This window comes from Aliiroseovarius halocynthiae, assembly GCF_007004645.1.
GTDB classification, from domain to species: domain Bacteria; phylum Pseudomonadota; class Alphaproteobacteria; order Rhodobacterales; family Rhodobacteraceae; genus Aliiroseovarius; species Aliiroseovarius halocynthiae.
Window position 1 is genome coordinate 111,490 of record NZ_ML660021.1, and the last position, 56,918, is coordinate 168,407.

Annotated in this window: 53 protein-coding genes and 1 riboswitch (2 of these 54 only partly in view); of the genes, 32 read left to right on the plus strand and 21 right to left on the minus strand. The window is 57.5% G+C overall.

Annotated elements, in window-relative coordinates:
- On the plus strand, nt 1-1,222 hold the 3' portion of the coding sequence (locus FIL88_RS11070; protein WP_142853933.1) for an ABC transporter permease. 56 nt of this gene lie to the left of the window's left edge; 1,222 of the gene's 1,278 nt are visible here — the last part of the coding sequence; the start codon falls outside the window, past its left edge; its stop codon occupies nt 1,220-1,222.
- A gap of 63 nt (nt 1,223-1,285) precedes the next feature.
- On the opposite strand, the gene FIL88_RS11075 is transcribed toward FIL88_RS11070, so the two are convergent.
- Complete coding sequence (locus FIL88_RS11075; protein WP_142853934.1) at nt 1,286-1,858, minus strand: cytochrome b; 573 nt, start codon at nt 1,856-1,858, stop codon at nt 1,286-1,288.
- A gap of 3 nt (nt 1,859-1,861) precedes the next feature.
- Entirely contained in the window at nt 1,862-2,461 is a 600-nt protein-coding gene (locus FIL88_RS11080; protein ID WP_142853935.1) for a YceI family protein, read from the minus strand.
- 120 nt (nt 2,462-2,581) lie between these two features.
- Here FIL88_RS11080 and FIL88_RS11085 point away from each other — a divergent pair, with 120 nt between their 5' ends.
- The 3 genes from FIL88_RS11085 (at nt 2,582) to FIL88_RS11095 (ending at nt 5,615) form a co-directional block, all read left to right on the plus strand.
- Complete coding sequence (locus tag FIL88_RS11085; protein WP_142853936.1) at nt 2,582-3,073, plus strand: MarR family winged helix-turn-helix transcriptional regulator; 492 nt, start codon at nt 2,582-2,584, stop codon at nt 3,071-3,073.
- 83 nt (nt 3,074-3,156) lie between these two features.
- Nucleotides 3,157-4,782: a PHA/PHB synthase family protein gene (locus FIL88_RS11090; RefSeq protein WP_142853937.1), complete on the plus strand. Its 1,626-nt coding sequence runs from the start codon at nt 3,157-3,159 to the stop codon at nt 4,780-4,782.
- Nucleotides 4,782-5,615 carry an alpha/beta fold hydrolase gene (locus FIL88_RS11095; RefSeq protein WP_142853938.1) on the plus strand — a complete coding sequence of 278 codons (834 nt, stop codon included), beginning with the start codon at nt 4,782-4,784 and terminating at the stop codon, nt 5,613-5,615. Before FIL88_RS11090 ends, FIL88_RS11095 begins: the two co-directional genes overlap by 1 nt.
- Here the strand turns inward: FIL88_RS11095 and FIL88_RS11100 are convergent.
- The 6 genes from FIL88_RS11100 to FIL88_RS11125 form a co-directional block, all read right to left on the minus strand.
- Nucleotides 5,612-6,544 (minus strand): carbohydrate kinase family protein, encoded by a 933-nt coding sequence (locus tag FIL88_RS11100; protein ID WP_142853939.1) that lies wholly within the window; start codon nt 6,542-6,544, stop codon nt 5,612-5,614. The genes FIL88_RS11095 and FIL88_RS11100 overlap by 4 nt on opposite strands.
- Before the next feature lie 16 nt (nt 6,545-6,560).
- Complete coding sequence (locus FIL88_RS11105; RefSeq protein ID WP_142853940.1) at nt 6,561-7,841, minus strand: glycerate kinase type-2 family protein; 1,281 nt, start codon at nt 7,839-7,841, stop codon at nt 6,561-6,563.
- A gap of 168 nt (nt 7,842-8,009) precedes the next feature.
- Entirely contained in the window at nt 8,010-9,107 is a 1,098-nt protein-coding gene (locus FIL88_RS11110) for an ABC transporter ATP-binding protein (RefSeq protein WP_142853941.1), read from the minus strand.
- Nucleotides 9,108-9,111: 4 nt separating this feature from the next.
- On the minus strand, nt 9,112-10,008 hold the full coding sequence (locus FIL88_RS11115; RefSeq protein WP_142853942.1) for a carbohydrate ABC transporter permease: 897 nt from the start codon (nt 10,006-10,008) through the stop codon (nt 9,112-9,114).
- On the minus strand, nt 10,001-10,873 hold the full coding sequence (locus FIL88_RS11120; protein WP_142853943.1) for a carbohydrate ABC transporter permease: 873 nt from the start codon (nt 10,871-10,873) through the stop codon (nt 10,001-10,003). The genes FIL88_RS11115 and FIL88_RS11120 overlap by 8 nt, the downstream gene beginning before the upstream one ends.
- A gap of 62 nt (nt 10,874-10,935) precedes the next feature.
- Nucleotides 10,936-12,180, minus strand: a complete 1,245-nt coding sequence (locus FIL88_RS11125; protein WP_142853944.1) for an ABC transporter substrate-binding protein — start codon at nt 12,178-12,180, stop codon at nt 10,936-10,938.
- Nucleotides 12,181-12,402: 222 nt separating this feature from the next.
- On the opposite strand from FIL88_RS11125, the gene FIL88_RS11130 reads away from it, so the two are divergent.
- On the plus strand, nt 12,403-13,140 hold the full coding sequence (locus tag FIL88_RS11130) for a response regulator transcription factor (protein WP_142853945.1): 738 nt from the start codon (nt 12,403-12,405) through the stop codon (nt 13,138-13,140).
- Complete coding sequence (locus FIL88_RS11135) at nt 13,137-14,585, plus strand: sensor histidine kinase (RefSeq protein WP_142853946.1); 1,449 nt, start codon at nt 13,137-13,139, stop codon at nt 14,583-14,585. The genes FIL88_RS11130 and FIL88_RS11135 overlap by 4 nt, the downstream gene beginning before the upstream one ends.
- A gap of 18 nt (nt 14,586-14,603) precedes the next feature.
- Here FIL88_RS11135 and FIL88_RS11140 read toward each other — a convergent pair whose 3' ends face one another.
- From FIL88_RS11140 to FIL88_RS11155, 4 genes are all read right to left on the minus strand, one after another.
- Nucleotides 14,604-14,999, minus strand: a complete 396-nt coding sequence (locus FIL88_RS11140; RefSeq protein WP_142853947.1) for a DUF1636 family protein — start codon at nt 14,997-14,999, stop codon at nt 14,604-14,606.
- 99 nt (nt 15,000-15,098) lie between these two features.
- Nucleotides 15,099-15,306, minus strand: a riboswitch (cobalamin riboswitch).
- A gap of 249 nt (nt 15,307-15,555) precedes the next feature.
- Nucleotides 15,556-16,320, minus strand: coding sequence for a MerR family transcriptional regulator (locus FIL88_RS11145; RefSeq protein ID WP_142853948.1), 765 nt, complete (start codon nt 16,318-16,320; stop codon nt 15,556-15,558).
- A gap of 149 nt (nt 16,321-16,469) precedes the next feature.
- Complete coding sequence (locus tag FIL88_RS11150; protein ID WP_246066691.1) at nt 16,470-17,786, minus strand: hypothetical protein; 1,317 nt, start codon at nt 17,784-17,786, stop codon at nt 16,470-16,472.
- Complete coding sequence (locus FIL88_RS11155) at nt 17,783-19,411, minus strand: AMP-binding protein (protein ID WP_142853950.1); 1,629 nt, start codon at nt 19,409-19,411, stop codon at nt 17,783-17,785. Before FIL88_RS11155 ends, FIL88_RS11150 begins: the two co-directional genes overlap by 4 nt.
- Nucleotides 19,412-19,568: 157 nt before the next feature.
- Between FIL88_RS11155 and FIL88_RS11160 the strand changes: the two genes are divergently transcribed.
- The 3 genes from FIL88_RS11160 (at nt 19,569) to FIL88_RS11170 (ending at nt 23,396) form a co-directional block, all read left to right on the plus strand.
- On the plus strand, nt 19,569-20,384 hold the full coding sequence (locus tag FIL88_RS11160) for a DUF6502 family protein (protein WP_221931144.1): 816 nt from the start codon (nt 19,569-19,571) through the stop codon (nt 20,382-20,384).
- Complete coding sequence (locus FIL88_RS11165; RefSeq protein WP_142853951.1) at nt 20,381-21,271, plus strand: DUF5666 domain-containing protein; 891 nt, start codon at nt 20,381-20,383, stop codon at nt 21,269-21,271. The genes FIL88_RS11160 and FIL88_RS11165 overlap by 4 nt, the downstream gene beginning before the upstream one ends.
- Before the next feature lie 121 nt (nt 21,272-21,392).
- Nucleotides 21,393-23,396, plus strand: coding sequence for a hydantoinase/oxoprolinase family protein (locus FIL88_RS11170; protein ID WP_142853952.1), 2,004 nt, complete (start codon nt 21,393-21,395; stop codon nt 23,394-23,396).
- Between the two features lie 43 nt (nt 23,397-23,439).
- Here FIL88_RS11170 and FIL88_RS16710 read toward each other — a convergent pair whose 3' ends face one another.
- Nucleotides 23,440-23,622 (minus strand): hypothetical protein, encoded by a 183-nt coding sequence (locus tag FIL88_RS16710; RefSeq protein WP_185960916.1) that lies wholly within the window; start codon nt 23,620-23,622, stop codon nt 23,440-23,442.
- 315 nt (nt 23,623-23,937) lie between these two features.
- On the opposite strand from FIL88_RS16710, the gene phnC reads away from it, so the two are divergent.
- The 5 genes from phnC (at nt 23,938) to FIL88_RS11200 (ending at nt 28,584) form a co-directional block, all read left to right on the plus strand.
- Nucleotides 23,938-24,753, plus strand: a complete 816-nt coding sequence (phnC, locus tag FIL88_RS11180; RefSeq protein WP_142853954.1) for a phosphonate ABC transporter ATP-binding protein — start codon at nt 23,938-23,940, stop codon at nt 24,751-24,753.
- 57 nt (nt 24,754-24,810) lie between these two features.
- Nucleotides 24,811-25,722, plus strand: a complete 912-nt coding sequence (gene phnD / locus FIL88_RS11185; RefSeq protein WP_142853955.1) for a phosphonate ABC transporter substrate-binding protein — start codon at nt 24,811-24,813, stop codon at nt 25,720-25,722.
- A 62-nt stretch (nt 25,723-25,784) separates the two neighbouring features.
- Nucleotides 25,785-26,660 carry a phosphonate ABC transporter, permease protein PhnE gene (gene phnE / locus FIL88_RS11190; RefSeq protein ID WP_142853956.1) on the plus strand — a complete coding sequence of 292 codons (876 nt, stop codon included), beginning with the start codon at nt 25,785-25,787 and terminating at the stop codon, nt 26,658-26,660.
- The gene (phnE, locus tag FIL88_RS11195; RefSeq protein WP_142853957.1) at nt 26,657-27,970 is read left to right on the plus strand and encodes a phosphonate ABC transporter, permease protein PhnE; all 1,314 of its coding nucleotides are present in this window, start codon (nt 26,657-26,659) and stop codon (nt 27,968-27,970) included. Before phnE (FIL88_RS11190) ends, phnE (FIL88_RS11195) begins: the two co-directional genes overlap by 4 nt.
- Nucleotides 27,970-28,584 carry an LbetaH domain-containing protein gene (locus tag FIL88_RS11200; RefSeq protein ID WP_142853958.1) on the plus strand — a complete coding sequence of 205 codons (615 nt, stop codon included), beginning with the start codon at nt 27,970-27,972 and terminating at the stop codon, nt 28,582-28,584. The genes phnE (FIL88_RS11195) and FIL88_RS11200 overlap by 1 nt, the downstream gene beginning before the upstream one ends.
- Nucleotides 28,585-28,586: 2 nt before the next feature.
- Here the strand turns inward: FIL88_RS11200 and phnF are convergent, their stop codons facing one another.
- Entirely contained in the window at nt 28,587-29,309 is a 723-nt protein-coding gene (gene phnF, locus FIL88_RS11205) for a phosphonate metabolism transcriptional regulator PhnF (protein WP_142853959.1), read from the minus strand.
- 81 nt (nt 29,310-29,390) lie between these two features.
- Between phnF and phnG the strand changes: the two genes are divergently transcribed.
- Genes phnG through phnN form a run of 8 tightly spaced genes read left to right on the plus strand, consistent with a single transcriptional unit; the run spans nt 29,391 to nt 34,937 of the window.
- Nucleotides 29,391-29,846, plus strand: a complete 456-nt coding sequence (gene phnG / locus FIL88_RS11210) for a phosphonate C-P lyase system protein PhnG (protein WP_142853960.1) — start codon at nt 29,391-29,393, stop codon at nt 29,844-29,846.
- Nucleotides 29,846-30,409 carry a phosphonate C-P lyase system protein PhnH gene (gene phnH / locus FIL88_RS11215; protein WP_142853961.1) on the plus strand — a complete coding sequence of 188 codons (564 nt, stop codon included), beginning with the start codon at nt 29,846-29,848 and terminating at the stop codon, nt 30,407-30,409. The genes phnG and phnH overlap by 1 nt, the downstream gene beginning before the upstream one ends.
- A complete protein-coding gene (locus FIL88_RS11220) occupies nt 30,409-31,497 on the plus strand; it encodes a carbon-phosphorus lyase complex subunit (protein WP_142853962.1) in 1,089 nt (362 codons plus the stop codon). Before phnH ends, FIL88_RS11220 begins: the two co-directional genes overlap by 1 nt.
- Nucleotides 31,494-32,087 carry an HAD family hydrolase gene (locus FIL88_RS11225; RefSeq protein ID WP_142853963.1) on the plus strand — a complete coding sequence of 198 codons (594 nt, stop codon included), beginning with the start codon at nt 31,494-31,496 and terminating at the stop codon, nt 32,085-32,087. Before FIL88_RS11220 ends, FIL88_RS11225 begins: the two co-directional genes overlap by 4 nt.
- On the plus strand, nt 32,084-32,941 hold the full coding sequence (locus FIL88_RS11230; RefSeq protein WP_142853964.1) for an alpha-D-ribose 1-methylphosphonate 5-phosphate C-P-lyase PhnJ: 858 nt from the start codon (nt 32,084-32,086) through the stop codon (nt 32,939-32,941). The genes FIL88_RS11225 and FIL88_RS11230 overlap by 4 nt, the downstream gene beginning before the upstream one ends.
- Complete coding sequence (gene phnK / locus FIL88_RS11235) at nt 32,938-33,708, plus strand: phosphonate C-P lyase system protein PhnK (RefSeq protein ID WP_142853965.1); 771 nt, start codon at nt 32,938-32,940, stop codon at nt 33,706-33,708. The genes FIL88_RS11230 and phnK overlap by 4 nt, the downstream gene beginning before the upstream one ends.
- 3 nt (nt 33,709-33,711) lie before the next feature.
- A complete protein-coding gene (phnL, locus tag FIL88_RS11240; protein WP_142853966.1) occupies nt 33,712-34,395 on the plus strand; it encodes a phosphonate C-P lyase system protein PhnL in 684 nt (227 codons plus the stop codon).
- Complete coding sequence (phnN, locus tag FIL88_RS11245; protein ID WP_142853967.1) at nt 34,392-34,937, plus strand: phosphonate metabolism protein/1,5-bisphosphokinase (PRPP-forming) PhnN; 546 nt, start codon at nt 34,392-34,394, stop codon at nt 34,935-34,937. Before phnL ends, phnN begins: the two co-directional genes overlap by 4 nt.
- On the opposite strand, the gene FIL88_RS11250 is transcribed toward phnN, so the two are convergent.
- On the minus strand, nt 34,919-35,590 hold the full coding sequence (locus FIL88_RS11250; RefSeq protein ID WP_142853968.1) for a DUF1045 domain-containing protein: 672 nt from the start codon (nt 35,588-35,590) through the stop codon (nt 34,919-34,921). The genes phnN and FIL88_RS11250 overlap by 19 nt on opposite strands.
- Before the next feature lie 49 nt (nt 35,591-35,639).
- Here FIL88_RS11250 and FIL88_RS11255 point away from each other — a divergent pair, with 49 nt between their 5' ends.
- Nucleotides 35,640-36,782, plus strand: a complete 1,143-nt coding sequence (locus FIL88_RS11255) for an alpha-D-ribose 1-methylphosphonate 5-triphosphate diphosphatase (RefSeq protein WP_142853969.1) — start codon at nt 35,640-35,642, stop codon at nt 36,780-36,782.
- A 171-nt stretch (nt 36,783-36,953) separates the two neighbouring features.
- Here FIL88_RS11255 and FIL88_RS11260 read toward each other — a convergent pair whose 3' ends face one another.
- From FIL88_RS11260 to FIL88_RS11285, 6 genes are all read right to left on the minus strand, one after another.
- Nucleotides 36,954-38,297: a sensor histidine kinase gene (locus FIL88_RS11260; RefSeq protein ID WP_142853970.1), complete on the minus strand. Its 1,344-nt coding sequence runs from the start codon at nt 38,295-38,297 to the stop codon at nt 36,954-36,956.
- Nucleotides 38,278-38,955: a response regulator transcription factor gene (locus tag FIL88_RS11265; RefSeq protein ID WP_142853971.1), complete on the minus strand. Its 678-nt coding sequence runs from the start codon at nt 38,953-38,955 to the stop codon at nt 38,278-38,280. The genes FIL88_RS11260 and FIL88_RS11265 overlap by 20 nt, the downstream gene beginning before the upstream one ends.
- A gap of 281 nt (nt 38,956-39,236) precedes the next feature.
- A complete protein-coding gene (locus tag FIL88_RS11270) occupies nt 39,237-40,352 on the minus strand; it encodes a hypothetical protein (RefSeq protein WP_221931145.1) in 1,116 nt (371 codons plus the stop codon).
- Between the two features lie 381 nt (nt 40,353-40,733).
- The gene (locus FIL88_RS11275; RefSeq protein WP_185960918.1) at nt 40,734-41,966 is read right to left on the minus strand and encodes an LssY C-terminal domain-containing protein; all 1,233 of its coding nucleotides are present in this window, start codon (nt 41,964-41,966) and stop codon (nt 40,734-40,736) included.
- A 106-nt stretch (nt 41,967-42,072) separates the two neighbouring features.
- Nucleotides 42,073-42,807 carry a glycosyltransferase gene (locus FIL88_RS11280; RefSeq protein ID WP_142853974.1) on the minus strand — a complete coding sequence of 245 codons (735 nt, stop codon included), beginning with the start codon at nt 42,805-42,807 and terminating at the stop codon, nt 42,073-42,075.
- Nucleotides 42,808-42,998: 191 nt separating this feature from the next.
- On the minus strand, nt 42,999-43,742 hold the full coding sequence (locus FIL88_RS11285; RefSeq protein WP_142853975.1) for a helix-turn-helix transcriptional regulator: 744 nt from the start codon (nt 43,740-43,742) through the stop codon (nt 42,999-43,001).
- A gap of 88 nt (nt 43,743-43,830) precedes the next feature.
- Between FIL88_RS11285 and FIL88_RS11290 the strand changes: the two genes are divergently transcribed.
- The 9 genes from FIL88_RS11290 to FIL88_RS11330 all read left to right on the plus strand — a co-directional run.
- Entirely contained in the window at nt 43,831-46,182 is a 2,352-nt protein-coding gene (locus tag FIL88_RS11290) for a vWA domain-containing protein (RefSeq protein ID WP_142853976.1), read from the plus strand.
- Between the two features lie 10 nt (nt 46,183-46,192).
- Nucleotides 46,193-47,119 carry a hypothetical protein gene (locus FIL88_RS11295; protein ID WP_142853977.1) on the plus strand — a complete coding sequence of 309 codons (927 nt, stop codon included), beginning with the start codon at nt 46,193-46,195 and terminating at the stop codon, nt 47,117-47,119.
- A 383-nt stretch (nt 47,120-47,502) separates the two neighbouring features.
- A complete protein-coding gene (locus FIL88_RS11300) occupies nt 47,503-48,438 on the plus strand; it encodes a LacI family DNA-binding transcriptional regulator (RefSeq protein WP_246066692.1) in 936 nt (311 codons plus the stop codon).
- Between the two features lie 523 nt (nt 48,439-48,961).
- A complete protein-coding gene (locus tag FIL88_RS11305) occupies nt 48,962-49,747 on the plus strand; it encodes an FHA domain-containing protein (protein WP_142853978.1) in 786 nt (261 codons plus the stop codon).
- A gap of 12 nt (nt 49,748-49,759) precedes the next feature.
- A complete protein-coding gene (locus tag FIL88_RS11310; RefSeq protein ID WP_246066693.1) occupies nt 49,760-50,545 on the plus strand; it encodes a PP2C family protein-serine/threonine phosphatase in 786 nt (261 codons plus the stop codon).
- Between the two features lie 213 nt (nt 50,546-50,758).
- Nucleotides 50,759-51,610 (plus strand): type IV pili methyl-accepting chemotaxis transducer N-terminal domain-containing protein, encoded by an 852-nt coding sequence (locus tag FIL88_RS11315; RefSeq protein WP_185960919.1) that lies wholly within the window; start codon nt 50,759-50,761, stop codon nt 51,608-51,610.
- Between the two features lie 451 nt (nt 51,611-52,061).
- The gene (locus FIL88_RS11320) at nt 52,062-53,621 is read left to right on the plus strand and encodes a phosphate ABC transporter substrate-binding/OmpA family protein (protein ID WP_185960920.1); all 1,560 of its coding nucleotides are present in this window, start codon (nt 52,062-52,064) and stop codon (nt 53,619-53,621) included.
- Nucleotides 53,622-53,717: 96 nt separating this feature from the next.
- Complete coding sequence (locus FIL88_RS11325; protein WP_142853982.1) at nt 53,718-55,355, plus strand: phosphate ABC transporter substrate-binding/OmpA family protein; 1,638 nt, start codon at nt 53,718-53,720, stop codon at nt 55,353-55,355.
- 89 nt (nt 55,356-55,444) lie between these two features.
- On the plus strand, nt 55,445-56,918 hold the 5' portion of the coding sequence (locus tag FIL88_RS11330) for a serine/threonine protein kinase (protein ID WP_142853983.1). Its footprint extends 428 nt past the window's final position; the window shows 1,474 of its 1,902 coding nt (coding positions 1-1,474); the start codon lies at nt 55,445-55,447; its stop codon lies beyond the right edge, outside the window.

Below are 56,918 nucleotides of genomic sequence, written 5' to 3' on the forward strand. Positions count from 1 at the left end.
CGCCTATCTGCTTGGTCCGCTGATCATCATGTCGGTGACGGCGTTCAACTCGCCTAGCTTCCCGCGCATGACACCGTGGGAGTGCCTGACCTTCAACTGGTTTGGCGAGCTGTTTAGGGACGAGCGCATTCTGAATGGGATCTGGAATTCGATCCTTGTCGGGTTTGGCACGGTAATCCTTTCGGTGTCGATGGGTCTGGCGGGGGCTCTGATGCTCACACAGATCTGGCCCAAGCTGCGGGCGACCTATTACACGATCATCATTGCGCCCATCCTTATTCCGGGCGTAGTGATCGGCATCTCAACGCTGGTGTTCTGGGATCGGATCAACCGGATGCTTGGACTGGGCGCGGACAGCTTCCTGTCAAACGGGTTGTTCCTGACCATCATCGGTCAGTCCACCTTCATCGCCAGCTATTGTATGCTAGTGCTGGTGGCCCGCCTTCAGCGCTATGACATTGCGCTGACCGAGGCTGCGTTGGACTTGGGTGCCACCCATGCTCAGGCATTCCGCAAGGTGCTGATGCCCTTCATGATGCCCGCGCTTTTGTCGGCGTCGGTGCTGGCGTTCTTGGCCTCGTTCGAGAACTACAACACCACCACGTTTACGTTCGGCGAATATCCAACCCTGACGATCGAGCTGGCGCAGAAAGTGCGTTACGGGATTACGCCGGCGATTTCAGCTTTGGCGTTCATGATCGTGGCGCTGACGGTGTTCTTTGCCTTGATCAACGAAGCGAACATCAAGCGTAAGAAGATGATCGCGGATGCCCGCAAGGATGCCACTGTTGGTGAATTGGCTGGTAAGATCGAGGTGCCCGGCATCATCAGCCGCAATCCAGCCGCGATTGCCTTGATCGTGTTGGTGATAGGTGTGGTGTCGGTGACGGCGTCGGCCATGGCTTACAGCCCCGATCAGTGCATCGCCAACGTGCAGGAACAAAAGCGCCTCGAGACAGAGAAGCGTATTCAGGAACTGCGTGACCGCCGTGCCAAAGAAGCTGCAGAAAAAGCTGCTGCTGAAGGTGCGGAAGGTGGGGCAACTCAGACAGCGCCTAAGCCGTCCAATAACTCGGGCTTCGGTGGGGTGTTCGCTCCGAACACGCTGAATAACGAGGGGGCGGACGAAGGTGCATCGGATGAGGGGGCCGATGGGACGTCGAACAACTCGGGTTTCGGGAATGTGTTTGCCCCGAATTCCCTTGGGACTGACGACAACTGATCGTTCCGCTGCTTGAAAACGGAAAGGCCCGGCATTGCGCCGGGCCTTTTCATTTGTGGTGGGTTATTTGCCCCAAGTCATGCGTTTCAGCACATCGTCTTTGTGATGGACATGATGCCACAGCGCAGCACCTGCATGGCCCAACAACAGGGCCCCAAGGGCAATGGCGGAATAGAAATGCACCTGTGCAAAGAAGGTCGACAGGGCTTCGCTTCCCGGCACGAAAGGGTCGTACATCTCGAACCAATTGAAGACTTTGTTCTTCACGCCAAATCGATCCTGCAAAGGCGAGGCCGAGGCCATCAACCACCCCGAAAGCGGCATGATGAACATCAACGCGTAAAGCCCAAGATGGCCCAGCTTTGCCGCCATTTTTTCCAATGGATGCATATGCGCCGGAAGGTCCGGGGCGCTTCGATTGAGCAGTCGCCAGATCACGCGGATCACAGCCAGCACGAACACCACAAACCCCCAGCTTTTATGGGTCTGAATCAATGGAAACTGCGCCAAAGCATCGGTCACGAACTGCGTCATCCAGACGCCCATCCCCAATTGATACAGGATGATCCCCGCAATCGCCCAGTGCAGGAGGCGCGCAAGCGCGCCCCAGCTTTGTGTCGTGTTCGTCAGGCGCATGGATTATTCCCAGCCGCCCGCGCGCATCTCGGCCGAGATTTCCAGACGGACTTCGTCGGATGTCACGGGCGCGAACATGCCCACGCCATAGTCCGAGCGCAGCATGTCACCTGTGCCCTGAACGCCGATCCATTCGCCTTGGTAATAGTCAAAGAATTCGCCCAGCGGGTGCGGACCATTGTGGTTCAGGGTGAAGTTCATGGTGATCGGCTTGGTGTTGTCCTTGATCGTCAGGTCACCCACCAAAGTGATCATGGTGTCGGATGTCTGCTCGACCCCGGTCGAGGTAAACGTGATCTCGGGGAAGTTTTCGACGTCAAAGAAGTCGGCACTTTTCAGGTGATCATCCAGCGGGCCAACGCCGGTGTCGATGCTGGCCGGGTCCACGGTCACAGTCACTTTGGTGGCGGCGACATTCGCCGGGTCAAAGTCAACTTCACCACCGATCACTTTCCACTGGCCGGACTGCTCGGACAGGCCTGCATGGTTATAGTAGAAGCGGATTTCGGTGTGGCCGGGATCGAACTTATAGATCTCGGCAGTGGCGGTTCCAGCAGCGGCAAGGCCCAGTCCAAGGGCAGCGGCGGTCAGAAGAGGTTTCATTGTGACAGCTCCTTTGTCATGTTGCGGGGCAACGTGGGATGGATTAATAGATGCATGTGCATGTATCTAAATGCGCGGCGCTAGGGAAGGCGTTGATGGGCTTGGTAACGGGAATGTGAGATGGACAAGAAGCCAAATGATCAGACAACAGCGATATGGGTGCTTCTGAACATTGCGCATAAACGGGTGACGCAAACATTCGAGGCCGAGCTGAAACGCGCCCGGCTGCCGTCGGCAGCGTGGTACGATATTTTGTGGGCGCTTGAACGGGCCAAGGACGGGATGCGCCAGAACCAACTTGAGAGCCAATCTTTGTTTGATCAGCCCAACCTGTCGCGCACGATTAAGCGCATGGTGGATGATGGGCTGGTCACACAATGCCCCGCGCCAAGCGACCGGCGCGGTCGGGTCTTGCGGATTACGGATGATGGAAAGGCGCTGCGGGCCCAAATGTGGGAAGTCTATGGCCGCCTGATGCTGTCGCAAATCGAAGACAAAGTGCCCGACGCGCATATTTCAGGACTTATCGAAGGTCTGGCGTCGTTGATTCCTGAGAAAGACGAGAAACTTCAGGGCAAGTTGAATTCGGCACGCGACGGCGCTGAAAACTGACCAAATTCCGGGCATTGAAAAACTCGTGAAGCATTTCGGTGGGATAATGCGACGCAACACACGGGAATCAGGAAAGGCGCGGCATGTCCAAGGACTTTTTCAAGATGCTTGAAGAGATGGGGAAATCTGGCACGAACCCGATGGGGGCGTGGGCGGAAACATGGATGACCTATCAGCAGGATATGGCGAAGCTGTGGATGACCACTGCGCTTAAGGCGGGCGACGCGATCGCGCCGTCAAAGGATCATCGTTTCCGGGACGACGCGTGGAACGAAGGCATTTTCCCGCTTCTACGCCATTCCTATGAATTAACTGCCAAAGCTATGGTGGACATGGCTGACAATGCTGGTCTGTCGGATCACGAACAAGACAAGCTAAGCTTCTATGCCCGTGTGGCGGCAGACAATATGTCCCCGTCGAACTTTCTGGCCACTAACCCGGAAGCGCAGAAACTGGCGCAGGAAACCGGTGGGCAAAGCTTGATCGACGGCTGTCAGAATATGCTGGCTGATTTGGAAAAGGGCTATATCAGCACCACGGATGAAAACGCATTTGAGGTGGGTAAGAACCTTGCCACAACGCCGGGGTCGGTTGTCTTCCGCAATGATCTGATCGAACTGATCCAATACACGCCGATGGCCGCAAAAACCCGCAAAGCGCCGATCCTGATCGTGCCGCCCTGCGTGAACAAGTTCTACATCTTCGATCTGAATGAAAAGAAGTCCATGGTCCGCTATCTGCTGGAGCAAGGGCAAAGCGTGTACATGATCGCATGGCGCAACCCTATGCCAGAAAGCGGTGACAAAGGATGGGATGACTATGTTGCAGGCGGAGTGTTCGAAGCGCTGACCGCGGTGTCCGATATCTCGAAATCCGATGCCGTGGATATGATGAGCTGGTGCAACGGCGGAACTATGTTGATCGCCGCGTTGGCCGTCATGCCGGAGGACCTGAAAGCCAAGGTCGGCACCGCAACCTTCCTGTCATCCATGATCGATTTTTCAGATCCGGGGCAGGTCAAAGTCTTCATCGATGAACCGCAGGTCGAAGCCTATAACCAGCGGCTGAAGTCTGAAAAAGTCGCGCTGGGGCGTGACATCGCAAACGCAATGGCGATGCTGCACGTGAATGAAAGCATCTGGGGTTTTGTGGTTTCGAACTATCTGATGGGCAAAGCACCCGCGCCGTTTGATGTGCTTTACTGGAACGCCGACACGCAGAACCTGCCCGCCAAGTGGTACAGCTATTATGTGGAAGAGATGTATTTGGCGAACAAGCTGATGCAGCCGGGTGCGCTGACCATCTGTGGCACGCCGGTCGATACGCGAAACATCGACGTGCCGTGCTATTTCCTTGCTGCGGATGGCGACCACATCGTGCCGTGGAAAACCTCGTTCACGGCGACAGATCTGGTGTCGGGACCAACGGAATTTGTGCTGACCACAGGTGGTCACGTATCGGGTACGATCATCAATCACCCGGCCAAGACGCGACGCAAATACTGGGTTGCAGGTTCGGATAACTCCAGCGCGGAAAGCTGGCAGAGCAGCGCAACCCTGACTGACGGAAGCTGGTGGCCGCATTGGCTGGAGTGGCTGGACCAGAACAACCAGGCCGAACGCGCGGCGCCTGCAAAGACGCTGGGCAACCGCAAATACAAGCGACTGGCAGACGCACCTGGCACCTATGTGCACGAGGGCGAGCGCTAATGGGCGTGCAAGAAGTGATCGAGACCATCGACACATCCAAGTTCCACATGATCGAGGTGGATGGCGCGAAGATCCGCTATTTTCATCGGGTCGTGGACTCGGACCTGCCGCCGCTTTTGGTCTGCAACGGTCTTGCCCAATCCATCGAGGTGCTTTTGCCCCTGCTGGATCAGGTCGAGGGTCGCTGCCTGATCGCGATCGACATGCCCGGTACGGGGCGGTCGCATATGATCGACGGCATCTCGACCATTCCAGATTATTCCGATTTCACGCTGCGGGTGCTGGATCAGATCGGGGTCGAGGATTTTGACATTCTTGGCATCTCTTGGGGCGGCGCCTTGGCCCAGCAAATCGCCCATACCGTTCCGGATCGGGTGGCGAAACTGGTTCTGGCCATCTGTTCAGCAGGTGGCCTTGGCAGTTGGTGGGGCACGCCTATCGCCCTGTCCGAAATCATGTTCCCGCTGCGCTTTACCAGTAAGGCCTATGGAGATTTTGTCGGCCCGTTGATGTATGGCGGCGAGGCGATGTTTGCACCGGCCGAGTTCCGCGAATACTCGAAACACGCCATTCGCCCCAGCCCTGAAGGGTATTTCGCGCAAGTGCGGGCGATGCTTGGATGGACCAGCCTGCCGTGGTTACGGTCTTTGACCCAGCCCGCGCTGGTGATTGCAGGGCAATTCGATGGGCTGATCCCGATTGCCAATCAGATCCTGCTGGCCAACATGCTGCCCAACGCCAAGCTGCATGTATACCCTGCTGGGCATCTTCTGATGTACACCCAGCGACAGGACGTCGGGGCCGAGGTTACGGCCTTCTTGGGCAAAGACTAAGCTTCCGCAAGCTCGTGCGCCCATGGGGGATTTGCCCCGGCGCGCGAGACGGTGATGGCTGCCACCCGCGCCGCTTTGGTCAGCGCGCGGGTCATCTGCATGTCCGTGATCCCGGCAAGCGCCGCCCGCGTCAGCAAACCGTCTTCATGCAGTTGTGCCAGAAGCCCGGCATTGAACGTATCACCCGCGCCGACCGTATCGACAACGGCAGCTTGTGCTGCTGGGGCACTGACCGTGCGCCCGGTTGGCAAGAGCGCCTCGGCGCCATCGGCCCCTTTTGTGATGACCACGACCCCCGGACCATCTGTCTGAAGCTGTGCGGCCTTCTGCGGAATTGGGACTTCGCCCGGCACCAGCCAATCCAAATCCTCGTCCGACAGTTTTACGATGTCTGCCCGCGCCATCATCCGCGCCAGACGCGCACGATAGGTGGCTTCGTCTCCAATAAATCCCTGACGGATGTTGGGGTCCATCATGACCACGCAATCCTCGGGCGCTTGGGTCAACAGGTTGGCATAGGTGTCGGCACAGGGTTCAACCGCAAGGCTGATCCCGCCGAAAAACATCGCGGAACAAGTATCAGGCAGGGCGGGCAGCTCCTCCGCTGTTAAAAGCCGCCCGGCAGTGTTCTCGTCATAAAAGGCATAGCGGGCCTGCCCGTCCACCAGCCGCACGAAGGCCAGTGTGGTGGGGCGGTCCACCCGCGCCAGATACCGCGTGTGAACCTTGCTGGCATCGGCTTCATCCACCAACAACTGGCCGAACATATCGGTCGAGACGCCCGATGTCAGTGCCGCCGGTACGCCCAAGCGACCCAGCGCGATTGAGGTGTTGAACACCGCACCGCCGGGATGAGGTGCGAAGGCAGATTTGCCACCCACGTCCACGGGCAACATGTCGATCAGGGCTTCTCCGCAACAGATGATCATGTGCTGTCTTTCGTCGTCAGGGTTTCGAGATAATAAGGCACTGGATATCAGCGACATTGGTGCCAGTCGCACCGGTCATCAGCAGATCATCCGAGGCCGCAAGCGCTGCATAGCTGTCATTGTTGCTTAAAAGCGCCGCAGGATCTGCGCCCGCGCTGCGCATCCGTGCAAGGCTGGTTGCATCAACAATTCCGCCCGCCGCGTCGGTAGGGCCATCGCGCCCGTCTGTGCCGCCGCTAAGAAACGCCCAGTCACCAACCAACCCACGTTTGTCCGCGCCTATCGCCACGTGCATTGCAAGCTCTTGGTTGCGCCCTCCGCGCCCGTTTCCGGTCAGATGCACAGTGGTCTCGCCGCCCGCCAGCAACACCGTGGTGGTGCCTGACGGGGCAGAATTGGCTGCGTCCAAAAGCGTGGTGGCGGCGTTTTTGACATCACCGGTCAGCATGTCGAAGACAACCTGAACCGTACCAGCCTTCCGTGCTGCCACCTGTGCCGCGCGTAGGCTGTGACCGTTCGAGCCGATAAGAATATTCTGAACCGCTGAAAGAGGTGTCTCTTTGGGTTCGGCCTGCGACAGATGAATCTGTACCGCGGCTGGAAGATCGTCCCAGATCCCGGATTTTTTGCAAATCGCAAAGGCCTCTTCCCGGGTTCCAATCGGGCCTACGGTGGGCCCGCTGGCAATCGCACGCAGATCGTCGCCGATCACGTCTGACAAGATATAGGCGGACACGGGCGCTGGATGTGCGGCGTGTAACAGCCCGCCGCCTTTTAGTTGGCTAAGCTTCTGGCGCACAAGATTCATTTGGGTGATCTCGACGCCGGCGCCCAGAAGTGCTGCGCTGACCCGGCCCTTGTCTGCGATCGAAATCCCCGGCACCGGAAGGGCCATCAGTGCTGAACCTCCGCCTGAAATCAGTGCGATCACCTGATCCGCATCCCCGGCCTGCGACAACAGATCTGCCACTGCCTGTCCCGCAGCCAGACTGGTTTCATCCGGCACCGGATGCGCGCCATAGATTACTCTTGCCCCGTCAACCGTGTCTCTGTTTTCGGGATGCGTGACGCACAATGCGCTATATGCGCCATCAACGTGCTTCAACGCCTCTTGCATCATTGCTGGGGCAGCTTTGCCGATGCTGATCACGATGCTTTTTCCACCCGGACCCGGCGTTGGAAATGGCGCATGACGAACTGTGTGCTTGATGGCGCACGCGGGGTCAGCGGCTTCGATCGCTTTCATGAAGATCTGATGCGTGGCTTGGCGCAGCGCATCAACACAGAGGTCAGTCATCGTGGTCTCGGTCAAAGTGGCGCGGGTGCCAGCGATAGTATTCAGATGGATCCTGATAGGGCAAGTGCGGAATAGTCGACACCCCGTGCACGGAAGTTGCATACAAAAGACCCGCGAGAGAAAACTCGCGGGTCTCACATCTTCCTATCTAACCGTCGAACGTTGGGCTCAGTTCAACCGCTCACCGTTGTCAGGTGCGAAATAGGACACTTTGCCCAGATCAAAGGCCAGTGACAGGTTCTTGCCCGGCAGCGCGCTGGTTTCAGCGTGCAGACGCGCGGTGACCTGTTTGCCGCCCAGATGCGATACGACGAACGTGTCGGCGCCGGCGGGTTCGACCATTTCGATCATGCAGTCAGCGGTCTGCACGTCTTCGCCTGCGCGGAAGCCTGCCTCGGCAATGTCTTCCGGGCGCAGGCCAAGGATTACATCCTCGGGCAGGTCGTGCGCATGGGTGTCGGTCAGGACCAAAGGCTCGGCCCCTTCGCGGGTGATTTCGATCTGCGTGCCTGCACCGTTCTTGGTTGCACGCGCCGGGATCAGGTTCATCGCCGGGCTGCCCATGAAGTCTGCAACAAACAGGTTGGCCGGACGGTTATAGATCTCGGCAGGCGATCCGATCTGCTGCACCACGCCGCCCTTCAGGACCACAATTTTGGTGGCCAGCGTCATGGCTTCGATTTGATCGTGCGTCACGTAGACCATCGAGGCATTCAGGTTCTGGTGCAGCTTCTTGATCTCGGTCCGCATCTCGACCCGCAGTTTGGCGTCGAGGTTCGACAGCGGCTCGTCGAAGAGGAACAGTTTGGGATCACGCACCAGCGCCCGGCCCATGGCGACACGCTGACGTTGGCCACCCGACAACTGACCGGGGCGACGATGCAACAGCTGTTCGATCTGCAGCTGTTGGGCCACTTCCTGAAGTTTCTGATCCTGCGTGGCCTGATCCACCCCACGCACTTTCATGCCGAAGGTGATGTTCTTGGCCACCGACATGGTGGGGTACAGTGCGTAGGACTGGAACACCATGGCGATGTCACGATCCTTTGGGCTGACCTCGGTCATGTTGCGGCCACCGATGTCGATTGACCCGCTGGTGATCGGCTCTAGCCCTGCGATGCAGTTCAGAAGCGTGGACTTGCCGCAGCCCGAGGGGCCGACCAGAACCAAGAAATCTCCGGGTTCGATGGCGACGTTGATGTCCTTGAGGATCTCGACGGACCCATAGTTCTTGTAGAGGTTCTTGATGTCCAGAATGGGGGCCATGGGATTAACCTTTCACGGAACCCGCGGTCAGTCCGCGGATGAAATATTTGCCAGCGACGACATAGACAAGAAGCGTGGGAAGGGCGGCGATGATCGCTGCGGCCATATCCACGTTGTATTCCTTCACGCCGGTGGTCGAGTTTACGATATTGTTCAGGGCCACGGTGATGGGCTGAGTGCCAGCCTGACTGAAGGACACACCGAACAGGAAGTCGTTCCAGATCTGGGTGAACTGCCAGATGACAGTCACAACGATGATCGGCAGCGACAGGGGCAGGAAGATCGACCAGAAGATCCGGAAGAACCCAGCGCCATCCACCTTTGCGGCTTTCACCAGCTCTTGTGGGATCGACACATAGTAGTTGCGGAAGAACAGCGTGGTGAACCCGATGCCATAAATCACGTGGACAAAGATCAGACCCGGAATGGTGCCGGCGATGCCCATGATGCCCAGCATACGTGCCATCGGAAGCAGCACCACCTGGAAGGGGATGAAGCAGCCAAACAGCATCAGCGAGAAGATCAGGTTCGCACCTTTGAACTTCCACTGCGCAATTACATAGCCGTTGATCGCACCAAGAATGGTCGAGATTGCAACCGCCGGGATCGCAAGGATGACCGAGTTCCAGAAGTAAGGACGCAGGCCCTCGCACTGGATGCCGGTACAGGCGCCGGACCACGCGGTGCGCCAGGCCTCGAACGTGACTTCACGGGGGAAGGCCACAAGGCTGCCGGTGCGGATTTCTTCCAGACTTTTCAGTGATGTGGTGACCATTACGAAAAGCGGCATCAGATAGAACAGGGCGAAGATGCCAAGCAAGGTGAACAGAAGCCAGCGCAGGGCAAGCTTCCCCCAATTGCGCGACGGGCCGTGAGTGGTGTTAAGCGCAATATCAGTCATGTTTCGTCCTCAGTTCAGAATAGAGGTAGGGAACGATGATCGCGAAGACGACAGCCATCATAACCATGGCCGAGCTGGCCGCCTGTCCGATGTCACCGCGCGAGAACGCCATGGCATACATGTAGGTGGCAGGCAGGTCGGTGGCATAGCCGGGACCGCCTCCGGTCAATGCGATGACAAGGTCAAAGCTTTTGATCGCAAGGTGCGCCAGCACAATGAAGGCTGACAGGAAAATCGGGGCCATCGACGGAATGATGATGGCAGAATAGATGCGCCAGCTGGGGATACCATCGACCTGTGCGGCCTTGATGATCTCTCCGTCCACACTGCGCAGACCGGCAAGGAACAGCGCCATGACAAAGCCCGAGGCCTGCCAGACACCGGCGATGACAACGGCATAGATTGCCATGTCGGGATCAACGACCCAGTTGAACGAGAAGTTCTCGAACCCCCAGTCGCGAACCATCTTTTCGATGCCCAGTCCGGGGTTCATGATCCATTTCCATGCGGTACCGGTGACGATCATCGACAGCGCCATGGGGTAAAGATAGATCGTGCGCAACACGCCTTCGGTGCGGATTTTTTGATCCAGCAGGATGGCAATCAGCAGGCCAAGAACCATCGAGATGATGATGAACAGCGTGCCGAAGATGAAAAGGTTCATCATTGCGGTGTCAAACCGGGGCGACGCGAACAGGCGCTCATATTGGATGAGGCCATCAATCTCGTACTTTGGCAAAAGCCGCGAGCGGGTCAGCGATACCCAAGCAGTCCAGGCGATGAAGCCGTAAACGAAAACGAGGATGGCGATGAAAGAGGGTGCAAGCACCATCTTGGGGATATGACGTTCAAGCCATTCGGTCATTGTAACGACCCCTGAATAAAAGAGGCCCCGCACCTGAAGGTCAGGCGCGGGGCCAGGGAGGTTTACATGGAGTTGGCGACAGCGTCGGCCAGCTGGTTCACGGCATCAGCCGAGGACATGTCCGAGTTGAAGTGCGCAGTCACCACATCGGTGATGGCACCCGACTGTGCGCCACGCAGCGCCATGCCGTGGGCATAGCTGGGCAGCAGCGAACCGTTGTCCGAGCTTTCGCTCATGTCCTTGGCGGACAGGTGGGCGCAGCTGTCGAACTCGTCCAGGGCAACGTCTACACGTGCTGGGATCGACCCTTTGTTCAGGTTGAACACTTTCTGGAAGTTCTGACCAACGATCAGCTTGGACAGAAGGTCCTGACCGGCTTTCTTATCGTCGCCGTCCACGTTGAACATGGCAAAGCTGTCAACGTTGTACAGGAAGCCATCGCCGGGGACCGACGCACACAGGAAGTCTTCGCCGGGGGCTTTGCCAGCAGCGAGGAATTCACCCTTGGCCCAGTCGCCCATGATCTGGAAACCGGCTTCGCCGTTCATGACCATTGCGGTGGCAAGGTTCCAGTCACGACCCGAGAAGTTGTCATCAACATAGCCGCGCATTTTGCGCATCTGGTCAAAGACAGCGACCATTTTGTCGGACTTCAGAGTGTCCATGTCCAGATCAACAAAGGCTTTCTTGAAGCCATCGGCGCCAAGGGTGCCCAAAGCAACAGCTTCGAACACGGTGGCGTCCTGCCAAGCCTGACCACCATGGGCCAGCGGGGTGATGCCTGCGGCTGCCAGCTTGTCAGCGGCGGCGTTGAACTCGTCCCATGTGGTGGGCATTTCGATGCCGTTGGCTTTCAGAACGTCAGCGTTGGCCCAGATCCAGTCCACGCGGTGAACGTTCACAGGGGCAGCACACCACGTACCTTCGCACATCATGTGACCAGCGATCGATGCAGGCAGAACGTCTGCCCAGCCTTCAGCTTCGGCCACGGCCGAGATGTCAGCCAGAACGCCTTCTTCATACCATTCCTGAATGGCAGGGCCTTTCAGCTGAACGGCGGTCGGCGCGTTGCCCGACAGAACACGTGCGCGCAGTGCAGTCATGGCCGCGTCGCCGCCGCCGCCCGCAACCGGCATATCGGTCCAGGTCCCGCCATTTTCGGCGAATTCGTTTTGCAGAACAGCGACGGACTTGGCTTCACCGCCAGATGTCCACCAGTGCAGAACTTCTGCCTGAGGCTCGGCCATTACCGGCAGGGCACAGCTCATCGCAACGGCCGAGACGGCCGCGTATACGGATTTCTTCATAATTTCCTCCCATAGATCACCGCTTGGATAGCGGCGCTTCAGAAACATTGCCGACCCAACCCCCGTCTGTGCAATGCTGCAAATCGATTGGAATGGGGCGTCGCGTCGGAAAGTTGGCAGTTTTGTTACGTGATGTTACGCAAGACTTGATTTTGTTGCACGCTGTTACAATCAGATGAATTGTGACGTGGCGGGGCATCCGCCACATGGGAGGCACATGACATGGCGATTCCTCGACTTCTGGTCGTTGATGATGACGTTGAGACTCGGGGCATGATGACCCAGTTCCTGCATCAAAGCGGGTTTATTGCGCTGCCGTGTGACAGCGAACACAGCATTCGCGCCCAACTGGACGCTGGGCGCGTGGATTTGATCTTGCTGGATGTCATGCTGGGGGACGAAAACGGCGTCGAGATCTGTGAACGTCTGCGGCGCGAACAGGATGTGCCGGTCATTCTTGTGTCAGCCCTGTCGGCAGATCATCACCGGATGGCGGGCTATCAGGTCGGCGCGGATGACTATATCGCCAAGCCTTTTAACCCAGAGCTTTTGCTGGCCCGCGTGCGCGCAGTGCTGCATCGTGCCCAGCGAAGCGCATCGCTTGTTTATCGCCGCAGCGTCTCGACCTTTCGGTTCGCAGGCTGGTCCTATGACGCCAAGCTGGATGAGGTGACGTCGCCCCAAGGCTATCAAGTCGCGCTGTCGCGCAAGGAAACCGCGCTGTTGAAAGTGCTGCTGGCCAATCCGCATATCCCGCTAACGCGCGAAGAAATCGCGACCTCGCTGGACGTGACTGGCGAAGGACAAGGGGCCGAGGCCTCGGGGCGGGCCATCGACGTGCTGGTGGGGCGTCTGCGCGGTAAGATCGAAAACGATCCCAAACATCCCGAGATGCTGCGCACCGAACGCGGAACCGGTTATGTGTTTACCGCCGATGTGCAGACCGAAGAGGCATCATGAGCCGAGGTCTGTCGATCCGGTCACTTGGGTTTCTTCTGATCCTTGGGTGCTTCACTGCCGCATTTGCGGCAGGGTGGATGTGGTTTTCTTCGGCCAAAGCCTGGCAGGATCGCCTGACCCGCAGCTATGTCACGGGCATTGCGCTGTATGAAGCGCTGCGGGTTGGGGGTGAGCCGCCTGCCGGCATCCACATCGCGCCGTTGGATCAGGACCAGTCCGATTTGGCCACGCAAGGTGCGTTTTCGCAGCTGACCCGTATTCCCATGCCTGCGCTGGTTACGAATATCTCGATCATCGGACCGGGGCGCGATCCGCTGTCAGGCTCGTCCTTGAGTGTGGGGATTGTGTCCAACAAGCTGCAATATTCCGTATCCGAGCTTGTGTCTGATGAGGGGCAGGCGACCGCGCAGAAGTTCGGTAACGTCACACGTCTTTTGGCCACGTATTGCGGTGATCCGGTGCTGTTTGCACGGATGGGCGGGCAGCCATGGTTGCGGATTGACGGGCAAGATATCTGGGGCTGTGCCACCGCCCCCACAGATCTGCGGCTGGCCGCTGTGCTGCTGGCATTGGTGGCGGCTGCGATCCTGTCGACGCTGGTTCTGGATACCTCGTCCTATTTCGATCGTTTCGCCAGCGCGCTGCGTGATCGCGGGCGTTTGGGCGGGCCGGAAAGCTATGCGGTGCAAGGCCCGGCGGAATTGCGCGAGACGGTTCTGGCGGTAAACGCCTATCTGGAACAGGAACGCGCGCAGATTTCCCAACGGGCGATGGTGCTGTCAGGGGTCAGTCATGACCTTGGCACACCTGCCACACGCCTGCGCCTGCGCACCGCGCTGATCAAGGAAAAGGACCTGCGCCAGAAGCTTGAGGCGGATATCGACAGCATGACCGAGATGATCGAAAGCGTGCTGACCTATACCCGTGCCGAATTGAATGAGGAAACGCCGCGCAAACTGTCGCTGACCTCGCTGGTGGATGCATTGGTGGCGGATTATCAGGATATGGAGCGCCCGGTTTCTCTGATCGCGCAGGAACGTCCCAGTGTGGAAGCGGGGCGGTCGGTCTTCGCCACAACCTCGGGTCTTGGATCTTTGCCCGACCAGCAGCGCATCCTGATTACAGCGCGTCCGATCTCGCTGAAACGCGCGATTTCGAACCTGATCGACAATGCGCTGAAATATGGGCGGCGGGCGTCGGTGCAACTGACGGCCACACCGGGTCACGCCACCATCGTGGTCGAGGATGAAGGGTCCGGCATGTCATCTGCGGATGTCGAGGCCGTCGTCGCCCCTTTCAAACGCGGTGACAACACGCGCGCGATTGATGGTTTCGGGCTTGGCCTGACCATTGTGGCGACAGTGGCCGAGCAGCACGGCGGGCGGCTATATTTTGAAACCGGCCAACACGGCCTGCGTGCCTGTCTGGAAATCTGCCGCCGATAAGCCGACCGCGCCCTGCGCCTAAGACAATGCCACCGCGCCTGCTTCGACGGCCAACATCATCGATGGCTCATGCGCAAGTTGGTGCTGCGATGCGTCACACTGATGTCCCGGCCAGTGATCCCCCGCCTGCGCACAGCTTTGTGCGAACTCCACTAGCTGGTAAATGTCATCGTCTGCCGTGACGCCTGCAAACAGATACGACGCATCGCGCGTGCTGTGATAGGTGAGGGTGCAGGGTCGCACACAGTCTTCCATGCAGGCCGTGCCTGAGATCTCGAACGCGTCGGTGATCGTGTCGCCGGCCGCCTCGATTGCGCTGCGTAGGCGTTTGATCAGGTCATAGCCAACACGGCAAGTGTCGCCCGTATGTGGACAGGTCGTGCAAAGTGTAATGTGATGATGTGGTGTGCCCATGTCGCCCTCCGCGATGAAGCGGGGCGCAAGCAGACATGTTTTCAGACGGTATAAGCCGTATCGCCATCATGACCTCCTGTCCGGACGCCCCGTCCGGGTTGAGTTTCAGTTACGATGGCAGGTCTCCTGACTTGCGGGTCGTTGCGAAGCTGGCCTTCCCGGAGTGTCCCAGTGGCATATCAGCGTTGCTCGCCGCTTACAGTTGCGGGGGCAGTCACGGACTTGGCACCAACAAGCGGCACCGCACCGTATTCCCTTTTATTCCGGGCCCAATTGGTACCCGAAAACCATCACAGGCCATTTCAACGAAATTCCGCAATGGGTCAAGGGGAGTCAGCACCGGCGGTCATGACGTCGAGTGATGTGAGAGGGGCTGCAGGCCGCCCGGCGCTTCTTCAGGGTGCTCGCATCCCTTTCGGCGGCGCGTCCGATTTTCTGGGCCAGTTTGCGGACGTAGCCTTGTAATACTGCCACAACCGGACCTGCTCAGCGATGAGGTGTCGGGCCTTTGCCGCTATTTGTGTCTTCAACGCGAACGGCGGCAATTTGTTGGATCCTATTTGTGTCTTTCTGCCCACAGGGTCATTGCTTGTGCCAGCCATTGGCTAAACCCCTCTGAAAGCGTTTCATAACGGGCGATAAAGTCAGGATGAGCCAGATAAAGTTCGGCCAACTTGGCATAGGCAGCAGCGGTGCAGGGGTATCCCCACATCTCGGCTACCCAATTCTGATGGGCGGCCAGATTTGCCAATTTAGGGTCGCATCCCGCTTCGTAAGAGGTAACAAGCTCCGCCTCGATCCCTTTCAGTTGTTCATTCTGGGAGTTCAGAATGTCGCCCTTGCCGGCGCTTAGGTTTTCGCGTGATCTGGCGATCTCTGCGGCCATATCCTGACCGTATGTCGCAACCAGCCAGGCTTCGTAATCTGCCTGCTTTTCCTTGGGAAAAGGTTTGTAAAGGTCTTCGATTGTCATGGGGTCGTCTCCGTTCAGTTTTGCAATGGTCCGATCGAGCGTGGCAATGATCGCCGCTTGCTCGGACAAAGCCTTCGCAACCTTTTCGCGGTGCGAGGTCAGCCTTTCGACACGATTGCCAGTGCCCAAAAGTTCAGCGATCTCGTTCAGAGGCATGTTTGCCGCGCGGTAGAATAGGATTTCCTGCAACCTGAGAAGTTCAGGCTGCCGATAAATCCGATACCCTTTGGCGGTCACAAAGGCCGGTTTGAGCAGTTCAAGCGAGTCATAGTGGTGCAGCATGCGAACAGTTACTCCCGCAGCCTGTGCCAACTCGCCAACGGTATATTCTTCGATTCGGTTTTCCATGACCCCTCGATGGGGCCTGACCCAACGTGAGAGTCAACAGCGCAAACAAAGGGCTAGCCCTCGATCACCATCACGTTCAAATTACCCGACCGGTCGAAGCGGATCGTTGTGACCCGCTTCAGAACCTTGGTTTCGATGGCTTTTGCGCGTCAGCTGTCCCAGATCGCGCCATAGGCGGGGATGCCAAGGCTTTCCATGTCATGCACAACCCTGCGCGTCAGTTTCTGGTTCGAGATCACGATCACCGCCTCGGCCCCGCTGTCACGCACCGCCTGCAGGGCAAGGGCAGACAGGTTCGGTTTTCCGTCCGTATCCGTATCCCAGATCACCGGATTTTCGGTGCTGGCCTCAATCTCGTCCACGATTGCATCGCCATAGGTTGCCCGGGGGCTGCGTGTGGACCAGATCAGACGGTTTGGCACCATACCTTTCAGAAGGTGTGGCAGGATGGGGCCGATGCCAGACCCAGTACCCACATAGACGACGCTGGTGAACAGCTTTTCTATCCGAGCAACGCCCGATGTGGTGATCCCCTTCACCCACACATGGCTTGGCGGGTTGTCGATGAAATCTCCGGTCCAGTCGCCTGCACGGCTGATTGCCAGACGGTATCCGGGCTTGCCGGGCGTAGGGATGTTGGCGAAGGAATGATACTGACCAAAGGGCGTATGTGACAGCGCGTTTGAACTGCCCGCGAAGGGCGTATCGCCATAATCAAATCCAGCAATCACCACGTGGTTCGAGGGTTTGTCGATCTCGACCTTCACGCGCTTCAGGGTCAGCCAAGGCGACAGGATCGACAGGGTAATCAGCAGCAGCATCCAGAAGGCGGGGGTCTGTGTCAGCGTCCCCCCCATGTCATGGGTGATCGAGACTGTCTGTGCCCAAAACAGCCCCAGCACAGTCCAACCGACAAAACGGTGTATGCCCTCAAACGTGTTGTGGAATTTCGCGCGGATCGGACCAATGGCAGAGATGATCATCAGAAACATCAGACCAACCATAGTGGCGCTTAGCCCCAGCGTCAGATCAGACGGAAGCGCTGCGCCGCTAACGCGGTTCGCCACCATCGCGAACAACAGGAAGCCAAACCAGATCGTGCCGGTCACGGTGCCGCCGGAATGTAGTCCACCAAAGTGAAAGACCTTGCCCGCGCCCCAGCGAATCCAAAGGGGCCAGCTGGTGGGAATGCGGGTCGCCAGCCAGAACAACGCATTCACCACGCGCTGCTGGCGGATCAGGATGCCAAGTGACAGGTTGATCAGCGCCATGTCGGCAATCGGGCCAAGCGTATAAGCCGTGCCGTCATGCCAGTATCCATCGCGCAGACCGATGCCAAAGACGGTCAGGTTGACCACTGCCACCAGAAAGGCCAATCGGCGATATTCCATCAGGGCCGGGTGACGTGTGATGCGCCGCCAGCGTGGGGCGGCTGTTTCGATATTTACTGATTCAGTAGCCATCATTTCAGCTCCACACCACGGGTTTCAACCTCGGCCTTGGCCATGTCCAAGAGCAGACGCTTGTCGATCTTGCCGCGTGCGGTGCGGGGCAGTTCGTCCAACGCCATCACAAGGGCGGGTTTGTTGTAATAGGGCAGCCGATCCACGACCGATTGGGTCGCCAGTTCGGGATCGGCCGTCGCGGGCGCGATGAAGCTGACCAGATTGCGGTCGTCATATTTCAACGTCACCGCCTGTTCGCAGCCCTCGGACATTTCCAGCGCTGAGGATACGCCGTCCAGCTCGACCCGGAAGCCGCAGATCTTGACCAGATCGTCGACGCGGCCGTGATGCAGAAGCTCTCCGTCATCGGTCCACGATCCCAGATCGCGGGTGTTGAACATTATGTGGCCGGGGCGGAACGGATCGGGGCGATAGCGTTCATCCGTCAGGTTCGGGTTCGCCAGATAGCCTGCGGTCACGCAGTCACCGCCCGCCCACATCGTGCCTTTCTCGCCAATTGGCAGCGGGGACAGATCTTCGTCCAGCACATAAACGGTGTTGTTGGGGGTAGGGCGGCCGATGGACAGCTCGGCTTTGTGGGCGCTGTGCGGCTCGGCAGTGTTGATGATCGTCGTTTCGGTCGGCCCGCACGAGTTATAGAAGGTGCAGAATTGCGACCATGCATCGGCCAAGGGGCGCGGGCAGGGTTCACCCGCGACGGCGGCAGCCTTGATGTGCTGGCAGCCTTCGACGTCCAACGTGTTCAGGATCGAGGGCGTGCCAATCAGGATGTCCACCTTGGCCGCGGTTTCGGCAATCGATTTGCCACGGATAACCAAAGTGGCGCCGTTAGACAGGGCACCCAAAGTCTCCCACGCGGCCATATCAAAGGCGATGGACAGGATCTGCCCCACACGCAGACCCGGGCGCATGCCCAGATTGCCGGGGCGGGTTTGAAGGATGTTGCACAGGTTTCTGTGCGTCACCTGTACACCGTTCGGCACCCCGGTCGTGCCCGAAGTGAACAGCACCATGGCGCGGTCATCGGGTTGCAGCAGATAGTCCTTTCCTTGGGGCGCGATAGCCGGGCGGGATGTGTCGCTCATCACCTCGTCAATCGCAATCAGCACCTGATGATCCCGGTCAACAGGCACGTCATCCGCCAGACGCGACAGGGTCAGCAGAACCTTAGCTTCGGTTTGTTTGGCGATGTATTTCAGACCCTCGATCGGCGCGACGCCCACATGCTGCGGAGCATAGGCTGCGCCCACTTTCATGACCGCCAGTATACCGACGACCATCTCGATCGAGCGTTGCAGATACAGGCCGACCACTTGGCCACGCTTCACGCCCTGTTGGGCCAATAGGTTCGCCAACCGATCTGACGCCTGATCCAGCGCGCCATAGGTGATCGACGCGCCCTGATGTTCGGCAGCGGTCACGTCGGGTTGTAGGGCCGCATAATAGCTGAAGCCCTCTAATATGGTTGCGAAGCGGGGGGTGACGGATGGGCCCCATCCAAAGCGAAAGAAACGGTCGCGGTCAAAGGCCGAAAGCGCCTGCAAATCGAGTTGATTCGCAGCGCTTGGCGCAATGGAGTTCTGGCGAGGGGTATGGAGCTGGGTCTCGGATGCAAGGTCTTGCATGGCTAAATCTCCTTATTGGTGTGTCTGCTATTGTAGTAATGGGAAAAAAACCCATTTACACATCACAAAGGCTGACGTCGCCTCACGTCCATGTGTGAAACTGATACAAATCCTGCTGAATTCGTCGTAAGTTCCTTGAGGGGAAAGGGAATCTGTATTGAGCGAAAAAACGCCTGACATGTTTTCGGACGCGTTGTCTGATCTGCTCGCACCACTTGCGCGGGCGATGGTTGCCCATGGTGTAACCGTTGGGGCGGTGACAGAATCAATGAAAGTGGCGCTTTTGAATGCGGCGATTGAGGCGCAGGGGGAAGACGTGTCGGACAGTCGGGTAAGTGTCATGACCGGATTGCATCGCAAGGATGTGCGCCGTCTGCGCTCGGACGCGCCGATGACGGATGGACGCAAAACCGCAAACCGGCTGGCACTGCTGATTGGGCACTGGGCCACAGCGCCGGATTTTCTGGGGGAAAACGACCGCCCCCGCGCATTGCCGCGCGATATATCTTCTGAAGGGCCGGGGTTTGACGATCTGGTGCGGCACGTGCGGTTGGATGCGGCCCCGGGAACGATGCGGCGGGCGCTGCTGGATCACGGTGCGGTTACAGAAGACGACGATGGCCGGCTGCACCTTGTCACCAATGCTTTGGTGCCCGGCGCCGGTTCGAAAGAGCTGGTCGCCGCATACCGTGCGACATTGACGACCCATATGACGGCTGCAACTCAGAACCTTCTGGCCGCACCCACCGAAACCCGCCATTTCGACCGTGTCGTGAAATATTCTCACCTCAGCGATGGCTCGGTCGCCGAGCTTGAGGCATTGGCGCGTGCGGAATCGCAAGCATTGCTAGAACGCCTGAATGCCCGCGCGCGTGAGCTGCAAGATCGTGACGCGGATCAGGGGGTACATGGCCGTTTCGCTGCCGGGGCGTATGTGCTGCCTGAACAAGACACCAAGAAGGACACGGAATGAGCTGGCTTCGAACATTTCTGTCTGCTGTCCTGATGCTGGCCGTGTCGACCGCGGCGATGGCGACGGAAGAGGACGAGCGTGAGGGTGGCATCCTTGGCACCGGCATTCTGGGCACGATTACCGCGCTGGGCTCAATCTATGTGAATGGTCAGCATATTCGCTTCGCGCCAGAGTTCGAGGTGACGGATGGCGTCACCGTCAGCACAGCGGCCCAATTGTTGCCCGGTCATACGGTCGCCGTGGTTGCTGCGCCTGACGGTGCGGGCTGGCAAGCATCTTATATTCGTCAGATCACCCCGCTTGTTGGCCCGGTACAGAGCATTTCGGATGGTCAATTCGACGTGTTGGGCACAACGATCCAGGCCGAGCCCAAGCTGATCGCAGGGTTGGGGCAGGGTGATATGGTTGCCATCAGCGGGTTGTGGCAGGAAGGGCAGGTCATAGCCTCGCGCATTGATCGGGTTGCCAATGACAGTCCCGCCCGGATCGAGGGCAGCGTCTTTGACGTCACGCCCGGTCAGCCACTGACCATTGGCGGGACAGAGATCACAGGGCTGTGGCCCACCCATATTCAGGATGGTCATGTTGTGCGGGTGGTTGGTTCGGCGAACGAAACGGGCATTCAGGTACAAAGCCTCGAGACCGGCGTGTTCGCTGCGACACCTCAGGTCATTCTGTCCGAGGGGTATTTCTCGGTCCCCACGGTGTCTGGGCTGTATACGCTGTTGGGGTCGGACCTTTTGTCCTATACGGATCAGCCGGGCATGATTGACCCCGTGGTGCGTCAACTGGTGTGCAGCCGTGATGGACAAATGTATCCGGTTCAGATCGATGACAGTACGCTGCCATCTGACATGTCCGCATGTTTTGCCCCGCCCACACAATAGACGACACAATAGATGCTGCGCGACTGACTGATGCTTGAAATCGGCGAAAAATGACGCTCTTTGACAATCTGCGTGGCCCCGGCGCTGCTATGGCGGGGCGTGGTCAGATAAGGAAGTAGTTATGGCGTTGTCTTTGGGTGTAGATACGGGTGGAACCTATACCGACGCGGTGTTGATCCGTGACGAGACCGACGTCATTGCCAGCGCCAAATCCCTGACCACACGCACGGATCTTGCCATTGGCATGGGCAAGGCCATTCAGGCGGTGCTGGAAAGTGCCGATGTTGCGCCTGCCGAGATTTCGATGGCGTCCCTCTCCACCACGCTTGCCACGAACGCCTTGGTCGAAGGTCAGGGCGGGCGTGTCGCGCTTATATATATTGGCTTTCGCGAAAGTGACCTTGAAAAACACGGGCTGCGGGACGCTTTGAAGGGCGACCCTGCCTTGGTGATTGCTGGCGGGCATAGCCATTCAGGCACTGAAGCGGCCAAGCTGGATCTTGACGCGCTTCATGCGTTTCTTACCGAGCATCACGGCATTTCAGGTTTTGCGGTCGCCGCGCAATTCGCCACCCGCAACCCGGCGCATGAACTGGCTGTGGCGCAGGCCATTGCCGATGTGACGGGCGCGCCGGTCACTTGCTCGCACCAACTGTCGTCCAAGCTGAACGGGCCAAAACGGGCTGTGACGGCGGTTTTGAATGCACGTCTGATCGGAATGATTGACCGGTTGATTGGTCGCGCGCAGGATACGCTTCGGAATATCGGGATCGAGGCGCCGATGATGGTTGTGCGGGGGGATGGCGCATTGATGAGCGCCGAGCAAGCGCGCGACCGCCCGATTGAAACCATTCTCAGTGGCCCAGCTGCCTCGATCGTTGGTGCGCGCTGGTTGACCAATGCCGAGAACGCGCTGGTCTCGGATATTGGCGGGACCACGACCGATATCGCTTTGATCCGTGATGGAAAGCCGATGATTGACCCCGCCGGGGCGCAGGTTGGCGGCTTTCGTACCATGGTCGAGGCCGTCGCCATGCGCACCCACGGTCTGGGTGGCGATAGTCAGGTGCATCCCGTTGCAGAAGGTTTGCAAGGTGGCGTCTTTCTGGGGCCGCGCCGGGTGCTTCCGGTGTCACTGATCGCGGCCGAGGCCCCAGATGCGGTGCATGCTGCGCTGGACGAGCAATTGCGGGCCAGTGCTCCGGGCGAGCATGACGCGCGGTTTGCGCGCCGGGTTCTGGGCGTCCCAACCGAAGGGGTTGATGCACGGGCCGAAACCATTCTTGAACGTCTTGGCGACGACATTATGCCCTTGAACATGTTGCTCAGAACCCGGTTAGAGGGCAGCGCGCTGACACGGTTGGTTGATCGTGGCATCGTGCAGGTGTCGGGCGTGACGCCTTCGGATGCCAGCCATGTTCTGGGCCGTCTGGATGCGTGGGATGCCGAGGCTGCCCGCAAAGGGCTGACGCTGTTTTCGCGTAAGCGTGTCGGCAGCGGCGACCGACTGGCGACCTCGCCTGAAGACATGGCGCAGAAAATCATTGACCAGATGACCGAACAAACGGCGCTGACCCTGTTGGAAACCGCTTTCGCCGAAGAGCAGGAGGATTTCGGCCTGCCGCCCGAGGTGCTGGCGCGCCATGTTCTAACCCGTTGCGGACTGGCGGGTCACCGTGGGTTGTTGGCATTGGATGCAGCGCTGAATGTTCAGATTGTCGGACTGGGCGCTTCGGCACCATCTTACTATCCGGCGGTCGGTGAACGGCTGCACTGCAAGATGCAGCTGCCCGAACATGCTGGCGTTGCGAACGCTGTCGGGGCTGTCGTCGGACGCGTCACCTTCCGCCGTTCGGGTACCGTCACCACCCCTGCCGAGGGAAAATACCGCGTTCACATGACGACCGGCCCGCAGGATTTCATGGACGCAGAGCAGGCCATGGTCGCAATGGAGGACTATCTGCGCGCGGATGCTCAAACTGCTGCAAAGGATGCTGGTGCAGAAGATATCCGTGTGATCGTCAATCGCGATATCCGCTCGGCTCAGATCGAGGGCCAGAACGTGTTTGTCGAGTGCACCGTAATGGTCGAAGCCAGCGGCAGACCCCGCGTCGCTTTGGGGTAAGTGCTCTACATGCTGAGTTTGCGTCCGGAGATGGCGCACCTAGCTATGTGGGGTCAGCAAAGCTGTCTTCCCAGTGTTCGCCCATCGCGACGATACACGATGTACCGTTGGCGTAGTTCTGAATAATCAACCAGTCTCCGCTGTGCAACGTTACCCAGACTTCCAGCGTGGTATCCGGGTCGCGCAATCCAATACCTCGGCGTTCGGCTCCAAGTGCATTTTTCAACGTGTCGGTAATTCTGGCGCGGTCATCGCACCTGATATCCGCTATTGAGGCTTGGGCCGTTAAAGGCGCCGTCAGACCGATCAGAGCTAAAAACACATGGCGAAAGAACATACGAGTAGGATAACCCGAGATGGCCAATAAAGTAACGGTTCTGTGGCGATGGGTGGATAGCCCTTCAATAACTAAGCTGCGTAGTCGTGCGGGTCGTCGGGGGTTGTCACATTACTGTTGCGCAACTGTTGCGTTATTGAATCATAAGCGTCACGAGTTTGTCGTCTAATCGCCCTATCCACCTCGGAAAAATACGAGGGCGATATGCTGCAGATTGACACGTTAACCAAGCGCTTCGGAGATAAGACCGCTGTAGATGCGGCCAATATCTTGGTCGAGAAGCCGACGATGATCGGGATCATCGGGCGTTCGGGTGCCGGGAAATCCACGCTGCTGCGCATGCTCAACCGCCTCAGCGATGCGACCGAGGGCAGCATTACCTTCGAAGGCGAGGATGTCACCTTGATGAAGGGTGCCGCCAAACGGGACTGGCAGTCGCGCTGCGCCATGATCTTCCAGCAGTTCAACCTTGTGCCGCGCATGGATGTGGTCTCGAACGTGTTGCATGGGACACTGAACAAGCGCTCGACCCTTGCGACGATATTCAACTTATATCCGCAGGCCGACATTCACAAAGCGATCGAGATCCTTGATCGACTGGGCATTGCCGAACAGGCTCCTAAACGCGCCGAGGCACTGTCAGGCGGACAGCAACAGCGTGTCGCCATTGCACGTGCCTTGATGCAGGACCCCAAGATTATTTTGGCGGACGAACCGATTGCGTCGCTTGACCCGATGAACGCACAGGTGGTGATGCAGTCGCTGCGTACCATCCACGAAGAAGATGGCCGCATGGTCATCGCCAATCTGCACACGCTGGATACTGCACGTCGTTATTGCGATCGCGTGATTGGAATGCGGGACGGGCGGATCGTTTTTGACGGTACGCCCGCGCAGCTGACCACCGGTGTGGCGCGCGATATCTATGGCGCTGGCGACGATTTTTCCGAAGCCGCCACATCCACTGAAATCGAAACTCTGGACAGACCCGAGGTCCGCGAGGCGGAAGCCTGGATCTGAGCCAGTTCACCCCGCGTGATTTGCGCGGGCCACCTTCATCAATCAATGGAGAACCTGATGAAAAAGACCCTCGCACTGGCACTTGCTGCCACGACTGCCATGAGCTCGGGCGCATTTGCCGAAGAGATCACCGAATTCCGCATCGGCCTGCTGGGTGGCGAAAACGCCCAAGACCGTGTGAACAGCTATCAGTGTCTGGCGGACTATGCCACCGAAGCGCTGGGCGTCCCGGTCAAGATCTTCACTCCTGCTGACTATAACGGCGTGATCCAGGGCCTGCTGGGCGGTTCGCTGGATATGTCGTGGTTGGGTGCTTCGTCCTATGCCGCCACCTATCTGCAGGACCCCGAAGCGGTCGAGCCAGTGCTGGTTAAGGTCAATCTGGATGGTTCGATCGGCTATCATTCGATCGGTTTCGCCCGTAAGGACAGCGGCATCACCTCGCTGGACGACATGGAAGGCAAAGTGTTTGGCTTCGGCGATCCGAACTCGACCTCTGGCTATCTGATCCCCTCGATCGAGATCCCGACATACAAAGACGGCATCACGATGGAATCGGGCGAGTATTTCGGCGAAGTAAAGTTCACCGGCGGTCACGAGCAGACCATTGTTGCTGTGAACAATGGCGACATCGACGGTGGCGTCACTTGGGCTGACGGTCAGGGTAACTGGGAAGACGGCTATAACTCGGGCGCGCTGCGCAAAGCCGTAGACGCAGGCCTGATCGACATGAACGATCTGGTTCAGATCTGGAAATCGGCCGTGATCCCTGAAGGTCCGGTTGTTCTGCGTAAAGCCCTGCCGGCTGACGTGAAAGCCAAAATGGTCGACCTGATCGACAACCTGTATGAGAACGATCCCGAGTGCTCGTACGGCGTGTTTGCTGGAGACAACCTAGGCGCTAAGCCGGTTACTCACGAGACCTACATCTCGATCGTTGAAGCGCGCAAAGCGAAGATCGGTAGCTAAGTCATTTTTATGGCGACATCGGTGGCCCTTCGGGGCTGCCGATATTTCTTTGCGGGGACGGAATGACAGATACAACAATCGGCACGGCGCCGCACAGCTTGGACAGCATCCAGTCCAGCTATATGGCTCAGGTACAAAAACGCAGGCTCTATGGTGGGCTGGCGCTTATGATCTTTGTCATCCTGATGGTGGCGGGCTTCAATGTTGCAGATCAACGCAATGCGGGCGGGTTCTGGGACGGGTTGCATCGTATCTTTGATTATCCCGCAGATGTGCTGTCAGAGGCATGGGAAAAACGCGCGGATCTTCCGGCGCTGATTGTCAAATACTTCCCCGCATTGATTGAGACAATCAACATCGCCGCCGTGTCGACCCTTTTCGGTGCCTTTGGAGGCTTGTTCTTGTCGTTGCTGGGTACACGAGGGCTGGCCAAGTGGCCGCGCCTGATCCCGGTGTTTCGCCGTATCTCGGACATCATGCGCGCCGTGCCGGAAATCGTCATTGCGCTGGTGTTGATCTTTGTGATGGGCGGTGGCCCGGTGCCTGCGATGATTGCGATCGCGATCCATACCGCTGGCGCGCTGGGCAAGATGTTTTCCGAAGTGGCCGAGAATGCCGATTTGAAACCTGTCGAGGGTTTGGCCTCGACCGGGGCGACATGGTCCCAGCGTATGCTCTTGGGAATCCTGCCGCAGGTTGCCCCGAATTACATCAGCTATGCCCTGCTGCGGTTCGAGATCAACATCCGCGCATCTGCCATCCTTGGTTTTGTTGGCGCAGGTGGTCTTGGCTACGAGTTGCGCAATGCAATGGCATGGGGCCCAGGTCGCTTTGACGAAGCGGGCGCGATCTTCGTTCTGCTGTTTGGCACCATCGTGTTCTTCGATCAGTTGTCCAGCCGCTTCCGTAACCGTCTGACCGAAGGACAGGGCCAATGAGTGCTATCGATCTTGATTTCGCAAAGCACAGCGCCGACTCGCTGTTTCAGCGCAAACGCCTGTTTGCCTTCAGCATTCCCGTCGCCATCGTGCTGTACTTCGTCTATATCTTTTTCGCCTTCGATATTGCGGGGCTTGCCGGGCGGATCAATCTGAACAATGCGGTCACGCTGGCCTCGGACAGTTGGTCCCACAAGGTGCACGTGACCCGCGACAATCGAAGCGGAGACGTCGTTTATTCCGTTGAGGGTGAGCGCAAGGGAACCTATCCAGATGGCCAGCGTCCCGATTGGGTCAGTGGGTCCGAAGTTACCACCATCGATCTGGGCCGCGACCATATTGTGCGCTATCTGCCTGAGAACCGGACCGAAGTTGAAATTCCCGGCTTCCCGCTGATCGAGGTGCAGGCCGAAGGGCGCACTCTGATCAGCAACTTGCCGCAGGAATTGCCCGACTGGATCTCGGCGTCGAACCGGCGGATTGCCATCACCACGCCCGAGGGTCGTATCACGCTGACGGGCGCGCGGTCGGAGGTTTTCAACTATTTCACCGGGTGGGAGCTGTTCTGGTTCACCCTCGACAGCCCATACTACGGGCAAGGGATTACGACGATCCTGTTTGGCGACCGTCTGGACCCCACGCGTTCGAATATCGCAGGGGCGCTGTCGGATTGGTGGAACAACCCGATGTGGCGGCACAAAGATGTCGCTTGGGCGATTGGCGAGACGATCCTGATGGCCTTTCTTGGCACGATGGGCGGGGCCATGATCGCGTTGCCTCTGGCCTTTCTGGCAGCCAAGCGGTTCTCACCGGTAATGGTGCTGCGCGCCGCAACCCGTCGTCTGTTTGACTTCGTGCGCGGTGTTGATGCGCTGATCTGGACGGTTGTGCTGGCGCGCGCCTTTGGCCCCGGCCCGCTGACGGGCGCATTGGCGATCCTGATCACGGATACGGGCACCTTCGGCAAAATCTTCTCGGAAGCGTTGGAAAATGTGGACCAGAAACAGATCGAGGGCATTAGCTCGACCGGGGCAAAGCCACTGCAACGCTATCGCTTCGGTGTGATCCCACAGGTGGTGCCGGTGCTGCTGGCGCAGATCCTGTATTTCCTGGAATCCAACACCCGTTCGGCGACCATCATCGGCGCGATCACCGGGGGCGGCATCGGTCTGATGCTGACCCAAGCCATCCAGACCCAGAAAGACTGGGAAGAAGTCGCCTATTATATCGTCCTGATCGTCATTATGGTGATGTTCATGGACTGGTTCTCGGGCTGGTTGCGCGGCAAACTGATCGGGCGCAAAGACTGATGGCGCGCTTGTCTGACACCCCGTTCATTCACCCGGAATGCGAGATCGTGGACAGCACTTTTGGTGCCTATGTCGAGATCGGGAAAGGCAGTCGTGTGACGGGCTCGGTGCTGGGTGACTACAGCTATTGCGACCGATATGCGGACATTGCCAATGCGCGGGTTGGGAAATTCTCGAACATCGCGGCGTTCTCGCGGATTGGGGCGACGGATCATCCGCTGGACACGGCCTCGTGCCATCATTTTCTGTATCGGTCGGATGACTATTGGGATGATGCGGGACGGGATCAGGAGTTCTTTGCACATCGTAAATCCCGCGTGGCCCATATCGGGCATGACACATGGATCGGTGCGGGGGCGATGATTAAGCCTGAGGTAACAGTAGGCCACGGGGCGGTTGTCGCCGCGGGTGCTGTGGTGACCAAGGATGTGGATCCTTACACCATCGTGGCCGGGACGCCCGCAAAGCCTTTGCGCCTGCGCCAGTCCCGCGACGTCGCGGATCGTTTGATTGCGCTGGCGTGGTGGGATTGGTCGCATGATGCGATCCGCGCTGCGCTTCAGGATTTCCGCACGCTGCCCGCCGAGGTATTCTTGGAGCGCTACGAAGACTAGCGTTACTCCTCTAACGTCAGCGTCACCCGATCCCCGGCGAACCATGTCCGCCCGTATTCCACCGGCTGGCCCGCGTCATCCACATTGACGCCCGAGGATTTCAGCAGCGGATCGCCTTCGTTCACGTTCAGATGCAAGGCCTGTGTGGCCGACGCGCGCACCGCTGTCAGCCGTGTCGTGGCACGGGTGTAGTCGGCAATGCCCTGTGACTGCAGGGCTTTGGTCACACTGCTGTTGTCTTGGAACGCGGCACTGATGCCGGGCAGGCGGGTGAGCGGGAACAGGCTTTCAAAGACGGCAATCGGCTGACCATCCGACAGCGACAGGCCGTGATAGGTGCAGATCATATCGCCGGGCGCGATATGCAGGGCTGCTGCCTCGCCCTCGGTTGCGGCACGTTCTTCGATATCCAGCACACGTTTGTCCGGTCTGCGCCCCGCAGCAATCAGGTTCTCGTGAAACCGGACGCGTTTGCCAATTGGATAGTCTGTGGGCGTTGCGGCGACGAACGCGCCGGATCCGCGCCGGGTTCGGATCAGCCCCTCATCCACCAAGGCCGAGATGCCGTGTCGCACCGTGTGACGGTTGACGCCGAACCGTTCCGCCAGCGCGCTTTCGGTTGGCAGCTTGTCTCCGGGCTTGTATCGCCCTTCGGCCAGATCACCGCGCAACGCGCTGGCGATGGCCTGCCAGATCGGGGTCTTCGAAGGGGCAGTGTCACGCAATCTTCACAAATCTCCGCTGTCTTCATAGGCCGTTTGTGGTAATATGTGTATAGTTGTATAGGAATGGGAAAAGTTGTCGAGATGAAAGACGCTTTTGATGGAAATAATCCTCGTAAGGATTGGATGAGCCTTCTGGCTAAGGCCCCCGAAGGGCGGATTTCGGCGCTGTTGGATACGGCGCAGGCGCGTCCTGGCTTCACTTGGCTGCGTGCGCCCGAGATCGGTAGTACGATGGTACGTGGCCGTGCGGGTGCCACCGGCGCGCCCTTTAATCTGGGCGAGGTGACGGTTACGCGCTGCGCGCTGACCCTGCCCAGCGGCGAGGTCGGGCATGCCTATATCCAAGGCCGCCGCAAGTCGGATGCCGAGGCCGCAGCGCTGGTGGATGCCTTGATGCAAACAGATGCCGCGGACGCCCTGCGCGCTTCGGTTCTGGACCCGCTGATGCAAGAGCTGACCGCCGCAAAAGCGGCCCGTGCGGCCAAGGCGGCAGCAACGAAAGTTGAATTCTTCACATTGGCACGAGGAGAGGACTGATGCAGGCAGACACTCTATCTGGCGGTTTCGCCGACCCGGCAATCCAGTCAGCCCACGCCTTTCGCAGCGTGATGGAGGCGATGGCCCGCCCCGGCACGCTGCAGGATATCGCCGGGGCCACGCCGCCCGCGCCACTGTCGAACGCGGCGGGGGCGGTGTTGTTGACACTTTGCGACACGGAAACGCCAATCTATTTGGCCGGGGATGTGGATTGCGACGCGGTGCGGGCGTGGATCGCTTTTCATACTGGCGCGCCGATCACCGGTCCCGCGACCTGCATGTTTGCGCTGGGAACCTGGCAGGCGTTGATGCCCCTGTCCGTCTATCCGATCGGGACGGCGCAATATCCCGACCGCTCTGCTACGCTGGTTGTCGAGACGCCCGACCTGACCCAGACGGGCGCGACCCTGACTGGCCCGGGCATCAAGACCAGCGCGTCCTTGTCCTTGCCTGATGATGCGGCTTTCCAAGCCAATCATGTGCATTTCCCGCTGGGACTTGATTTCATCTTCACCAGTGGTGACCGCCTTGCCGCGCTGCCACGAACGACCGAGGTGCAATAATGTATGTTGCTGTAAAAGGAGGCGAGCGCGCGATTGAAAGCGCCCATGCCTGGCTGGCCGAGGAACGCCGGGGCGACACCTCGGTTGCGGAACTGAGCATCGCACAAATTCGCGAACAGCTTAGCCTTGCCGTCAATCGCGTCATGGCCGAAGGCTCGCTGTATGATCCTGACCTTGCGGCGCTGGCGATCAAGCAGGCGCGCGGCGATCTGATCGAGGCAATCTTCCTGATCCGCGCGTACCGCACGACGTTGCCCCGGTTTGGGGCGTCTAACCCCGTCGATACGGGCGCGATGGCCTGTGATCGTCGTATCTCGGCCACGTTCAAGGATCTGCCGGGCGGGCAGGTTCTGGGTCCGACCTTCGACTATACTCACCGCCTGCTGGACTTCACGTTGGCGGCCAATGGCGAGGTGCCCGAGGCCCCGACCCGCAGCGCAGCCCCTGCTGACGTTCCCCATGTGACCGAGTTTCTGAACCAAGAGGGCCTGATCGAAGAGGCGCCGCTGGACGACACCACCCCGCCCGATCTGACGCGCGAGCCGTTAGAGATGCCCGCCGAACGCGCCCTGCGCTTGCAGGCCCTGACCCGTGCGGATGAGGGCTTTACGCTGGGAATGGCTTATTCCACGCAACGCGGCTATGGCCGGAACCATGCCTTCGTGGGCGAGCTGCGGATCGGCGCGGTGCCCGTCGAGATGGAGATCCCCGAGCTGGGCTTTGCTGTCGAGATTGGCGAGGTGACGCTGACCGAATGCGAGACGGTGAACCAGTTCAAAGGTTCAAAAACCGAGCCACCGCAATTCACACGAGGTTACGGGCTGGTCTTTGGGCAGACCGAGCGCAAGGCAATCTCGATGGCGCTTGTGGACCGCGCATTGCGTTGGGAAGAGCTGGGCGAGGACAATGAAGGCGCGCCTGCACAGGACGCGGAATTCGTCCTGTATCACGCGGATAATATTCAGGCGACGGGCTTTCTGGAGCACATCAAACTGCCCCACTATGTCGATTTCCAGTCCGAGCTTGAGCTGGTGCGCAAGCTGCGCCGCGAGGCCGGGGCAGACCAGATGCAGGAGGCCGCGGAATGAAGCATGTTGTCTTCGATATCGGTGCGGTTTTGATTGACTGGAATCCGGCTTTGGCGTGGAGCGACGAGCTGGGCGAGGCTGAAGCCCGCGCATTCCTTGACCGGGCCCATTTCGACAAGCTGAACTATGCCTGCGATGCAGGCGCGACCTTTGCTGAAGCCGCTGGGCTTCTGCCGGATGCCGATGATGCGGCGCGGCTGGCGCAATATGTGGAACGTTACGGGCGCACGGTTCCGGCGAAAATCGCGGGCACGTGGGATATCCTTTATGCGTTGAAAGACGCAGGTGTAAGGGTCTTCGCCATCACCAATTGGTCCGCCGAGACATGGCCCGAGGGCTGCAAAGTGCATCCCGAACTGGCCGAGGTCTTCGAAACCACGATCGTCTCGGGTCAGGTCGGCATGGTGAAGCCCAGCGTCGCGATCTATCAGCACTTCTGCGCCAAGGCCGGGGTGAAGCCCGCGGACTGCATTTTCACAGATGACGGATTGCATAACTGTCTGGGCGCGAAGGCCGCCGGCATGGATGCGATCCATTTCACAGGCCCTGATGCGCTTGCGGCAGGCCTGAAAACACGGGGGATTCTATGACGGAAAGCGCTTACAACTTCGCCTATCTGGACGAACAAACGAAACGTATGATCCGGCGCGCCATTCTGAAAGGTCTGGCTATTCCCGGCTATCAGGTGCCTTTCGCCAGCCGCGAGATGCCGATGCCCTATGGTTGGGGCACAGGGGGCGTGCAGGTCTCGGCCGCGGTGTTGACGCCCGAGGACCGTTTCAAGGTGATCGACCAAGGCGCCGACGACACGACCAATGCCGTGTCGATCCGCACCTTCTTTGAACGCACGGCGCAGGTGGCCACGACCACCAAGACCGCGCAGGCTAGCGTTATCCAGACCCGTCACCGGATCCCGGAAGAGAAGCTGAGCGAAGGTCAGATTCTTGTCTATCAGGTGCCGATCCCGGAACCCTTGCGCTTTCTTGAACCGCGTGAAAGCGAGACCCGTAAGATGCATGCGCTTGAGGAATATGGGCTGATGCATGTGAAGCTTTACGAAGACATCAGCCGCCACGGCCATATCGCCACCTCTTATGCCTACCCGGTGAAGGTCGAGGGGCGTTATGTGATGGACCCGTCTCCGATCCCGAAATTCGACAACCCCAAGCTTGGCGACATGGCCGCGATCCAGTTGTTTGGCGCGGGGCGCGAACAACGCATCTATGCGCTGCCGCCCTATACGGATGTCGTCAGTCTGGATTTCGAGGATCACCCGTTTGAAGCCTCGAAAGCGGATCACCCTTGCGCGCTTTGCGGGGCCGAGCACAGCTATCTTGACGAGGTGATTACCGACGATGCGGGCGGGCGTATGTTCGTCTGCTCGGACACTGATTTTTGCGAGGCCCGGCAGGCCGCCGGTCACACAGGAAAGGACGCGGCATGACACCTTTGTTGTCCGTTCAGGGAATTACCAAACTTTACGGCAGTCACATTGGCTGCGCTGATGTCTCGTTCGAACTGTATCCCGGCGAGGTGATGGGCATTGTCGGCGAAAGTGGCTCGGGCAAGTCGACGCTTCTGAATTGCATGGCGGGGCATTTGAAGCCTGACGCGGGCGCGGTGGTATTTGACACCCGTGCCGATGGCCCGCGTGATACGGTAACCATGTCCGAGCCCGAACGCCGGATGCTGAGCCGCACCGATTGGGCATTCGTCCACCAGCACGCCCGTGATGGGCTGCGCATGGGCGTTAGTGCTGGCGGCAATGTTGGTGAGCGCCTGATGGCTGTGGGTGATCGCCACTATGGCAATATCCGCGATAAGGCCACCGACTGGCTGGAACGGGTCGAGATCGACGCATCCCGAGTGGATGATCGCCCGACGACCTTCTCGGGTGGCATGCAGCAGCGTTTGCAGATCGCACGCAATTTGGTCACCGGGCCGCGTCTGGTTTTCATGGATGAACCGACCGGAGGGCTGGATGTCTCGGTCCAGGCGCGTCTTCTGGACCTGCTGCGCGGTCTTGTTCGCGACATGGGATTGTCTGCGATCATCGTGACCCATGACCTTGCCGTGGTGCGCCTTTTGGCGGACCGGTTGATGGTCATGAAGTCGGGCCGCGTGGTCGAGGCGGGTCTCACCGACCAGGTGCTGGATGATCCGCAGCACGCCTATAGCCAACTTCTTGTTAGCTCTGTTTTGCAGGTATGAGCCATGATTGAACTTAAAGACGTCTCAAAAACCTTTACGCTGCACAATCAAGGCAGCGCGGTGATCGAAGTGATCAACGATGTCAGTTTTGCCGTTGCCTCAGGTGAATGCATTGCACTGACCGGGAATTCGGGTGCCGGGAAATCCACTCTGATGCGGATGATCTATGGCAACTATCTGACCCAGTCCGGCGAAATTCGGATTGGTGATGTGGATCTGGTGCAGGCCCAGCCGCGCGAGGTGATCGCCCTGCGACGCGACGTTCTGGGCTATGTCAGCCAGTTTTTGCGTGTGGTGCCGCGTGTGCCGACTCTTGACGTGGTGGCCGAGCCATTGCGCGCCGTTGGGGTCTCAGCCGAAGACGCGCAGGTCCGCGCCAAGGAACTGTTGTCTCAGCTTAATATCCCCGAACGGTTGTGGTCTTTGTCGCCCACGACCTTCTCGGGCGGGGAGCAACAGCGTGTGAACATTGCGCGCGGCTTTGCCCATACCTATCCCGCGATGCTTTTGGATGAGCCCACTGCCAGTCTGGATGCCGCCAACCGCGAGGTTGTATTGTCCTTGATCGAAGATGCGAAAGCGCGCGGGGCTGCCATCATCGGTATCTTCCATGACGAAGCCGCCCGCGATCGCGTCTGCGACCGCGAGATCGATGTCAGCCGTTTCACGCGGGGCCTAGCCGCATGAGTCAGGGCCGCCTTATCGCAGTTGTTGGCCCGTCCGGCGTTGGGAAGGACAGCGTGATGGCTGGGCTGCACGCCGCCATGCCCGCCATGCATCTGGTGCGGCGCGTAATAACCCGCGCGCCGGAACTGGGGGGCGAGGATTATGATGCCGTGTCCGTCCCCACATTCGATGCGATGGTCGGGCGCGACGCATTTGCGGTGCATTGGGGCGCGCATGGGTTGTTCTATGGGATCCCCCACGCGATCACTGATCAGCTTGCGGCAGGTACGGATTGCCTTGCCAATTTCTCGCGCAAGGCATTGGGCGAGGCTGCGCAGATCTTTCCGCGCTTCCTGGTGCTGAACATCACCGCAAAGCCCGAAACCTTGGCGATACGTCTGGCAGCACGCGGACGCGAGACACAAGACGAGATCGCCAAGAGGTTAGCACAGGCGGATAAGCCTTTACCATCGGGGCTAGACGTCATCCATTTGTCCAATGATGGCGCGCTGCACGACACGATCGCGCGCGGCGTGGCGTTGCTTCAGCCGGAAAGCGTGTAACGATGCAGAAGCTCGAACCGCCCATCTTCCCGCTCACCGCACAGGGCAATCTGGTCGATGGCGAAGGGTGTGGGCAATGCGGGCAGATGCTGGCGCACCGCGTCGGACCAGTGGGCTATGCTGTCCTCGGGCAGTTTGCCAGTCAGGGTCAGGTGAAACTTGAACTCGTCCATTACATAGGGATAGCCCCATTGCAGCAGATAGGCCTCTTGCGCCGATGTAAGGCCAGCCGCGCGGCGACGTGCCAGCTCGCCCGCTGGGGCAGGGGCGCGAAACGGGTCCAGCGCGCGGACACAGCCTGCTGCAACATCCCGCAGCCCGGCCAGATCACCGCGTGGCGTCAACGCCAGAAAGCGGCCAATCGTCGTCAGTTCCAACCCATCACAATGGGCCGGGCGCAGCGTGGCCGACAGATTTGCGGTCGCCTGTATCAGCCCCTCGACCGAGGCACCTTCGGCCAGCCGAAACGGCGGTTTCAGGGTGCCGTGGAAACCATATTTCTGGGGTGTCATGGTTATGTCATGCAAACCGGGCACATCGGGCTGGGCCACGTCGCATCCCAAGATCACATCCCAACCCAACCAGGTCGCGCCGAACGTCGCCAGCGGCCCATCGGGCGGAACGAAATAAATAGCAAAGCGAGAGTATGACATGAATTCCCCTTTCTCTGCGGCCTCTTTTACAGACGCATGTGACATTCATATGTCAGGTGACCTTTGCCTTGCCAATGCACAACTGGTGCTAACCGATCAGGTGGTCACCGGGGCCGTCACCATCGAACAGGGTGTAATCACTGAAATTGCCGAAGGCGGTGACGTGCCAGTCGGTGCTGTGGATTGCGCTGGCGATTTTGTATTGCCCGGTCTGATCGAGTTGCACACCGACAATGTTGAACGCCATATGGAGCCCCGCCCCGAGGTCGATTGGCCCCATTTCCCGGCGCTTGTTGCCCATGATGCCGAGCTTGCATCCACCGGTATCACAACGGTTTTCGATGCGATGCGTGTGGGTTCAATTCATAGCGGCAAAGGGCGCTATATCGATTATGCCCGCCAACTGGCCAATGAGCTTCTGGAAGCCCGCGCCAAAGGCTTGTTCAAGATCAGCCACTTCCTCCATCTACGCGCCGAGATCTGCTCGGAAACGCTGTTGGAAGAGCTGGCCAATTTCGGGCCCGAAGACAGAATCGGAATCGTCAGCCTGATGGACCACACGCCGGGCCAACGCCAGTTCCGCGACCTTGGTGCGCTGAAAGCCTATGTAGCGAAGAAACGTGGCATGAGCGATGCCGAGTTCATTGATCATGTCGAAAACCTAAAAGACCTGCAAAGCCGTTTTGGTGTCAAACACGAAGAGGGCGCCGTGGTCGAAGCAAAACGCCTTGGCGCAGTGCTGGCCAGCCATGATGACACAACCGCCGATCACGTGGTGAAATCTGCGGCGAACGGCGTGGGCTTTGCCGAATTCCCCACCACGCTTGAAGCGGCCGAGGCCTGCCACGCCCATGGCATCGCAGTGATGATGGGCGGCCCGAACCTGATCCGGGGCGGTTCGCACTCCGGCAATGTTGCCGCGAAAGAGCTGGCCGAGGCAAACCTGCTGGACATCGTGTCGTCGGACTATGTGCCGTCCTCGCTTCTGATGTCGGCCTTCTATCTGGCGCGTCTCTGGGACGACTTGCCCCGCGCCATCGCGACCGTCACGCGCAATCCCGCGCAGGCGACGGATCTGACTGATCGCGGCGTTCTGCAAGCCGGGTATCGCGGCGATGTCCTGCGCGTGCGACTATGCGGAGACACGCCGTTGCTGCGTGGTGTCTGGAGTCAGGGCAATAAGGTCGGCTAACGACTGTTAGCGGTGGGGGTGGATGACCCCGCCGCCGATAGGGTGAGTTTGCTTATCCGGCGTAGCGGGATCTTACGATTTCGATACGTTCTGGGCGCAAAATCAGGCCACCTGTGCGTTTTCATTGCCATTGACGTGATGATAGGAACTGAACCTAAAAACACCGTATTTTCACGGCTGAAACTCTGATGTGTCCGGGAAGCTCAGAGTGACTTTCAACCCCTTCTGATCTGGACCTTCCGACAATGTCAGCACTGCGCCGTGAAGCTCGCTAATGGCGCGCACAAGCGACAGGCCCAGTCCGAAACCTTCACCCTGCCGGCTGTCGTGAAGTTGATATAAAGGCTCAAGCACCTTCTCTTGTTCGGCAACTGGAATACCCGGCCCCTGATCCGAGACCGATACTTCATTTCCAAGAATGGCGAGCGTTATGGTCTGGCCTTCGGGCCCGTATCGCAGTGCATTCTGGAGCAAGTTCGCAAACAGTTGCAAAAGCAAATCCCGGTCGCCGGATATCTGGGCAGGTTCGGATACTGACACAGATAGTTTATTCCCAGCGTCCTCAACGACCGGACCAAAGGTTTCCTCGACAGACTGGATCACTTTGGCGAGGTCCAGATCTGCAAACGCCTCTCGTCTCGTACCGCTTTCGATCCGAGAAATACGTAGCAAAGCATCAAAGGTCCCGACAATGCGGTCGATCTGTTCCAAAGCAGCTTCAATTGCATTGGGACTGACAACATCATTCTTTTCGGTCAGGGCGATATATTGAGTTTCGATCAACGCTCTCAATCGCGCAAGAGGAGTACGTAGATCGTGGGCAATATTTGAGGATTGCACGCGTATCTGTTCGATTGTTCGTTCCAGCCGTTGGGACGTAATGTCAATCCGATTTGCCAGCAGGCTGAGGTCATCTTGCTGATCAGGAAGATTGATGCGGGCGCCTAGATTTCCACGCGCAACTTCGGCCAATCCATCACTGATCGCATCAAGTCGTAATTGATTGCGTCGCCCGATAAGAAGTCCTGTCAAGAGCGCTGCGATGAGCGAGCCCAGCAGTGCAACCTGCAAGCCAGCCAGCAATACATCTAGCAGCTCGTCCTGTCGCTCGACATTCTCAGAAATTATGATGCGACCATGGTCCGTTGTTTGTAGAAGGTGTCGATAGTCAGGCGCGAACGGGCTACCCGCATGGCGCTCGAAGAAGCCATCTGGCCGGGCCTTCACATCGATGTCGAAAGGGAGACTTCCGTATCTTATCTGGCTATCGATCATAACTGCGATGGACTGGCCAATTCCCGGAGAGGGCAGAGTGCTATTGCTTTCCAGAGTCTCAATGGTTGCGGTCATCTGGGCGGCAAGCCTAGCATCCACCATGCGGTAGATTTCGCGCATCACCAGAAAATAGGTCGCCGCCCATGTGACCGTGGAAATTAACGCGAATACAGCCAGAAGGCCAAGCGCCTGACGGATAGCGGATTGCCGAAGGAAGCCCTTACGCTGACTCAAAAACATAGCCCGAGCCTCGGATGGTGCGAATAACGGTATCCCCAAAGGGCTTTTCGATCTTTGCGCGCAGACGGCTGATATGGGTCTCAACAACGCTGCTTGTTGGGTCGAAATTCATACTCCAAACGCGCTCTAACAGCATCGTACGAGTCTGCACCCGGCCTTTCGAACGGACGAACACTTCCAGCAACAGAAACTCTTTGGGATTCAAGTCAACGGCTTGCCCCTGGCGCGTGCAGATGCGTTTGTGAAGGTCAATTGTAATATCCCCGGCTTCCAGAAGTGCACTTTCCTTTTCTGAACTGCTGCGGCGTCTGGTGACTGCTTCAATCCGCGCACTGAGTTCACTAAAAGCAAAGGGCTTTACCAGATAGTCGTCTCCGCCAGCCTGAAGCCCTTCAACGCGGTTTTCGATCTCCCCCAGTGCTGTTAGAAAAATCGCTGGGGCTGTCACCTTGGCCTGCCGTAGGGCTTTCAGTACCGACAGGCCATCGAGGCCGGGAACCATACGGTCAAGGATCAGTGCGTCATAGGGCTGGGTGGTCGCGGCGATCAGTGCATCCTTGCCATCAGCAAAAAGGTCTACCACGTGGCCTGCTTCGTTTAGCCCCTGTTCGATCCAAGGACCGAGCGTTGTATCATCTTCAAGAACCAACAAGCGCATTTGTTTGCCCTTCCTGCCTGGTTACCAGCTGCTGGGTGGCATTTCGAACTGGTTTGCCGATCTTAAGCAGTTTGGTCAATCCATATGTCTGAAAGCCAGTATGCCCGTTGTGAACATGTTTCTGCATGCTGGTGTTTTGCACACGAAAATCACACTGCGTTAGAAGTATCGCTTATGCCCGAGACGATACTATTGATTTGAATGCCGCGCCAAGCGCCGCAAAAAAGGTGATCTCCCAGCCTTTTTGCGAGCATTTGGCGCGGCTTTTTTCATTTCTGACCTCAGTCTTCGTCTTCGAACGTTACGGTATAGCTCGGCTCACCACAGTTTTCGCAAAGCACATTCTTTACGTTTTCATGTGCGACGACGGAATTGATCCATTCAAGAACTGGTGTGCCATCTGACTGGTAGGTGTACAGGCGATCCAGCACATATGGCTTACCATTGTTTTGCAGCGAGTGATTCAGGATGCCGTCGTAGAACCCTCCGATAATGTTCTCGGCCTCACCGCCTGCGGTGTATGTGCGGAAGTTGCTGACGTTGTCGTTAATGTATGTCTGAGCCGTTTTGATCCGTGCAAACACATTCGGTTCATCTACTCCCAAAGCCTGTAGGAAATATGCTTGGGTATAGTCATGTGCGATGTTGAGTTGGTGGAAGTTGATGTCAGGATTGAGTTGTGCTGCTCGAACATAGATATCTTCAAATGACAGTTTCCCATCCGCCAGGCTTTCGAAGCCTTTTACCTGCTTGAACACGTTTCTGGTTCCCCAGTTTTCGAAGGCTAGATCAAGCTCGTCGTCAACCCTGTACCCGCCGGCACCGTCGGCAACGTGAGATACTTTGGCGTTCTCATATCGTTGGGCAATAATGTGTGTATAGAGCGGCGAAGGAATAGCTCCAGCACTCCATCCCATAATTGTGATATCCTTGGCATCTGGGAATGTGCTTTGTGCCCATTCAATTCCCGCCATCGCGTTCCCAAAGCCCTTGTGCAGAACCTGGTATTCTTTGGAAGAACCGTCTTCGACTTGGGTCTGGTATGTAATGGTGTTGTCACCCAAGGAAACATCACCATTACATGTTGGCAGGACAATGAAACTATAGTCTGACAGCGGGTTTTGCGGGTTGTTCAGGTCAAAAATGCCGCCATCTTCAGTAGGATCCCCCTCCAAAGTGGAGTTCGCTTCATAGTTGGAATATTCGTTTTCTTGGTCACAACTACCTCCGCTCCAACACGCGCCGCCACCGGGAAAGATCACAGCAAGTTTGCTGGGGTTGGCTGCGCGAGCCCAGAACGAATAGTCCGATCCGTCAGCGCAACCCGGTGCGTTTGTAGGAATGATGTTGCGCCATTCGCTTGATTGCGCCCATACCGCTGACGTGCTGGTAAGCATTACCGTAAGTGCAATAGCGGTTGTGCGAGCTGGAGTTTGAGAAATGTTTATCACTGCTGTGTCCTTTCGGGGGGGTGGTTATTGGGGGATGGAGCCGCAGGTCTTAGTCCCAGAGACATAACGAAGAGGTGTGGTGTCGCACGTCACGCATGCACAGCCCCATCGCCAGTCTGGGACGCGCCAAGCGGTGCGGACAGAACGCCCGCATCTGGGGGCAAGGGGACGACCCGTGCGAGATGCAGTGGCGAAAAGCCCGCGTTGGTAAGTAAGAACTTGACTTGCATGGAAGATACCCGCGGCTCCTGAGTGGTGATGAGCACTATATCGGGACCAATTCTCACATCTTCCTGTGGTCTGGCTTACATTTTTGTAAGCTTGCATTCAGGAGGCGGTGGCAGGCGTGATGTTCAGACATTCAATCGCTTCAGGCGAAATGGTAGCCCAACGGTCAGCCACTATCAGGATGCGCCCATCTGTCTGAAAGTCAGCGAGCACACCGTCAGAAACAGCATCGCCCAACCCAGCGTATCCAACAACTTCGAACCGGTTGCTGTTTTCGATCTGCGGCGCCAGCAAATCCCGCGACAGATCCACACGCGGATCGATGTCATGCAAAAGCACGGGCAGCTGGCGATAATACTTGATAGCGAGTTCGTCATCCCGGCTGATTGCGCCAAATGAAACATCGTTACCAAAATCCCACCACCGGATGTGCTCACGTGTCTTGAGCGTTCCGGGCATCTGGAAGGCGCTGTTGGCTGGCTGACCGGATAGAAGCAGTTCGGACACGGGTGGAGTTTTATGGGCGAGCAACCTGACGAAGCTAACGATTGTAATTCTACTTCTTGAAAATGTGAGATTTTGGTGCCAGCCGAGATCGTCCATCAACTCGGCTCCGGAGGCCTTGGAAATCAGAATCACATTAACAGGCTGGGGTAAATGCAAACTGGTTTCACCGGGGTGCACAAGCAGGGGGTGATTGGGAATGTCACAGACCGACCGGATCACCGGGGCCGGGTGGATCGCTCTGCCGTGGGTATTAAGCACAAAGAAGTAGGCCACATTGCTAGCCAGAAACAATGCGATCGCCGCTCCAGCCGCCTTGAGTGCACGCATGAAATAGCCGGCTTCACTGCGCCGCCAAACATAGACGCTGCTGCCCAGCAACAGAATTAGAAGCACTATGGTTCCAATATGATCGGTCACGAATGGTGCAATTTGGGAAAAGCCCTGAAGACCCACCGCCCCAAGAAGGATAAACTGCCCAACGCCTATCAGCACACCGATTGCGGCGGCGGGTGCAAAGTGCGAGGCCTTCATAGACATGGAGCCAGCGAGGAATGGCGTCACCCATGCGGTCGGCCCAAGCAATCTGGATAAGATTACAAACGCTGCTCCACGCCGCTTCAGCGCGTCTTTGGCGCGACGCCAGGCACGACGACGTTTGAGCCGGTTCAGATAGCGCAAGGAAAGACGCGCCCCATAATGCCTTCCGATCGCATAGCTGGAAATGTCACCAGCCCATGCGCAGAACAGCACAATGAACGCGGGCCAGATCTGTCCATTTGCCGCCCAAACTGCACCCGCTGTCAGGAATGCTGCCTCGCCAAACACGAAAAAGCCTACTCCGATCAGTGTGTCGCAAAATGCCACAACCCCAAGCAGAAGATAGCCAGGAAAACTGGTTGCAAAGCCTAGAAGCTCGCCCATTGTTCAATTCTCAGCGGTAATGCCCAAAAGCGTAGGGAATTTCCTGATTGCGCAACTCACCGACGAAAAACCGCCGCACGTTTGCCCGCAAATATACCAACCCGGTGGTAAAGAAGCCATCCTGCTGTAACCGGCGAGGATCAAAACGGAATTTTGGCTCCAGAACCGCGACTTTTCGCTTCTCGATGTGGTGCGCTTTAAGCACGTAGTTGCAGTCCTCACAAAGATTCAACTGCTCGTCAAAGCCTCCGATCTGTCGGTGCATACTTGGCGTGGAAAACAGGCAAGCGCCAATCGCAGTTGGAAAGAAGCGCGAAGTTGCGCGTATCCCTGCATTGAATAATGCGAAGCCGATCCGATAATGCAAACCCAAACCTTCTGCTGACATGCAGACCACGCCAACTTCGGCAGCACTCTGATCCAGACTTTGGACGGCCCGTTCAAGGAACTCGGGCGAGAGGCGCGTGTCGGCATCCAAGAAAAGCAGTCGTTTGCCTCGTGCAAGGTTGGCTCCCACATTGCGCCCTAGGCTGACGCCCCGCTTCTTCATTTCGACAATCCGATAGTTAGCGAAGAAGGCTGAAGCTTCTCGGGATCGTGCAAGGGTCTCGTCGTCACTGTTGCTATCCACATGGATGACTTCGAAATTCACCCAAGATTGAGCAGCAAGATCCTCCAGTAGAAACGGCAAACGCTGTTGCTCGTTCAACGTAATGATGATGATAGAAAGGGCTGGTTCCGTCATGATGGTTTCCTGTGCGTTTCGAGAGAACCCAACGGTCTCTCCAGTCAAGAACCAACAAATGAGATCAACCTCAAAACTGCATTACCTCTGTATTACAGTTTTGTATGATTTCCCTGACAGAGGGGGTTGATAGCCGAGTATAGTGGTGATCATTTTTCTTGTTTTGCAGACTGAGGCGAGGTCCAGTGCTATCAGTCCTGATCAACCCGCGGCTGCAACTTCATGAAGCGGATCAACGCTTCCTCCTTCGTGGCGGCACCTAGCTTTAACCGGGCATTTTTGACGTATAATCGGATGCTTGCTTCGCTTAGGCCAAGTTGGCCCGCGATCGCCTTGGGGCGCAGCCCTTTGGCGATCAATTCAAGCACCTGGTACTCGCGCGCACTTAGTCGTCGACGGGGTGCTTTCCATGCGTCGGCACGACGCAGACTTTCGATCTTGCGATGGGCAATCTGGCAGAAGGCTTGCAACTGGTCCGCAAGCGGCATCACGCTGCGCTCGAAATCATGCCGTTTCATGTCATTGCCAAACAAAAAACCGCCATGCTGTCCTGACCCTACCAGACAGCACGGTATGCCCAGCCCGATGGTCCAGTTATATCGTGCCATCTCGGCAACATAGGTGCGGGTATAGTCATCGATGAAATCCCGATGTTGTTCCAAAAACTCGATGCCCAGCTTGGTGGGTTCAAACGTGGCACAGCAATATGACACAAAGGGTTCGCGAAAGGCGGGATTTTGAACCTCATCCTTGGGCCAATCTTCGGGCAAGTTGGACAGGATAAACCAGTTGGGAACAGGGCCGTCATCGCGAATGATGTAAAGGGCGTGCTGGATGCCGTGACGGGACATCGCGTCAACAATGATGTGCCACAGCTTGTCCAGCGACCCTGTGATCTCAAGCTTATAGGCGGCTTCCAGTAAATCTCGGTTCATTCATTTTTGATATATCAATTTTGATAAATTGCCAATCGGGGCGGTGATCCTGATCATTTCGGGAAAATTCTTGAGGAGTCATATAGGTATGGCATTTGTGACGAGTGCGCGCCGCTGGGGCGCGGGGGCAATGCTCGGCGCTTTGGTGGCGTCTGCCGGGACGGTGCAGGCGCAGGACGATCTGATGGTGGTTTTCGATGCGTCCGGGTCCATGTGGGGACAGGTCGGCGGACAAGCCAAGATCGAAATTGCACGGTCTGTTTTCGCGGACATCTCTGGGGATTGGCTGGGCTCGGGCCAGTCGGTTGGCTTGATCGCTTATGGCCATCGTCGCAAAGGGGATTGTTCGGACATCGAAATGCTCAGCCCGCCGTCCACCGGCGCCACCGCTGGCTTGGCCGGGATCGTGCAGGGGCTTTCCCCGCGCGGCAAGACGCCGTTGACGCAGGCCGTGCGCATGGCGGCGGAAGAGCTGAAATACACAGAAAACGCGGCGACCGTCGTTTTGCTGACGGATGGGAAAGAGACCTGCAATCTGGACCCTTGTGCCGTAGGTGCCGAGTTGGAGCAGTTGGGCGTTAACTTCACCGCTCATGTCGTCGGGTTCGATATTCGCGAACAGGCAGAGAAGGCGCAGCTTCAATGTCTGGCGCAGGCGACGGGTGGGCGCTACGTCGATGCGCGCGACGCCAAATCTTTGGCGGACGCTCTGAGCAGTGTTTCAGGTGCGCCAGACGAGCCCACGGGAACTTTACCTGTTCGGCTCACACTTACCATGGCTGCTGGCACTGTACGGCCAGCCTCTGTGACACTTGGCGCCCGGAACGCAGAAACTGGCGAAATGATCGAGCTGGCAAAGCTTGACGGTGCAGATCAGGTGATCTCGGGCGTGAATGTCAACCTTCCTGCCGGTGTCTGGGCGTTCACCGCTAATGGCGACGGCGGCAACGGCGAGATCAAGGTCGCGCTGTCCGAGGCCACTGAAGAAATCGCCATTCCCTTCAAGGCAAACAACGGGTTATTCGAACTGCAAGCTGAAGGGCCGTTCCTGACAGATGGCACGATTTCGGTACAGGTACGCAGTTTGACGACATTGCAACAGAATGCGACCTATAATGTGATGCTCTTCATTGGTGGCGCGACGGAGTTTGACCAACACATCACCTACAGCTATCGCTTCGGATTTGATGACGAAACGACCGAGCATAACTTCTTCCCGTGGGAATACGGTCTGCCTGCAGGTGAGTACGAAATCCTTGTGTTGCAAGACGGCACCTATGATTTGAGTGAGAACCTTGGACGGATTTCGGTGGAGCTGTTTGAAACGGGGGCCGATCTCCAGCCAAGCGAAGACGCTGCGGATGCTGCGTCGAGTGCGCAGTCTCAGCCTTCGATTGCACAACTTGTGGACCCCGTAAGGGCCGGTATGAGCGGTGCGTTGCTGGTCAGTGGCCCATTCTGGGCGAATGACGAGGTGCTGTTCATCGGCCTGGACGGTCAAGAGACACAGTCATCTTTGATTACAGATGATGGATCTGTTCTGGTCCCGCCGGGGCTTGAGGGCGGCGTCTATCGGTTGGAGCTTTACCGCGAAGACGGCAGCAGGCACCATCTTGAAGTGGTCGACATCCTGCCCCAAGATCCGCAATCTACGGTTTCTGCCGAGGACCAATTCGAAGACACCGGCGCGATGTTGAGTCCCGAGGAACTGGCCGCCGAAAATGGCGGGCAAGAGATCCCGTTTTCCGTCTGGAAAGCTTGTGACGGCGATATCCCGTGTCGTGTGCTGGACAAGCGCGTTGGCTTGGAATGGGCGCTGCCTTTGGATTGGATCAGCGAAGAGCCGTTTTACTATGTCACTGCCGCCGGTGCACAAGCAGAGTACCCCACCGTACACATGGCACGCGCTCGCAACGGCGCCATGTTGGTTGCCTTGAACCCGCGCCAGTGGGATACGCAAACAGGCCCATGCGAGGACGTTCCACAAGGGATGCTGTGCCGAGATGAAACCGAAGTGGTGCGCGATCTTGCAGATTATGCGCTGATTAGGGACAGCCTGCTGGGTGTATTCCCTTCTGCATTGGGCGATCTTCCTTTGGGGCGCAGCTGGACCATCGAGGACAAGGCGCTGGGGCAGCAGATCGGCCTGCTGAAGTTCGAGCAACCCGAGGAACGTGCAGCCAACGTGAAGGCGCTTTTAAAGCTTTCGGATTCCGTGCTGTTGGGGATCAGCGACAGTCCGATTGTCGAAGCCGAGCTTGCGCTGAATTGGGGAGACGACGCAAAAATCGGATACATCGATGGGACATTCGATGTGAACGGCGTAAGCATTGCGCTGTCGCTTTCGCGGCCCAGCGGCTGGGATGGGACGTCCAACCAATGGTCAGGACAGATCCTCAACATGAAAAGCAACCGTGGCGCGATTGTCAGGTATTACTAAGGGGATGGATATGAAGACGTTTCGAACCGGTATTATATGCGTTTTCGTGCTCCCGGGCTTGGCGCAGTCTGAAGAGCTGCCGCTATACGTCAACCAAGATGGAGAGTTGAGCTTTACGGGCGATATGCTGTCCGAAGCGCAGATTGCCGACTTGCTTGGGGGGCAGGACGTGGTGGATGCCTTTGGTCAGCCAGTCATGATTGTAAAGGACGCGAAAAGCGGCGCGACGTCTGCCTCGTACATTTCTCCGGAAATTTACGAACTTGCGCAGACCCCCATGGGAGACGGCGTGATCGAGAACAAACATGATGGCCTGATCTTTGAGGAACACGAAGGCACAGATTTGCGCGAGGATCTCGAGTTCTCGGAAGACGAAGGGACGGATGTGCGCCATGACTTGGACGTCTCAGAGGATGAGGGAGCCGACGCCGGTGACGATCTGACATTCATCCAAGCCGAGGCATTGGTGGTGTCGAAGGGCTTCGAAGGCCCGGCCGATTTCTATGCGCAAGCAGGTCTTAAGGCCCACGTTCCGCAAGACGGCACGTGGGTAATCCACATTGATAGCTCAAACGCTGTCGGTTGCCCGCCCGGTATCGCCGAGGTGGCCGCGTCGCAAGTGGTGCATTCCGGCGTGACACAGATCCGTTTTAGCGCCCCGCACTGGCGCCCGGCGGATATCAACAGCGATTACGCCCGTTTCGTGTGGACCCCTGTCGGGCGCAATGGATATTTCGCCGAGCCGTTCTCAACCGGTGTCGATGCCGCCGGGTCTGGCTTGGCGCTTAGCGTAACCATGGCGCTGTCTGCTTCCTCTGACATGCAAATCAACATCTGGTCGCGGGTGCTGCTTAAGTTGGCTCCGGCCATGGCTGCCATTGCTGGAGGGTCGGAAACCTGCACCGCCACAATAACCGGACGGTACGTCAGAAGCTAAGGTGTGACAATGGCGGCATGGACGATGGACTTGGCGCTGTCGCAGGTGCTGTTGCTGTTACCTGAAACGAAGAATGGAACGTTGGTCTGACGGTCAGAAAAGAGCCTTTGGCTCGGATCCTGACGATTGGTCGGGGCGCATGAGCAGGCGTTGTCGCGCAGATCATCAATGGGCCGTGGGCACTTGGAGTAGATCGTGCGGGTTCAAGGTTGGTCGCTGTGATCAGACAAGGGTTTCTGGCTTGGCGGGGTATGGAATGGCGGTTTTGCGGAGTGCGCGTCATAGTGTGCTGGCTGGTACTTTCCCAGACCCGCGCTGGGGTCGCGGTGGAGGCCCGGCGATGGCGAAAGACAAATCCCCTGATACTTGTAACTGCGGACGATGTGGCCGATCTGGCCGGTGTGTCGCGTTGGACCGTCAATCGCGCGTTCAAGAAAGAGGCCTCGATTTCCGATAAGGCGCGCGACAAGATCATGCGGGCGGCCAGTTTAGCGTCTGATCGGTCAAACCTCGTTGCGCTTTCGGTCGATGATTTCGCCAATCCACATAAGTTGGTGATGCTGGAACGCCTGACGCGTATTTTGCGCAGGCATGGCTGGGACACTCTCCTTGTGAACACTTTGAACAGCGAAGATGTTTCGGCCGCATTGCTGAATGCCAGTCAACGGCGCTTAGATGTTGCTGTGCTGATTGGCAGTGGATGTGACGACAAAGCGCTGAAGACGGCGCTGGGCTCGCGTCGTTTGAGAAAGCTGATTGTCTTTGCACGGATGTCCGAGAACGCGAATACGATCTCGATTCGTTGTGACGATCATTTGGCAATGACCGAAATGACGGATCATGTGATTGCCAAGGGATATAAGAGGCCGCTGTTCGTCGCGGGACCTCAGACGCGGTCCGCACATCTGCTGCGCAAAGAGGCGTTCCTAGAACGGTGGCATCAGGTCAAGGGGGTCGAGCCTGCTTTTATATCGGCCAACAGTTACGATCCCGAAAAGGCCTATGCGCTGATCAACGAGCATTTCACCAAGATTGGCCCAGATGATCGACCGGACATTTTGGTTTGCGAGAATGATGCCATCGCAATGGGGGCTTATGACGCGCTGCGTCATGGTTTGGGGTTGCGGGTTCCCGAGGACGTTACTCTGACTGGTTTCGATGACACGCCACAGGCCGCCAGTCCGCAATATCAGTTGACGACCTATCACCAGCCGATCTCGGAAATGGTAGAGGGGTTGGTGCAAACCCTGAAAGGCGAGACCAAGCTACGAGGTTTGCAAAAACTTTCTGGCCAGCTGGTTGTACGGGATAGCGCCTAGAGTAGGTTGGGCGCGTCGCAAACGACGACCGTTATTCACCTTTGGGTGAGCGTTTTATGTCAGTAGAGCGCTAGACTTGGCGGGCCAATAGGTCTGTCAGAACATGCCAAGTGCGTGTTCAGGGATTTCGGTGCACACGCAGCACGTGTGGAGGGCGCTGCTGGCGCGTGCAATATCATCGAAAGTTCAGGCTGAGTTTGCGTAAGGGCACCTGATAGAATCACCCTAGCATGAGTTCAAAGCGCGCAGGGCGAGTGTTTTGGTTAACAATCCATCAGAAAACTAAGTAAAATAGATGCGATGTTGCGCATACAACCTTGGGTTGGCGTTGGCATGACAATATTGCTTGGATTACGCTTGTTCGCTCAAATTAGCCTCAATTTTGTCCAGATTCGATGTTCCTAAAAATCATTGAGCGTCGTGGCAGCGTCATAATACCTGCCAAATGCGACATTGATCAGATGCTTGATGCTGATTGCAGACGTGACGGGGTGGGTCACGACAAAAGTGGATGAAGAGTAAGATGTTCAAATACAAAAGCCCGCTACAGCGGATCTTGAATGAAGACGTAGACTATGCGGATGCGCAAGAAGAAGCGCCTGTTACCAACTTGGCCGCGCTACGTTCTGTACTGTCTGGGGAGACAGCCAAAGCCGAACAGGCAGATGTCGAGTTTGAGAAAGTTCTAGAGCTTGCCGCAGACGATATGGTCGAGGAAGAAAGAGAGGCCGATGTGCCGTCCGAATTTGCCGCTGATGTGCAGCCGGAAGAAGAAACCGCGCCAGCCGCTGAAGCTATCGACGCAAAGCCTGCGTCCGTAGAAGAAGTACCCGAGGCCGCAATGTCGCGTCGTCGCCGAAAGCCGCGCGTCAAGACAACCTTCCTAGGGTATGAGCGATCTGACAACGGTGTTCAGTCGCTGTTGGAAAGCGAACCTGCGGCCGCACCTAGTTCGAGCCAAGCAAGTTTCCCGGTTGGATGGCTTGTAGTGACCCAAGGACCAGGCCGTGGTGCAAGCATCACTTTGGTGGAAGGGCTGATGCAGATGGGACGCAACGACGACCAAGCCATTCAGTTGGATTTCGGGGATCACGGCATTTCGCGCGAGAACCACGCGGTAATCGCTTATGATGCTGAGACGCGCAAATGCTATCTGGGCCATGGCGGCAAAGCCAATCTGGTCCGTCTGAATGGCAGCCCGGTTCTAAGCACCGTTCCGCTGTCGGCAGGCGATACGATCCGCATCAGCGATACCACGATGCAGTTCATGCCGTTCTGCGACGAGGCGTTCGACTGGCGGACTGAGTGATTGATGTTGAACATGCCCAACTTTGACATTGCGGTTTTGGCCGACCTGGGTCAGCGGGACGCGCAAGAAGACTCGGTTGCTGCGCGGTACGTCGAGACCGCCGGCGCCGGGTATGCCATCGTGGCCGATGGAATGGGTGGGCATGATGCGGGTGACATTGCATCGGGTTTGGTAATGTCGTCATGGCGCGGGATGCTGGACAATTTGCTTGAAACCTCGCCGCAGGACGAGACCGCGCTGATCGATGCGCTGCCTATGGCGGCGATGCGGGCGAATGCCAGTATATCGGATCATGTCGAGAGCCATGAAGATGACATCCAGATGGGATCGACCATGCTGGGTGCGCTGATGCTGGACAGTCGGTTGTTCTGGATTTCAATCGGGGACTCGCCGTTGTATTTGGTCCGGGATGATCAGCTTCATCAGCTGAATGATGATCACTCGATGGCGCCGATCATTGATGCACAGGCAGAAAGCGGCGAGATCTCGCGTCATGATGCCAGAACGCATCCGGATCGGAATCTATTGCGGTCGGTCATCATGGGTGCGGCCATCCCGAAAGTGGATTGCCCGGAAACCCCCTTCGAGCTGTTGCAAGATGATGTGCTGGTGGTGGCAAGTGACGGGCTTCAATACCTCGATGACGATCAGATCGAGGCCATTGTCCTGCGTCATAAATCCGAACCGGCACAAAGTGTCGCAAACGAACTGATGAGCGCTGTGCGCGCACTGAACCATCCCGATCAGGACAATGTCTCGGTCGTGGTGGTGAAGCCGTCGATTCCTTGCACCGCTTAGGAAAAGAGTAACGAAAGAAAGAGAACATAGAGCCGCCATGGTGGACTGAGTTTTCAATAAAACGATGTTCGCAAGCACTAGGTTGGCCGCTTTGAATTTTCACATTGGCCGCTTCGCAAACGCCGGCGCAGCGTGCCACGACTGAAGAAAGAATGGGTTAATAGTATGAAGATAAATCGAAGACTTTTCATCTCCACCGCGTCGGGCGCTGCCATGGCAGCCTTGATTCCAGGTGGAAGTTACGCGCTGGCAATGGCGGCGGGTCAGGTGGCCCATCGTATCTTGGCAGCAGATAAGCTGAGCTTTCTGACCGAGAAAGTCGCGAAGTCTGTTTTGCTGATCCAGATGGACGCCAATGTCGCGCGGAATCTGGAAGAGATGATGCACGCGCATGACGAGTTCGACAACATCCTGCTGGGCTTCCGCGAAGGCAAAGGCACCTCGGGTGTGGATCGTGAACGTTTCGTTTCAGTCAACAACGCACTGAAGCATGTTGAAGAACTTTGGGCGCCGTATCGCGTGGCCATTGAAGAGATCGTCGAGGCAGGATCGGTGGATGACGCACATTCGCATATGATCCTGGACAATGATGAAGCGCTTGAGCATGCCTGCCACGAAGTGGTCCGCAAGCTTGAAGAAGCCTATGGTGACGTGGATATCGATCTGGCCTTGGCTTTGGCACTTGATTTCGCTGGCCGCCAGCGGATGTACACCCAGAAGATCTGTAAAGAAATCGCCTTTACCGCTTTGGGTAAGGATGCTGATGAGCACCACAAGAAATTTAAGAAGAACGCGACCAAGTTCGGCAAGATCATTGACGCTTTGATTAACGGCGGCAATGGCATGATCACGATGGCTAAACCGCCAAGCAGTGAAGCCATGAGTGCGCTGGTCAAGCTGCAAGAGCAGTGGGTCGCGATCGAGCCAACCGTCACAAAGCTGGACAGCGAGGCCATCCCCGCCGTCGCTGATATAGTGACTTTCTGCTCCGAGATGGACGCCATCGAACTGACCGCCGAGGACGTCGCGCTTCAGTACGAAAACGCAATCAAGGCAACGTCGTAACCACAATCGGGGCGTGTGCAGATGTACATGCCTCACGTCGAGCTTGAGAGAGCTTGGCGGCTGAAACCAACTATCCTTCAAGGTAAACATCATCAGGGCAGAATGTCTGAATTTTGTATGTACTCGACGAACTTAAGTAAGACTAAAGACGAATCGGATACGGAAAACCTTGGTGGAAATCGACCGGAAACCTGGCTGATCTAACACTTGCCGTTAGGGAAGTATCAGCGGGTGAAATCGAGAAGCTCAACCGCCAATGGGCGGAAGGCTATTTTAGGTGGAATGTTAAGGTTTCTAGCAAAGTTTGGACGACGATCTGTCACAATCACGCCCTTTTTGCGCAGCCAAATCAGGGCAACACACAACGTACGCACGTAGTAATTAAGGAGTTTACATGTTGGGTTTCAGATCTTCTCATCTGTTTGCATCCGCGACAATTCTCGCTGGATGCATGGCCACATCGGCCTTCGCGCAAGAGGTGCGGCTGATCGGTAAAGACAGCAACATCAACGTCACCGGCAACCTGTTGTCGTCAAGTGATGGTAAATATCTGGTCGAGACTGACATTGGTGAGTTCGTCATCAATCAGGATCTGGTCACCTGTGAAGGCGACGCTTGCCCCCAAGCAAAAGACTATACCTATAGCTTGGAAATCACGGCTCCGGACGAACTGGCAGAAGTTCTGGTTCCGATCCTGGCCGAAGGTTATGCCGCCGAAGCACTGGAAGCGGAAGCACAGCTGTTTGATTCAAACGGCGAACCGGTAGATACAGAATCCACTGACGTGGGCGACCACAAATACGGCCATGAGCTGGACTTCGCTTTGCAGCTGACCGATCTGGAAGGCGAAGATGTTGCGACCTTCGGGATCCACACCGCTGCAGGTTCGCGCCTGTTCGAACGTCTGGCGAAGAACGAAGCCTCGATCATTTTCTCGCAATCCGCAGCCCGCAAAGCCGACCGCGCAATCGTGTCGGAAGGGCAGGGCGGCAACCTGCGTGACTTCGATCAGGAACGCGTTATCGCGGTGGATGGTTATGCGATGATCGTGAACCCACTGAACCAGATTTCGCACCTGACGGTGAAGCAAGCACGTGACATCATGTCTGGCGACGTCACCAACTGGTCGGAAGTCGGCGGTTCGGATGCGCCGATCCACGTTTATTCGTTTGACCCGGATACCGAAGCGTTCCACCACATCGAAAAGCTGCTGTTCAAAAAGTCGGACAAGACACTGACCGACCAGTCCAGCATCGTGCACAACCGCACCGAGCTGACAACCGCGATCATGGAAGACGTGGCCGGTTTCGGCATCGTGAACTACTCGGCCAAGCGGTCGTCGCGTGCGGTGCCGCTGCGCACCACGTGTGGGATTATCCAAGACCCCAGCACCTTCAATCTGAAGACCGAGGAATACTATCTGCAGGAACGCGTTGTGGCCTATAACCGTTCGGACGTAGACGGCTATGCCCGCGAGCTGGTGGACTTCATGGACTCGGAAAGCCTGGACGGTCTGGTCGCGAAAGCCGGTTATATTGACCTGTCGATCACGTCGGACAGCCAGGAACGTGCGGCTGAACGTCTGTTGGCCGAGCTGGAAGAGGGTGAGAACGAGTACGAAGCAGAACTGGTTGAAGATCTGCTGAAGAACATGAACACCCATTCGCGCCTGTCGACGACCTTCCGCTTTGCACCGGGTTCGAAGCGCTTCGACAACAAAGCCGAACGCGACTTGGCGCGTATGATCAAGTATCTGGCCGACAAGAAGCCGAGCGAAGTTGTCATCGTGGGTTTCACCGACAACAAGGGCCCGTTTGACTCGAACCTGCTAATCTCGCAGGAACGTGCGGAAGCTGCTTTGGAGCACCTGAAAGAGGTTGCCACCAACGGCGAGCTGGACGGCATTACCCTGAAGTCCTCGGGATATGGCGAGCTAGAGCCTGTTGCCTGTAACGACAGCCCACGTGGACGTGCGATCAACCGTCGCGTTGAAGTATGGATTGTCGAATAAGATAAGTTTGGCCAGCCGGGGGAAACCTCGGCTGGCTGCTCTCTGCATCTAAAAAAGATGCATTATTAAAATACTAGGCGAATTGTTTCTTCGAGCATGAAAAACTGGCAAAAATATACGCTTCTTGCATGTCTGCTGACCGTGGGATCGACCGCGGCGGGGCAAGAAGTTGAACTGACTGAAAAAAACGGCACCCGCACTGTTGTGGGCGAGCTGGTCTCGGCGCGTGGTGGGAAGTTTACCGTGCGCTCTAATGTGGGCGTCCTGACCTTTGACGCCAATCTGTACACCTGCACCGGGGCCGCGTGCCCGCGTGATTTGCCGTCGGAAACCGATCTGGTTGTGGCCGGGGCAGGGGGCGTTGCGGACATTATCATGCCCTTGGTGGTTGATGGGTTTGCCGAAGAGCAGGAACTTTATTCAGGAATGTTTGATCTGAAGGGTCTGCCCCTTCCGGATCGCTTCCGTTTCGACGCCAACGCCGCGGACGCGGGCGAGAATGCGTTTGATATTCTGATCACGGATGAAGATTCGCTTCCCGTGAACAATGTGAAAGTACAAGAGGCCAGCGGCGATGCGCTGGCCGAGCTGCTGATCACCGGCGAAAGCGACGTGATCATCAGCGAGACGCCGATCTCGGACGCGAACCTTGCGCGCGCGCGCAGTAATGGTTTGGGTGATCTTGGGTCGATCGATCAGGCACATGTGCTGGCGGTTGACGGCTATACGGCCGTTGTTAGCCCTAAGAACAAGCTGCCCGGCCTGACGGTCGGGCAGGTGTCGCAGATCATGGCCGGCGAGATCACCAATTGGAGTGCGCTTGGCGGGCCAGACCGCAAGATCAACGTCTATACTCTGCCAGAAGCGACGGGAGCGTCGCAGCGCGTGGAAGAGCTTCTGCTGACGCCAACGCAGCGGACTTTGCAGGCAGGCGCCAAAAGCGTGCGGTCGGTGCGTGAACTGTCGCGTACCGTTGAAGACGATCCCTATGGGTTCAGTGTTTTGCGGTTTTCAAGCATCCGCGACGCGCGTGCGGTGCCGCTTCTCAGCGAATGTGGTATTACCCATCTGCCGAACCGTTTCGGCATGAAAACCGAAGAATACGAGCTGCAAAACCGGGTCACCGCCTATAACGCGCAAAACGTGAGCGAACTGGGCGCGGCCTTTATCGACTATTTGGACAGCACCAAGATTGACGGTCTGATTGCGAAATCAGGCATGGTCAGCTTGTCGGTAATCGAACAGCGCGATGCCGAGAAGCTGTTTCATCTGAAGCAGTCAGTTGCGTCGATGGATCCGTCCGCAACAGGTAAAGAAGTTGCCAGTTTTGTCGCGGATAAACTTGCAACCACGCGCCTGTCGACGACCTTCCGCTTTTCGCCGGGATCGTCGAACTTGGACAACAAGGCCCAGCGTGACATTGCGCGGATCGTGAACTATGTGCGTGACGTTAAGCCTGCGCGGCTAGTGTTGGCTGGGTTTGCCGATGCGGGCGGCGGTTTTTCGCAGAACCGGTATCTGTCAAGCGTGCGGGCCAGCAAGGTTCAGCAACGCCTTGTCTCAGCGCTGGGTGGCGATCTGGGGCAAACGGAAATTGAGGTGCGGGGCTATGGCGAGATGGCCCCCGTGGCTTGCAATTCATCCTTTTCGGGGCGGGCAAAAAACCGTCGCGTCGAGGTGTGGGTGGAAACCAGAAGCCTGGGTGGTGCTTCTGCGGATTGGGCGCGCAAGTAAGTTCTGCGCGACCAGTATGTGTGAGTGAGCAAGAGTTTTGGTAAGTGACGCGGGCGAGGCGTCGATGAAAGACGAGGGTGGCTAGTAAAATGGCACAGACCGAGATTGAAATGACCGATGAATTGGAACCGGGCACAAAGCTGCTGTCCGGCCAATACACGATCACCAGTTTTCTAAACAGCGGTGGTTTCGGGATCACCTATCTGGCGAAGGACAGCCTTGATCGCACGGTGGTGATCAAGGAATGCTTCCCCGAAGCGATCTGTCGCCGTACGGCCACCACGGTGCGCGCACGCTCGCAGGCGCATGTGACGTCGTTTGAAGCATTGGTGGAATCTTTCGTCGAAGAAGCGCGCAACCAGTCCAAACTGGAGCACCCGAATATCGCTGGCGTGCATCAGGTCTTTAAAGACAATGATACGGCCTATATGGCGATTGATTTCGTCGAGGGGAACGACCTTCTGGATACGCTGGAAGAACGGGACGACATTCGCCCTGAAGAGGTCGACAAATGGTTGCGGCGGGTTCTTGAAGCTGTGGGGTTCATCCACGCACAAGGTATGCTGCATCGCGATATCTCGCCGGACAATATCCTGATCAACAAAGATGGCGAGCCGGTGATCATCGACTTCGGCGCCGCGCGTTCACATGCGGATAAATCCGACCGGGTTGTAACGCTGTTGCGGGCCGTGAAAGAAGGATATTCGCCGCACGAACTGTATGTGCAGGGTGGTCGCCATAACAAATACAGCGATCTGTATTCTGTTGGGGCGACCTTCTATCACGTTATAACAGGCGCGGCCCCTATTAGCAGCCAAGAGCGCGTGTCGTGCGTTGCCGAAAACCAGCCGGATCCTTACGTTCCGCTGGCAGGTTCGTATCCAGAGTACCCCAAGGAACTGCTGGAATCGATCGACCGTGCGCTGAGCTTGGACCCAAGCAATCGGTTCGCGAATGCCGAAGACTGGCGTGTCAGTCTTGGCTCGAGCTCGTCTTTTGCGGATATGATTTTGCAAAACCTCAGCAAAGAAACCGAGGCCCCGCTTGAGCAAATCAATGACACGATCGTCGTTCGCGAGTCCGCGAAGGGCGGCGGTATAGGCCGTATCGCTCTGGCACTTGTGGTGCTGGCGGGACTGGTTGGCGGGGGATATTTTTTCCTTGCTGCTGGCTCGCCCACAGAAGATGCCGTGGTCGCCGAGACGCCCAGCGCTGCCGACCCTGCTCCAGAGCCGAAGGTCGAAGAAGCGCAGGTTCAGACCGAAGCCACCAAACCCGCGCCGAGAGACAGTGCTGACCGGGTTGACGACACGCCACCCGCTGCGGTCGAGGTTGCTGAAGTTGGCGCGGCCTCGGAACCCGCATCTGAGGCTCAGATCAGCCCAGCAGTTGTGGAAGTTGACTGGACCATCACATCAGTTAACAAACCACTCGTTCCTTTCGCTACATCATCCAGTGAACAGCCCGAGGGCACGTTCTCGATGGTGACGATGGTGCGCTCGAATATTGGCGATGCGACACAGGATTGGCTGAGTTCGGGCAGCATCATCTATGCGGTGAACG

Bases quoted from the DNA above. Each gene is read 5' to 3' on its own strand.
- FIL88_RS11075 (WP_142853934.1), bottom strand. From the start codon at position 1,858: ATGCGCCTGACGAACACGACACAAAGCTGGGGCGCGCTTGCGCGCCTC.
- FIL88_RS11080 (WP_142853935.1), bottom strand. From the start codon at position 2,461: ATGAAACCTCTTCTGACCGCCGCTGCCCTTGGACTGGGCCTTGCCGCT.
- FIL88_RS11085 (WP_142853936.1), top strand. From the start codon at position 2,582: ATGGACAAGAAGCCAAATGATCAGACAACAGCGATATGGGTGCTTCTG.
- FIL88_RS11090 (WP_142853937.1), top strand. From the start codon at position 3,157: ATGTCCAAGGACTTTTTCAAGATGCTTGAAGAGATGGGGAAATCTGGC.
- FIL88_RS11095 (WP_142853938.1), top strand. From the start codon at position 4,782: ATGGGCGTGCAAGAAGTGATCGAGACCATCGACACATCCAAGTTCCAC.
- FIL88_RS11100 (WP_142853939.1), bottom strand. From the start codon at position 6,544: ATGATCATCTGTTGCGGAGAAGCCCTGATCGACATGTTGCCCGTGGAC.
- FIL88_RS11105 (WP_142853940.1), bottom strand. From the start codon at position 7,841: ATGACTGACCTCTGTGTTGATGCGCTGCGCCAAGCCACGCATCAGATC.
- FIL88_RS11110 (WP_142853941.1), bottom strand. From the start codon at position 9,107: ATGGCCCCCATTCTGGACATCAAGAACCTCTACAAGAACTATGGGTCC.
- FIL88_RS11115 (WP_142853942.1), bottom strand. From the start codon at position 10,008: ATGACTGATATTGCGCTTAACACCACTCACGGCCCGTCGCGCAATTGG.
- FIL88_RS11120 (WP_142853943.1), bottom strand. From the start codon at position 10,873: ATGACCGAATGGCTTGAACGTCATATCCCCAAGATGGTGCTTGCACCC.
- FIL88_RS11125 (WP_142853944.1), bottom strand. From the start codon at position 12,180: ATGAAGAAATCCGTATACGCGGCCGTCTCGGCCGTTGCGATGAGCTGT.
- FIL88_RS11130 (WP_142853945.1), top strand. From the start codon at position 12,403: ATGGCGATTCCTCGACTTCTGGTCGTTGATGATGACGTTGAGACTCGG.
- FIL88_RS11135 (WP_142853946.1), top strand. From the start codon at position 13,137: ATGAGCCGAGGTCTGTCGATCCGGTCACTTGGGTTTCTTCTGATCCTT.
- FIL88_RS11140 (WP_142853947.1), bottom strand. From the start codon at position 14,999: ATGGGCACACCACATCATCACATTACACTTTGCACGACCTGTCCACAT.
- FIL88_RS11145 (WP_142853948.1), bottom strand. From the start codon at position 16,320: ATGGAAAACCGAATCGAAGAATATACCGTTGGCGAGTTGGCACAGGCT.
- FIL88_RS11150 (WP_246066691.1), bottom strand. From the start codon at position 17,786: ATGATGGCTACTGAATCAGTAAATATCGAAACAGCCGCCCCACGCTGG.
- FIL88_RS11155 (WP_142853950.1), bottom strand. From the start codon at position 19,411: ATGCAAGACCTTGCATCCGAGACCCAGCTCCATACCCCTCGCCAGAAC.
- FIL88_RS11165 (WP_142853951.1), top strand. From the start codon at position 20,381: ATGAGCTGGCTTCGAACATTTCTGTCTGCTGTCCTGATGCTGGCCGTG.
- FIL88_RS11170 (WP_142853952.1), top strand. From the start codon at position 21,393: ATGGCGTTGTCTTTGGGTGTAGATACGGGTGGAACCTATACCGACGCG.
- phnC (WP_142853954.1), top strand. From the start codon at position 23,938: ATGCTGCAGATTGACACGTTAACCAAGCGCTTCGGAGATAAGACCGCT.
- phnD (WP_142853955.1), top strand. From the start codon at position 24,811: ATGAAAAAGACCCTCGCACTGGCACTTGCTGCCACGACTGCCATGAGC.
- phnE (WP_142853956.1), top strand. From the start codon at position 25,785: ATGACAGATACAACAATCGGCACGGCGCCGCACAGCTTGGACAGCATC.
- phnE (WP_142853957.1), top strand. From the start codon at position 26,657: ATGAGTGCTATCGATCTTGATTTCGCAAAGCACAGCGCCGACTCGCTG.
- FIL88_RS11200 (WP_142853958.1), top strand. From the start codon at position 27,970: ATGGCGCGCTTGTCTGACACCCCGTTCATTCACCCGGAATGCGAGATC.
- phnG (WP_142853960.1), top strand. From the start codon at position 29,391: ATGAAAGACGCTTTTGATGGAAATAATCCTCGTAAGGATTGGATGAGC.
- phnH (WP_142853961.1), top strand. From the start codon at position 29,846: ATGCAGGCAGACACTCTATCTGGCGGTTTCGCCGACCCGGCAATCCAG.
- FIL88_RS11220 (WP_142853962.1), top strand. From the start codon at position 30,409: ATGTATGTTGCTGTAAAAGGAGGCGAGCGCGCGATTGAAAGCGCCCAT.
- FIL88_RS11225 (WP_142853963.1), top strand. From the start codon at position 31,494: ATGAAGCATGTTGTCTTCGATATCGGTGCGGTTTTGATTGACTGGAAT.
- FIL88_RS11230 (WP_142853964.1), top strand. From the start codon at position 32,084: ATGACGGAAAGCGCTTACAACTTCGCCTATCTGGACGAACAAACGAAA.
- phnK (WP_142853965.1), top strand. From the start codon at position 32,938: ATGACACCTTTGTTGTCCGTTCAGGGAATTACCAAACTTTACGGCAGT.
- phnL (WP_142853966.1), top strand. From the start codon at position 33,712: ATGATTGAACTTAAAGACGTCTCAAAAACCTTTACGCTGCACAATCAA.
- phnN (WP_142853967.1), top strand. From the start codon at position 34,392: ATGAGTCAGGGCCGCCTTATCGCAGTTGTTGGCCCGTCCGGCGTTGGG.
- FIL88_RS11250 (WP_142853968.1), bottom strand. From the start codon at position 35,590: ATGTCATACTCTCGCTTTGCTATTTATTTCGTTCCGCCCGATGGGCCG.
- FIL88_RS11255 (WP_142853969.1), top strand. From the start codon at position 35,640: ATGTCAGGTGACCTTTGCCTTGCCAATGCACAACTGGTGCTAACCGAT.
- FIL88_RS11260 (WP_142853970.1), bottom strand. From the start codon at position 38,297: ATGTTTTTGAGTCAGCGTAAGGGCTTCCTTCGGCAATCCGCTATCCGT.
- FIL88_RS11265 (WP_142853971.1), bottom strand. From the start codon at position 38,955: ATGCGCTTGTTGGTTCTTGAAGATGATACAACGCTCGGTCCTTGGATC.
- FIL88_RS11270 (WP_221931145.1), bottom strand. From the start codon at position 40,352: ATGCTTACCAGCACGTCAGCGGTATGGGCGCAATCAAGCGAATGGCGC.
- FIL88_RS11280 (WP_142853974.1), bottom strand. From the start codon at position 42,807: ATGACGGAACCAGCCCTTTCTATCATCATCATTACGTTGAACGAGCAA.
- FIL88_RS11285 (WP_142853975.1), bottom strand. From the start codon at position 43,742: ATGAACCGAGATTTACTGGAAGCCGCCTATAAGCTTGAGATCACAGGG.
- FIL88_RS11290 (WP_142853976.1), top strand. From the start codon at position 43,831: ATGGCATTTGTGACGAGTGCGCGCCGCTGGGGCGCGGGGGCAATGCTC.
- FIL88_RS11295 (WP_142853977.1), top strand. From the start codon at position 46,193: ATGAAGACGTTTCGAACCGGTATTATATGCGTTTTCGTGCTCCCGGGC.
- FIL88_RS11305 (WP_142853978.1), top strand. From the start codon at position 48,962: ATGTTCAAATACAAAAGCCCGCTACAGCGGATCTTGAATGAAGACGTA.
- FIL88_RS11310 (WP_246066693.1), top strand. From the start codon at position 49,760: ATGCCCAACTTTGACATTGCGGTTTTGGCCGACCTGGGTCAGCGGGAC.
- FIL88_RS11315 (WP_185960919.1), top strand. From the start codon at position 50,759: ATGGCAGCCTTGATTCCAGGTGGAAGTTACGCGCTGGCAATGGCGGCG.
- FIL88_RS11320 (WP_185960920.1), top strand. From the start codon at position 52,062: ATGGCCACATCGGCCTTCGCGCAAGAGGTGCGGCTGATCGGTAAAGAC.
- FIL88_RS11325 (WP_142853982.1), top strand. From the start codon at position 53,718: ATGAAAAACTGGCAAAAATATACGCTTCTTGCATGTCTGCTGACCGTG.